The following is a 55646-nucleotide window of genomic DNA, read 5'->3' on the forward strand; positions in this document are numbered from 1 at the left end:
CAAGGCGCTGCTCGAGCGAGGCATGCGGCGCAGCAAGGGCGAGGCCTACGACGCGTACGTCGCCAAGACCAGCGGCTTCTTCCCCCTGCCCCCCAAGCGTCAGCCCTCCGGGGCCGGCACCTCGTCCTGATGCAGGGCCTCATCGGCCTGGCCGATCTGTTCGACCTCGACCGTCTGGACGACGACACCTGGGTCGGGCCCACCGACGGTGTGCGTCTGCCCCAGCTGTTCGGCGGCCAGCTCGTCGCGCAGTCGGTCGTCGCCGCGGGTCGCAGCGTCGACGACAAGGACGTCCATTCGGTCCACACGACGTTCCTGCGCGCGGGCACGTCGGGCACACCCGTCACCCTGCGCGTCGAGCGACTCCGCGACGGCCGGCAAATCTCGATCCGGGAGGTCAACGCATGGCAGGGCGACCGGCTGCTGTGCCGTTCGGTCGTGTCGTGCGCCGTGCCGGTCGAGGGCCTCGCGCACAGCCGGCCCGCGCCGACGACGCCGCCTCCGGACGCATGCCCCGACATCCGCGAGGTCGCCGCCGCTGACGGCGGGCTGGGCGAGTTCTGGGACGACTTCGCGTCGATCGAGGTACGCCTTGCACCCGACGTGCCTGGACCGGTCGCCCACTCCGCGTCGCCTGCGAACGGCGTCTGGATGCGGTCGGTGCACCCGCTCCCCGACGATCCCGTCCTGCACCGCGCCACGCTGGCCTACGCCAGCGACCTGATGCTGATGTCGACTGCCGTCACGCCGCACGGGCATGTGTCGGGGCACGAGCGCTCGCTGGCCAGCACGTGGAACGCCGTCTCGCTCGACCACGCCGTGTGGTTCCGTGGCACGCCCCGCGCCGACGGCTGGATGCTCTTCGAGCACACCACCCCCATGGCGCAGTCGGGCCGCGCGCTCATCGAGGCCGCCGTGTTCGACGAGCACGGCACTGCCCTCGGCCACGTCGTGCAGGAAGCACTCGTCAAGCCGCTCTGACCATCCACCCCACGCCTCACCCACCACTCACGGAGGATCCACCATGACCATCGACCACCCGCACGTGAAGCTGCTCGACCGCATCATCGCCGCCGCCGAGGCCGGGGACGCGTCCGACCTGTTCGACGTCTACGCCGACGACGCCGTCATCTGGCACAACACCGACGACCGCACGCAGGACGTCGCCCGCAACGCCAAGGTGCTCGAGGCGATGGACCGCTTCGTGACCGACCGCCGCTACACCGACCGCCGGGTGACCGCGTTCGACGGCGGGGCCGTGCAGCAGCACGTCCTGCGCGGCACCCGGCGCTCGACCGGCGAAGAGGTCGCACTGCACGCGTGCGTCGTCATCGCCGTCGACGATGACGGCCGCATCTCGCGCCTCGACGAGTACTTCGACTCCGCGGAGGCCGCTCGCTTCGCCTGAGCCGCCCGGACGACCGTGCTGGAGCCCGGCGCGAGCGGCGAGTCAGCGCCTCGACGACCCGCCCCGAGAAGGACGTCACGCAGGTCGGTCAGCTGGTGCGCGGCTCCCCGCCGAGGACCAGCAGCTTCAGGTCGTCGCCCTCGTCCACCAGGCCCAGCTTGTACTCGGAGCCCTGGATGTTGACCTCGAAGGAGTCGTCGCCCGACCGGTAGGCGCGGTAGGCCTTCTCGCCGTCGGCGTGCGTCAGGGGCAAGCCGTACGAGGACTGCGCGGCCGCGACGAAGGCGTCGACCCGCGCGTCGGAGTCGACCAGCACGGCGTCGGTCGAGCAGACGAACGCGACCACGGCACCGGCGATCGCCACGGACGCCGTGAGACCTGCGGCGCGCGCGTGGTCCTTCATGAACAGGTGCAGGCCAGCCAGGACGCCGACGACGAACAACGCGACGGCCAGACCCACGAGAGCGGTGTGGAGGTTGTCGTGACCGCCGGCGGTGAACACGTTCTTCATGGGTGGGACCTCTCGATGTGTGGGATGACCATCGGTGAGGCTACTGGGTGCGCGGAAGCGACGACCCCATGAGGTCATCCTCCGCGGGCCTCGCAGAACGCGCCTACGATCAGTCGATGATCGGTGACAGGTGGGGCGTGACGGACGCCGAGACGCGCCGGCACTTCCCGTGCGACGTCTTCGTGCCCGAGCCTGCGTGGCGGGCGTGGCGCGGAGTCGCCGTCGACGCCTCCCCGGACGCCGTGTGGCCGTGGATCGCGCAGCTCCGGCTGGCCCCCTACTCCTACGACTGGATCGACAACGTCGGACGACGCTCGCCCCGCGAGCTCCGCGGACTCCCCGACCCCGCGGTCGGCGACCCGTTCACCGCCACGGCCGGGCGTCCGATCGGGACCATCGTGTCGGTCGAGCCGGGCGTGCACCTGACCGCGAAGCTCGCCGGCGCGTACATGTCGTACGTCCTGGTGGACTCCGGCGGGACGACCCGGCTGCTGCTGAAACTCGCCGGCCGCAACGGCCGTGCGATCGGACCCGTCATCGTCGTCGGCGACCTCGTGATGGCCCGCAAGCAGCTCCTCACGTTCAAGGCTCTCGCCGAGCGCCGGTCGTAGGCTGGAGCGATGGATCCCGCCGACGCCGCCGAGCTGGCGCGACGCATGCGCGCGGCCGTCGTCGAAGAGGTCCCGCAGAGGCGGTGGGTGCTGCCGGCCGTCGCGCTGCTGGTCGCCGTCATCGCGGTCCTGGCCGTCGTGGCGCTGCAGGGCTAAGTCCAACGGACTGACAGGAGCGCGCCCGTCCGTGATACTGACAGTATGACTGTCAACGATCTGTCCGCCCCGCTCACACTGCCCTGCGGCCAGGTGTTGCCCAACCGGCTCATGAAGTCGGCGCTCAGCGAGGTGCTCGCCACTCGCGACGGTGCCCCCGACCACCGACTCGAGCGCCTCTACGGCACGTGGGCCGCCGGCGGCTACGGACTGCTCGTCACCGGCAACGTGATGGTCGACGGACGACAGATGGGCGAGCCCGGCAACGTCGTCGTCGAGGACGAGCGCCACCTACCGCAGCTGACCCGCTGGGCCAAGACCACCCACGACCACGGCGTTCCGCTCTGGATGCAGATCAACCACCCCGGCCGCCAGGCCAACCCCATGGCGCTGCGCCAGCAGTCCGTCGCGCCCAGCGCCATCGCGGTCAAGATCCCCGGAGCCCGCACGCCGCGCGCGCTGACCGGCGCCGAGATCGAGGACGTCATCGACCGCTTCGCCGCCACCGCGGCGGTCGCCGAGACCGCGGGCTTCGACGGCGTCCAGATCCATGCAGCGCACGGATACCTGCTGGCCCAGTTCCTGTCGCCCCTGTCGAACCAGCGGGACGACCAGTGGGGCGGCGACCCCGAGCGTCGCATGCGCTTCGCGATCGAGGTCGTGCGACGCGTCCGTGCCCGCGTCTCGCCCGGCTTCGCGGTCGGCATCAAGCTCAACTCCGCCGACTTCCAGCGCGGGGGGTTCACCGAGGAGGAGTCGCGCGACGTCGTCGCGGCGCTGTCGACCGAGGGCCTCGACCTGATCGAGGTCAGCGGCGGCAGCTACGAGTCGACCGCGATGTTCGGCGGCGCCGCGGCCAGCACCATCGCCCGCGAGGCCTACTTCCTGGAGTACGCGCGCGCCGTCCGGGACGTCGCCGGAGGCGTGCCGCTCGCCGTCACCGGAGGCTTCCGCACCCGCACCGCGATGGAGTCCGCGCTGGCGTCCGGCGACTGCGACCTCATCGGGCTCGGCCGTCCCACCTGCACGACGCCCGACGCGGCCGACGTCATCCTGCGCAGCCCCGACTCCCGGGTCGAGTCGCATCAGATCGGCTTCAGCCGCACCGGCGTGCTGAGCCGCATCACCGACGTCAAGGCCCTCAACAGCGCCGTCGACCTGGGCTGGCACGAGGACCAGCTGCACCGCATCGCCGCCGGCAAGGCACCTGACGCGGCCCGCACCAAGCTCGCCACGGCACTGTCGCTCGTGCGCCGCAACGGCCGCGACGCCTTCGCCAAGCGGCGCGCCTGAGGCTCAGTCCGACGTCTTCGCCGGATCCGGCGTGCAAGCGGCGAGGAAGTCCTTCGCGTCACCCGCCGCGATCTGCGCGGGCGTCAGCCAGCCCTCGTCCCGGACGTACGCGGTGCCGTCACCCTCGTGCTTGGCACCGTCGTCCTCCACCGGCCCGAGCAACGATGTGGCGACTCCTACAGCACCATCGGGTCCATCGAACGCGACGTCCATCTCGGCGTGATCACGCCAGTCGAAGCCGGCCGGCAACGGTTCGGACGTCTCGAACCCGGGCGCAGCGACCTCGTCCCCGACGGCGAGCTGGTCGACTGTGGTGGGGGTCACCGCGGTCAGCTGGGCGCGCCGAGAGGGAGCGTCTCCGTTGCCGCGGAACGAGACCACGATCCGGGTGACATCCGGGCACGGAGCACCGGTCAGGATCATGAGCCGGTCTCCGACCGCCTGGAGCCCCACCACCTGCGGCAGCGACGGCGCGAACTGGGCCGGTCCGCTGCACCTCACCACGAACAGGGCGACCAGGGCCAGCACCACGAGCAGCAGGATCCTTCCGACGAGCCTCATCGGTAGCCACCGTCGCTCAGACCAGCGTCCTCCTCGGTGTCGTTCCGCCCCCGGACCTGCTCCCACAGGTAGGACGCGACGAACCGGGCAGGCCCCTCGGCAGCCCACTGCTGCGAGTGGCGTTCCTCGTGGTGCATCAGGCGGACCAGGTCGACGCTGCCCGCAAACGTGGTGCCGTCCTCGCGCTGGTGACGCGAGCGCCCCGACAGCACCACGGCGCGCAGCTCCGCGACCGGGTCGATGCCACGACCGATGTTGAGCACGAAGACGTCGCCGTACGTCGTGCCGCCGCGTTGGCTGAAGAGCCCCAGCAGCCGGTTGCCGCCCAGGCCCATCAGCATCCCGTTGGGAGTCGTCACCAGCCGGCCGCCGTTGCGGTGGACGAAGGGGACGACCAGGGAGTAGCTCCACGCGTTGCGCCGCTGCCGATCGACGATCCGCTGCGCTTCGCCCGCGGAGTACGGCGTCGCGGCGAAGTCGGTGACAGGTCCGGACGCGCCGTAGCCGGTGCCGGCATTCACGACGTAGGTCATGATCACGGCCCGGCGCACGTCGTCCGCGCTCGCGTCGCAGGGCAGCAGGAAGAACGAGGCACCGGCGGGGTCGACGATCTCGTCCAATCCGTCCAGCACTGCGAGGTCATCGGGCCCGACGCCGTGGAGCCGCACGATCTCGGCGACCGTGTCGGCGTCGACACCGCGCCGGTCGACGTTCTCGCGCCACCGCTGTGACGCGTCCTCCCCCGGATGGTCGCTCATCGTCCCGAACGTAGCAGCAACGACGGCGTCGTCAGCGCCCGCGCGATGTGTGAGGTTCTGCACGGGTCAGGGCACCGAACCGGTGCAGAACCGCACACATCGCGAGGGCGGGCGCGCGGCCGACGGGCGGGTCAGCCCCGCAGCTGGGCCGACAGCGGGCAGTCGAAGGGGTCGCGAGCCCGCAGACCGACGTTGTTGAGGTAGTCGACCACGATCGCGTAGGAGCGGAAGAGCCCGACCTCCATGTAGTCAATGCCGTGGGCCTCGCAGTGCGCCTTGACGAACGGCTGGGCCTTGCGCAGGTTGCAGCGCGGCATGCTCGGGAACAGGTGGTGCTCGATCTGGTAGTTGAGCCCGCCCATCGCCCAGTCGACGACCGGATTGCCCCGCACGTTGCGCGACACCATGACCTGGCGGCGCAGGAAGTCGAGCTTCATCTCCGGCGGGATGATGGGCATGCCCTTGTGGGCCGGCGCGAACGACGCCCCGAGGCAGAACCCGAACACCGCCATCTGCACCGCGAAGAAGGCCACGGCCTTGCCGAGCGGCAGGAACGCCAGCAGGATCGCGACGTACGCGACCAGGCGGGTCACGACGAGCCACAGCTCGACCCGCCGCCATGGCTGGTTGGACGTCTTGTCGCGGGCGGCGCGGATGCTCTCGGCGTGCAGGTTGAGCCCCTCGAGCGTCAGCAGCGGGAAGAACAGCCACCCCTGGCGCTTCACGAACCAGCCGGCGAACCCGGTCGTCCGCTGGGCGACGATGCCGGGCGTGAACGCGATGGCACCGGGGCCGATGTCGGGGTCGTAGCCCTCGAGGTTGGGGCCCTTGTGGTGCATGTTGTGCTTGGCTCGCCACCACGCGAAGCTCAGCCCCGCGAAGCCGCCCGCGAGGATGCGCGCGGTCCACGAGTTCCACGCGGCCGACGCGAACATCTGGCGGTGGGCGGCGTCGTGACCGAGGAAGCCGAACTGCGTGACGATGACGCCGAGTGCCGCGGCCAGCGCGAGCTGCCACCACGAGTTGCCGACCACGAAGAACGCGGCCCAGATGCCGAAGAACGCTCCGACGTGGACGCCGATCTGCATCCAGTAGTAGCCGTGGCGACGCTCCAGCAGCCCCTCGTCCTTGACCGTGCGCATCAGGTCGGTGAAGTGGCTGACGTATTCGCCTGACGGCGTGGTCGCCGGGTTGATCTCTGTCGTCATCGGTGGCCCCCTTCAGACTGGTCGTTCCGACAGCCGAATCGGCTCTGCCGGTACGTGCCCACGCAGTCTCGCACGGTTGGGTTGCTCCAGCGTGTCGAGAGCCTGTGAAGCTCTTGAGATCCTCGGCACGACTCAGCCGAGCTCGAGCAGCAGGTCACCACCCTCGGCCTGCCGGGTGTCGGCGATGACGAGCCTGGCGACGGTCCCGGCGTTGGCGGTAGTGATCGCCGCCTCCATCTTCATGGCCTCGATCGTGGCGACGGTCTGCCCGGCTTCGACGGTTTCGCCCTCGGCCACGAGGGCATGGACGACGCCTGCGAAGGGGACGGCGACGTGCCGCGGGTTGGCCGAGTCGGCCTTCTCGGCGGCCGTGGCGCGGGAGTCGACCGACCGGTCGCGCACCTCGGTGGGACGCAGCTGCCCGTTGATCGTGCCGAGGACGTTGCGGATGCCGCGCTCGTCGGCGTCGCCGATCGCCTCGATGCCGAAGATCAGCATCCTGCCCTCGGCGATCTCGACCTCGGTCTCGCCGCCGTCCTGGCGCATGCCGTAGAGGAACGCCTCGGTGGGGACGACCGACAAGTCGCCGTACTCGGCCAGCGCCTGGTCGAAGTCGGCCGTGGGCCCGGGGAACAGCAGCCGGTTGAGCGTGTGGCGACGTTCCGACGCCAACCCGGCGCGGTCGTCGTCGCTCAGCTCGGTGACGGACGGCTTGGTGTTGCGTCCCCGCAGGGCCTTGGTGCGGAACGGCTCGGGCCAGCCGCCGGGTGGGTCGCCGAGCTCTCCGGACAGGAAGCCGATGACGGAGTCGGGGATGTCGAACGACGCCGGGTCGTCCGCGAACTCGGCCGGGTCGGCACCCACGGCCACGAGGTGCAGCGCGAGATCGCCGACGACCTTGGACGACGGGGTCACCTTGACGACGTTGCCGAGGATGTCGTTGGCCGCGGCGTACATGTCCTCGATCTGCTCGAACTTCTCGCCCAGACCCAGCGCGACCGCCTGCTGGCGCAGGTTCGACAGCTGCCCGCCGGGGATCTCGTGCCGGTAGACCCGGCCCGTCGGGGCGGGCAGTCCCGACTCGAACGGCGCGTAGAGACGGCGGGTGGCCTCCCAGTAGGGCTCGAGGGCGTTGACGGCGTCGATGTCGAGCCCCGTCGTCCGCTCGGAGTGGTTGGTCGCCGCGACCAGGGCCGACATCGGCGGCTGGCTCGTGGTGCCGGCCAGCGCCGCCGATGCAGCATCCACGGCGTCGACCCCGGCGTCGATCGCGGCGACGAGCGTCGCGAGCTGACCACCGGGGGTGTCGTGGGTGTGCAGGTGCACGGGCAGGTCGAACCGCTCGCGCAACGCACGCACGAGCGTCCGGGCGGCCGGTGCACGCAGCAGACCCGCCATGTCCTTGATCGCCAGGACGTGTGCGCCGGCCTCGACGATGCGATCGGCCAGTCGCAGGTAGTAGTCGAGCGTGTAGAGCTTCTCGCCCGGATCGGAGAGGTCGCCGGTGTAGCAGAGCGCGACCTCGGCGACCGTCGTGCCGGTCGCGCGGACCGCCTCGATCGCCGGACGCATCTGGTCGACGTCGTTGAGGGCGTCGAAGATGCGGAAGATGTCGATGCCGGTCGCGGCGGCCTCGGCGACGAACGCGTCGGTCACCTCCGTCGGGTACGGGGTGTAGCCGACCGTGTTGCGGCCGCGCAGCAGCATCTGCAGGCAGATGTTGGGTGCCGCCTGCCGCATCGCGGCCAGCCGCTGCCACGGGTCCTCCTTGAGGAACCGCAACGCGACGTCGTACGTCGCCCCGCCCCATGCCTCGATGCTCAGCAGCTGCGGCGTCATCCGCGCGACGTACGGGGCGACCTGCACCAGGTCACGGGTACGCACCCGAGTCGCCAGCAGCGACTGGTGCGCGTCGCGGAACGTCGTGTCCGTCACCCCGACCGTGTCTCGCTGCCGCAACGCGGCCGCCCAGGCGTCGGGGCCGAGCTCGGCCAGCAGCTGCCGCGAACCGTCAGGGGCCGGAGCCGTCAGGTCGACCAGCGGCAGCTTCGAAACCGGGTCGACGCTCGTCGGCGAGACGCCGTGCGGCTGGTTGACCGTCGCGTCGGCGAGCCACGACAGGATCTTGCCGGCTTGGTCGGACGCGCCATGGGCGTCGAGCAGCCCCGGGTGCTCCTCGATGAACGACGTCGTGACCCGTCCGGCCCGGAAGTCAGGATCGGCCAGCAGCCCCTTCAGGAACGGGATGTTGGTCGAGACACCGCCGACGTGGAACTCCCCCAGCGCCCGCTCGGCCCGGGTCACCGCCGCCTCGAAGTCGCGACCCCGGCACGTCAGCTTGCTCAGCAGGGAGTCGAAGTGCGCGCTGACGACCGCGCCGGTGAACGTCGTGCCGCCGTCGAGCCGCACCCCCGGCCCGCCCGGCGAGCGGTACGACGTGATCGTGCCGGTGTCGGGGCGGAACCCGTTGGCGGGGTCCTCGGTCGTGATGCGGCACTGCAGCGCGAAGCCGCGCGCCTTGATGTCGTCCTGCACGTCGAGACCGAGATCGGCGAGCGTGTCACCCGCGGCGACCCGGATCTGAGCCTGTACGAGGTCGACGTTGGTGACCTCCTCGGTCACGGTGTGCTCGACCTGGATACGCGGGTTCATCTCGATGAAGACGTACCGCCCGTCGGCGCCGAGCAGGAACTCGACGGTGCCGGCGCACGAGTAGTCGATCGACTCGGTGAACCGCACCGCGTCGGCGCACATCGCCTTGCGGATGTCGCGCGGCAGGTGCGGCGCGGGCGCGATCTCCACGACCTTCTGATGGCGGCGCTGCACCGAGCAGTCGCGCTCCCGCAGGTGCACGACGTTGCCTTGCCGGTCGGCCAGGATCTGGACCTCGATGTGCCGCGCGTCGACGACTGCCTCCTCGATGAAGCACGTCGGGTCGCCGAACGCCCCGTCCGCTTCCCGCATCGCGGCCTGGATCGACTCGCGCAGCAGGGCCGGGTCGTCGACCTTGCGCATCCCCCGGCCACCACCGCCCGCGACGGCCTTCACGAACAGCGGGTACGTCAGCACCGACGACGCCTCGACCAGCACGTCGACGTCGTCGGACGGGTCGACCGACGTCAGCGTCGGCACCCCCGCAGCCCTGGCCGCCGCGATCGCCGACGCCTTGTTGCCCGTCAGCTCCAGCACGTGCTTCGGCGGACCGATGAACGTGATGCCCGCCCGCTCGCACGCTTCGGCCAGATCGGGGTTCTCCGACAAGAACCCGTAGCCGGGGTACACCGCGTCGGCCCCCGCGCGCACCGCCGTCGCCACGATCGCCTCGGGGTCGAGGTAGGCCCGCACGGGGTGACCGCGCTCGCCGATCTCGTACGCCTCGTCGGCGCGCACCCGGTGCTCGGACCCGCGGTCCTCGTACGGGAACACCGCCACCGTGCGGACACCCAGCTCGTGCGCGGCACGGATCGCCCTGATCGCGATCTCACCACGATTGGCCACCAGGATCTTCTGGAACATCGGGACCGACCTCGCCTCAGGGGTTGTTCTGTCGACAGCTGGCGGTCACGCTATCGCCCGGGCGCCCAGGTCGATTTCGTAGGACGTCCTCGCGTTCCGCAGGCCAGGATGTGTCAGGCCTTGTAGACGCGCGTCGACATGATCATGTCGGCGAACGTCCTGTTCTCGCGGTCCCACGTCGGCCACAGGTAGCCGAGCAGGCACGGCAGGCTGTCGAGGATGTGCACGAGCTGCCGCGCGAACGTCAGTCCGCCGCCGATCGGCTGCTGGGTCGTCGCCGACAGCACCGTGATGCCGAGCAGCTTCTTGCCGAGCGTCTGGCCCGTCGAGCCCTGGCGGATGACCCAGTTGTAGACGAACCAGCCGATCGCGAAGACCAGGTAGATCACGAACGGCACGCCCGTCAGCTGGAAGGCAGCACCCTTGGTCTCGCCCGAGGTGTCGACGCTGTTGTCGCCGAAAGCGACCGTAAGCACCGTGAGCACCACGACGGTCGGGATCGAGTCGACGATGAGCGCACCCACGCGGGAGATCCAGCTCGCGTACGGACGGGCGGCGGCGGGCGGCACGGCGGAGTAGTCGGTCATGATGCTCCTGGCGTCGGTGGGCGGACCCACACCGTAGCGTCGCCGCGGCCGCACGGCACGACGTTCACGCGGTCACAGCGGCTTGAGGCTCGTGATCTTCCAGGTGCTGCCCTGCCTCTTGGCCGTCACCGACAGCTGGGCCGCCGAGACGCTCGACTCGGAGTCGCTGGCCCGCTGGCTCGACTGGTCGAGGAACACCAGCAGCGTGGCGGTGTCGCCGCGCAGCTCCTTGACGCCGATGGCCTGCACCTGGGCGGTCAGCTTGAGCTGCTGGCCGGGAGCCCGCTCCTGCAGCGACGCGAACAGCGTGTCGTACTCCTTGCGGGCCTTGCCCGACAGCACCGCGTCGGCGGCGGCCTCCGTCGTGGCAGGGTCCTGGAAGTCGTAGGTCAGCACGCGGCCGAGCGCCTGCGAGACGCTGGTCTGCAGCTGGGCCGTCTGCTTGCTGTCGATGACCGCGCCGTTGGTGACGGAGTCGTCGCCGCGCAGGTCGAACGACATCCACCAGCCGACGAGGCCGACGGCGATCAGCACGGCCGCGACGGCCAGCGGGAGGGTACGGCGAACCGTCGTCATGAGAGGTTCACCGCCACCTGCTGGAGCGACTCGAGCTTCCAGCGTCCGCCCGTCTTGACCAGATCGGCCGAGAAACGGTTGCGCTTGACGGTCGGCTCGCTGCCCGGCTTGGCGGCATCCTGCACCGTCACCTCGACCGCCGCGATGACAGTCGCGGTGGTGTCGTCGACGTCGATCACCGCAGCGTCGACGACCTTGCCCGTGGAGATCTTCTTCTGCTCGGCGAGCAGCGTGCGATCGTCCGCGCTGACACCGGCGAGCTGGTCGCGCAACGTACCCGTCGTGACCTGTGACCACGCCTTCACTCCCTTGTCGACCGACCGGTAGTCGAGCGTGTTCATGGTCTCGATGCCCTGCCGTGCCTCGATCAGCACGGTGTCGCGGGTCTGCGCCGCGATGCGGTCGGCGTCGTGGCTGGCCTGCCACCACGCGAACGCTCCCGACGCCGCCACGAGGGCTGCGACGAGCAGCAGCAGGAGCAGCCATCCGCCCCGCTTCATGCCGGACGCCGTGGCCGTCGCGGGCGTGTCGTCCCCGGCATCGTCCGCGGTGTCGTCCGCCGTCAGATCGGTGTCGACGTCGTCGACCACCTCGACCGGCTCGTCCGTGTGCATCGTGCTCGTGCTCGTGCTCGTGCTCGTCATCGTGCTCCCCCCATCAGATCGCTCAGCGAGTCGGCGACGCCGACCTTGGGCGTCTTCGTCTGTGCCGCTGCAGCGCCCCCAGTGTCACCCACGGCCGCCGTCGCGCCCGACTTCTTCGGCACACTGCTCGGTCCGCGGACACCCGTGCCCGTCGACGGTGACGCCGTGCAGCCGGCATCGGTGTTGAACGGACGACCCGCGCTGGTGTCGAGTCCCGGACGCACGTCGGTGCCGCCGTAGCCGCTGGTGCAGGGCAGCGGGTCGAAGAACGAGGTCGCGAGGCCGAGATTGAGGCCCTGCGAGCCGTTGACGGCCCAGCCGATGCTGAAGGCGGTCGGCAGGTTGACCAGCGCGTCCTGCACACCGGCGGAGTTGGTGCCGAAGATCTGCGCGGTCGAGACGAGGTTGCTCATCAACATGCCGAGCGGCCCGCCGACCTGCGTGAACAGCTTGTCGATCTGCCGCGCCGCCGCCGGGGTGCTCTCGATCAGGGCCCGCAGATCACCGTCCGAGCTCTCGAGCGTCGACGCGATGGTGCGCAGGTCGCTGCTGAAGCCCTTGATGCTGCCGGCGGCCGCCTCCTGCGTCGCGAGCACGGTGCTCGAGTTCTTGATGAGCTGCGAGGTGACCAAGAAGTTGGTGTCGGCCGCGTCGATGAACTCCTGCGAGGTGTCGAGGAGCCGTGACAGGTTCTGTCCGGCGCCCTGCGAGGCGTCGTAGGCCTCGTCGATGACGGTGGTCAGCGACTTGGTGTCGACCGAGCCGGCGAAGTCGCGGGCACTGCGCAGCACGTCCTCGACCGGCGGGGGCGAGGAGTCGCCGCCCGCGACGAGGCGGTCGCCGTCGGCGAGGGTGGGCCCGCCGGTCGACTCGCTGCGCAGGTCGATGTACTGCTCGCCGATCGCCGACCGGTTGGCCACCTTGACCGACACGTCGGCCGGGATCTTGTCGGCCCCGCCGTCGATGCGCAGCACCGCCTCGGCACCCTGGGGCGTCGCGGTGAGTGACGAGATGCGACCCACCGGCACGCCGCGGTAGGTGACCTCGCCGTTCTCGAACGAGCCGGCCGCATCGGGCAGCGCGACCGTGACGGAGTAGCTCGACCGCGTGAAGTCGATGCCGACGTAACGAGCGCCCAGGTAGGCGGTCGCGAGCAGGGCCACGGCCACGAAGGCCAGGAGCTTGGCCTTGATACCGGTCGTCAGCATCACTCACCACCGTCCTTGGGGGTCGAGGTCGGAGTCGGCGTGGACGAGGGCTCGTCGCGCGTCGGCGTGGGTGCTGTCGGCGACGGCGATCCCGTCGGGGACGGGGACGGCTGGCTGGGGCTCGGCGTCGTCGGGCTGGGCGACGACGGGCTGGCGCTCGGCTTCGGCGACGGGATCGGGGCGGACGGCACGGGCACCGTGGGCGTCGGCATCCCCGGGATCGCCGAGTCGGTCGGCGGCAGCAGCGACGGCGACGGGATCGACGCCGGCCGCTTCCGGTTGCTCGATGCAGCCCCGGGGGTTGCGGCGTTGGGGTCCTCGACCTGCGGCCATGAGCAGCCGATCGCGCCGCAGCCGCTGGGCAGCGTCCGGAAGTTCGTCTCGATGAACACGTTGAGGTAGTCGCCCTTGATGGCCCCCAGCACGGAGTCGGGGAACGGGTAGGTCAGCAGGATCTGCAGCGACTTCGGCAGGTCTTCGCCCGACCGGGCCAGCTGCTGCAGGATCGGCTCGAGCGACTTGAGGTCGGCGACGATGTCGTCCTGCGCCGCGTCGAGCGTGTCGACCGTGACGGACGAGAGCCGGTCGAGCGACTTGAGCATCGCGACGAGCTGCTTGCGCTGCTTGACCAGCACCTTCATGCCGGGGCTGAGGCCGTCGAGGGCCGACGCGATCTTGGTCTTGTCGGCGTCGAGGGTCGTCGAGAGCCTCGCGAGGCCGTCGATCGCCGAGGTGATCGACTCCTTGCGGGCATCGAGAGACGACACGAACGTCTCGATCTGGCGCAGCGACTTCTTGACCTGCTCGGGGCGACCCTCCGAGACCTTCTGCAGCTCGCGGGAGATCTCCTGGAACTGGCCGATGCCGCCGCCGTTGAGCACCATCGACAGCGAGCCCAGCACCTGCTCGACCTGCGCGGCCTGCGAGGTGTCGGCCAGGCCCAGCCGGTCGCCCGACTTGATGGGCGGTGCCGAGATGGGGGCCTCGGGGCGCACCAGGCCGACGTACTTCTCGCCCAGCAGCGAGGTCTGCTGCAGACGCGCCGTCGTGCCGGCGGGCAGGTCGACCGAGCGGTTGACGACGAGCTCGACCCGCGCGCTGCGACCGTCCTTGTTGAGGGTGATCTTCTGGACGCGACCCACCGAGACGTTGTCGACCTTGACGGTCGACTGCGGCACGAGGTCGAGGACGTCCTCGAAGTCGGCGGAGATGCGCAGCGGCTTGGAGCCGACATCGGCACCGCCGGGCAGCGGCGTCTCGTAGACGCCGCCCGACAGGACGCCGCAGCCGCCGAGGGCAAGCGACGCGGACGCCGCGAGGGCGGCGGCTGTGACGCGAAGCCGCCTCACTGGTCGCCTCCCGCACCGGGCAGGAGCAACGGCGGCGAGGACGCCGACGACTTCTGCGTCAGGCCGCCATCGGACCAGATCGACGTCTCGTTGAGGTTGCCGCGACCGTCGAGCGTGTTGTTGGGAGCGTTGTAGGCCCGCAAGAAGTTCTGCAGCACGACGGGCACGAGGCGCACCGACTCCTCGAGCGAGGCCTTCTGCTTGACCAGCACCTGCGTGGGGCCGAGCAGGTTGTCGACGCTGGTCTTGATGTTGCCGCGGTTGTCGTCGATGAAGTCGTCGACGATGGCGAGCGCGTCACCCAGGTTGGCGATCGCGTCGGCGAGGTCCTCGCGGTCGTCGGCGAGGTAGTCGGTGACGGCCGCGAACTGCCGGTTGACGTCGGCGACGCTCTGGTCGTTGGCGACGAGCATGTCGTTGAACTCCTTGAAGTTCGCGATCGTCGCGAACAGGTCGTCGCTGGACGAGGCGAGGGTGCCGGTGGCCTGACCGAACTCGTCGATCGCGCGGTTGATGCCCTTGCCGTTGCCGTCGAGGTTGCGGGCGGCGACGTCGAGCAGGTCGGACAGCGCACCCTCCTTGTTGGCTCCGTCGGGTCCGAGCTGTGTCGCGACGTCGGTGAGGCTCGCGTAGAGATCGTCGATCTCGACCGGCACGGCGGTGCGGTCGCGCGGGATCACGGCACCGTCCTTGAGCCGCGCTCCGCCGGCGTCGGGCTTGGTGAGCTGCACGAACCGGTCGCTGACGAGCGTCGGGGCGACGAGCACCGCGGCGGTGTCGGCCTCGACGTGCTGGCCGGGCTCGAGCTTCATCGACACCCGCACGGCGGGGCCCTCGGCCTTGACCGCCGTGACGGTGCCGACCTTGACGCCCAGCACCTGCACCTCCGAGCCCGGGTAGAGACCGACGGTCGACTCGAACATCGCGTCGACCTTGGTCGCGCCGGCCGACGACGAGCGCCAGGCGAGGAACACCGCGATCACGAGCAGCGCGAGGACGACTGCTCCGATGGACTTGCGCACCGTGATCATCGTCCGCCTCCCTTGGCCGGCGCACAGTTGCGCGCCACGTCGTTCTCGAGCAGGGGCCGCTTGTCGGGCCCGAACAGACCGCACACGTACGAGTCGATCCAGTTGCCGTTGCCCATCGCGGAGGTCAGCACCCGGTAGTAGGGTCCGAGCCGCTTGAGCGCTGCGTCGAGGTTGTCCTGGTTGTCCTGCAGGATGCGCGAGACGTCGTCGAGCTTGGCCAGGGCCGGCTTGAGCGCCTTCTCGTTGTCCTTCACGAGACCTCGCAGCTGGACGCCCAGGCGTGCGGTGCCGTCGAGCATCTTGGAGACGGTGTCACGTCGCTGCTCGAGCTCGTCGAGCAGCGAGCTGCCGTCGGTGATGATCTTGGCGAACTCGGCATTGCGGTCCTTCAGGGTCTTGGAGACCGTGTTGGTCGAGGCCAGCAGGCGGGTGAGCTCGTCGTCGCGGCTCGAGATCGTCCGCGACAGATCGGTCAGGCCCGTCACCATCGTGCGCACCGAGTCGGGCGTGTTGCGGAACGCGTCGCTGAGTGCCGTGAAGCTCGCCTCGAGCTGGTCGGTGTCGATCGTCTCGATCGAGTCGGAGAGATCGGAGAACGCCTCGTTGACGTCGTACGGCGTCGTGGTGCGGTCGATCGGGATGGGGCCGCTGAGCTGCTTGGAGCCCAGCGGGTCGACGGCCAGGAACTTCTGGCCGAGCATCGTCTTGACCTTGACCGCGGCGGACGTCTGGTCGCCCATGCGGTCGACCTTGGCGCGGAACTTGACCGTGACGACCGTGCCGTCGAGCGAGATGTCGGTGACCTTGCCGACCTTGACGCCGGCCACCCGCACCTCATTGCCCTCCTTGAGGCCACCGGCCTCCTTGAACTGCGCGGAGTACACCTTGCCGCCGCCGATGACGGGCAGGGCAGCCGCGTTGAACGTGATCATGAAGATCAGCGCCAGGGCCAGCAGCCCGACGATCGCGATCACGATCTTGTTGCGCTCGGCAAAAGCCGTGGGGTATGTCTTGGTCATCAGCGGCACCTCTCCGCGACGGGCATGGCGCCCAGGTCTCCGAAGTAGCCCTCGGGTCGGGGGATCTTGCCCTCGATCGAGCAGGCGTAGAAGTTGAGCCACGAGCCGTACGAGCCGAGACGGCCGATGCGGTCGAGCTTGACGGGCAGCTGCTCGAAGAATGAGTCGAGCTCGGGCTCGGCCTTCGACAGGTTGCCGGCCAGCTGGTCGAGCGCCGTGACGGAGCCCTTGAGGGGCTCGCGTCCCTCGTCGAGCAGGTCGGCGACGCTCGTCGTGAGGTCGCCCAGGCCGTCGAGCGTGCTGCCGATCGTCTTGCGATCGGCGGCCAGCCCCGTGACGAGCTGCTGCAGGGTCACGATCGTGGTGTCGAGCTGGCTCGACCGGTCGTTGACGACCTGCAGCACCGACGACAGGCTCGTGATGAGCTGGCCGATGACCTCGTCCTTGGCGGCGAGCGTCGAGGTGAGGCTCGCGGTGCTCGACAGCAGGCCGTCGACCGTCGCGTCCTCGCCCTGGAACACGGCCACGATCTGGCCGCTCAGGTTGTTGACGTCCTCGGGCGACAACAGCTGCAGCAGCGGCTGGAAGCCGTTGAACAGCATCGTCAGGTCGAGCGCGGGGCTCGTGTGGTCGAGGTCGAACGTGTAGCCCGGACGCAGCGCGGGGGCCGAGCCGGTGGGCGGCTCGAGTGAGATGTAGCGCTGGCCGATCAGGTTGCGGAACCGCAGCTCGGCGGTCGTCCCCTCCATCAGGGGAGCGGTGCGCGAGGCCGTGAACGTGACGCGGGCGCGCCGTCCGTCGACGACCTCGACCGTGCTGACGGTGCCGATCTTGACGCCCGACATGCGCACGTCGTCGCCGCGGTTGAGGCTCGTGGCGTCGGTGAAGATCGCGTGGAACTCGCGCGTCGCACCGCCGCTGTCGTTGCGGATCGTGGCAGCCAGCGCCACGGTGGCCAGCACCGTCACGAGGATGAACGTGATGCTCTTGATCAAGAGCTTGGTCATTTCAGCACCACCTGGGTGCCGCGGAGCGAGGGGCCCAGCAGCAGGCTGCTCCACGACGGATAGTCATCGGGTGCGAGTCCCTGGGTGGGAGCCACGATCTCGGCGACGAGCTGGTTCTCGGCCGGCGAGTTGGCCTGGCCGAGACCTGCGTTGTCGCCGATGCGTTCGGGGATGGCCGTGCGCGGGGGCGCGATCGTCTCGGGATCACCCGAGGCGGCGGCCGCGGCCGGCGTCGTGCCGACCTGACCGGTCACGTACGGGCAGCGGGCCGACTTGCCCGAGGCGAACTTCACGGCGTCCTTTCCGGCGAGGTACTTGCCCCGGCTGGGGACGATGTTGAGCCGCAGGTGCAGGCCCGGCTCGTCGGTGCCCTTGCCCAGCGTCTTGTCCATCGTGGGAATGAAGTCGCGGGCCGACTTGAACAGGCACGGGAACTGCTTGGCGTACGGGCGGGCCGCGTCGAGTGCCGCGCGGCTCTCGTCGGCGAGCACCTCGATGGTCTGCCGGTTGTCGCTGACGAACCCCTCGGCCGCGTTCGAGGAGCCGATGACCGTCGCGTAGACGTCCTTCAACGTCGTCTGCTGGTCGACCAGGGTGCGCGACGTCGTGGTGAGCGTGTCGAGCGCGTCGAGCAGATCGGGGGCCGCGGCGGTGTAGACGTCGGCGACCCGTCCGAGTGCGGCGAGGTCGTCGGTCATCTGCGGCACCAGGGGGTTGAGCTTGTCGAGGTAGGAGCCGAACGTCGTGAGCGTGTCGCCGATCTGGTCGCCTCGACCCCGCAACGTCGTCGACAGCTCGCCGAGCGTCGCCGAGAGCTTCTCGGGCTGGATCGACTTGAGCACCGGGAGCAGCTCGTCGAAGACCTGCTCGAGCTCGACCGACTCGTCGCTGCTGTCCTGGACGATGGTGTCGCCGGCGGTCAGCCCCTCGCCGGCCTTGGTGGCCGGTGTCACGAGCGAGACGTAGCGCTCGCCGAACAGCGTCTTGGGCAGCAGCCGGGCCGTGGTGTCGCGCGGCAGCTCCTTGGCCGTGTCGGGCTCGAGCGCCAGCTCGATGACCGCACCCTCGCCGTCCGACCGCACCTTGGCCACCGTGCCGACCGGGACGCCGTTGAGCTTGACGTCGGAGCCCTTCTGCAGGGCGTTGCCGACCGGGCCGGTGCGCAGGTCGACGTCGACACTCGACACGAAGGCGCGGTCGTACGTCAGCACGGCGACGCCGACGAGCAGCGCGGCCAGCGCGAGGTAGCCGAGGCCGAGGCCCGCGTCGAGAAGGCGTCCCCTCATCCGGCGATCCTGACGGTCGTCGTGGTGCCCCACAGGGCCATCGACAGCAGCAGGTCGAGCACCGCGACGGTGACGATGCTGCGACGCACGGCCGTGCCGACCGCGATGCCGACGCCCGCGGGCCCGCCCGTGGCCTTGAAGCCCAGACGGCAGTGGATCAGGATGATCAGCACCGAGAAGATCAGCACCTTGATGAACGACAGCAGGATGTCGATCGGGGGCAGGAACAGGTTGAAGTAGTGGTCGTACGTGCCGGGCGACTGGCCGTACAGGAAGATCGTCACGAATCGCGCGCCGGCGTAAGACGTCAGCAGGCCGATGACGTACAGCGGGATGATCGCGATGAAGCCGGCGATGACCCGGGTCGTCACGAGGTACGGGACGCTCGGCACGGCCATGACCGTCAGGGCGTCGACCTCCTCGTTGATCTTCATGGCGCCGAGCTGGGCCGTGAAGCCCGAGCCGACGGTCGCCGACAGCGCGAGGGCCGCCACGAGCGGCGCGATCTCACGGGTGTTGAAGTAGGCCGAGATGAAGCCGTTGAGCGTCGCGGTGCCGATCTGGTCGAGCGCCGCGTAGCCCTGCATGCCGACGACGCTGCCGACGAACAGCGTCATGCCGAGCATGACGCCGATCGTGCCGCCGATGACGGCCAGCGCGCCGGAGCCGAAGCTGACCTCCGACAGCAGGCGCATGACGTCCTTGGGATAGCGGCGCAGCGTCGCGGGGATCCAGGCCAGCACCCGTCCGTGGAACCGGATGTCCTGGCCCATGTCGGCGAGGCGGTCGATCGGGCGGTCCCACCAGCGGGGCTCGCGCGGGGCGAGATCGGTCATGGTCAGGCTCCCTTGCCGGGCACGAGCTGCAGGTACAGCGTCGTGATGACGAAGTTGACGAAGAACAGCATCAGGAACGTCACGACGACCGACTGGTTGACGGAGTCGCCGACGCCCTTGGGGCCGGGTGCGGTGTTGAGACCGCGGTGGCACGCGATGACACCGGCGATGAAGCCGAAGATCACGGCCTTGAGCTCGCCGACGTAGAGGTCCTGGATCTGCGCGAGGGCCGTGAAGCTCGCGAGGTAGGCACCCGGGGTGCCGCCCTGCACGATGACGTTGAAGAAGTAGCCGCCGAGCACGCCGACGACCGAGACGAGGCCGTTGAGCAGCACCGCCGCGCCGATGCACGCGATCACGCGAGGGACGACGAGCCGCTGCACGGGCGAGACGCCCATGACCCGCATCGCGTCGATCTCGTCGCGGATGCGGCGGGAGCCGAGGTCGGCGCAGATCGCCGCACCGCCGGCCCCCGCGATGACCAGCGTCGTGACGATGGGTGCCGCCTGCTGGATCACCGCCAGGACGCTGGCCGCGCCCGTGAACGACTGAGCACCGACCTGCACCGTGAGCGTGCCGAGCTGCAGCGCGATGACCGCGCCGAACGGGATCGCGACGAGGATCGCGGGGATCCACGAGACGCTGACGACGAACCAGAACTGCTCGAGCACCTCACGGGCCGCGAACGGCCGCCGCACCGAGGCGCGGGCCGTGTCGAGGCCGAGGGCGAACACGTCGCCGACGACGCTGAGGCCGCGTGACACGACCCCCAACAGGGGAACGCCCGGGACTCGTTCCTTGTCGTCGTCGTCGGCGACGTAGAGTCGCGCGCCGCCCCCGGCGACGCGCTCGCGGTGCCGCTGCTGTCCTGCGCGAACCGCCCCCGAGCGCGGTTCGAGCTGACGAGGCAGCACCTCGATGGCACGCGCTCCCGCGTGCCGAGACATGACCGCCGCGGCCGAACCACCAGGGCCGGCGGAGTAGTCGACCGGAGCGTCGAACAGGTCGCTGCTGCGGTGGTCGGTCTCCTCGCTCATGCCGATGGGGCCGTCGGGGTCGCCGCTCATGAACTGCGACACGACGGGGTGGTCGGTGAGCAGGAACTCCTCGCGCGGCCCGAACATCACGAGCTCGCGGCGGTAGAGCATGCCGAGGTTGTCGGGCATCGTGCGTGCGAGCTCGATGTTGTGGGTGACGACGAGCATCGTGGCATCGGTGGCGGTGTTGACCTCGACCAGCAGCTGGGCGAGGTTGGACGTGCGGACGGGGTCGAGGCCCGAGTCGGGCTCGTCGATCAGGATGATGTCGGGATCGGTGACGAGCGAGCGGGCCAGACCGGCGCGCTTCTTCATGCCGCCGGAGATCTCGCCGGGCACCTTGTGCTCCTGGCCGACCAGGCCGACCATCTCGAGCTTCTCCATGACGATCTCGCGGATCTCGTTCTCGCTCTTGCGGGTGTGCTCGCGCAGCGGGAAGGCGACGTTGTCGTAGACGTCCATCGAGCCGAACAGCGCACCGTCCTGGAACAGCACGCCGAACTTCTTGCGCATGTCGAGACGCTGCGACTCCTTGGCGCTGACCATGTCCTGGCCGTCGATGAGGATCGTGCCGGCCTCCGGCTCGACGATGCCCATGATCGACTTGAGGAACACCGACTTGCCGGTGCCTGACGGCCCGAGCAGTGCGGTGATCTCGCCGGGAGGGAACGTCAGCGAGACGTCGCGCCAGATGTTCTGCCGTCCGTAGCTCTTGGTCAGACCGCTGACCTCGACACTGCCGCCCATGGCGCTCCCTCACGTTCACTCGTCGGCCTGCTTGACGACACCGTGTCTCGCCACACGTGCCTCAGCAGAACCTAGGTGTGTCTCCCGTCACGGCGCCAGCCCTTGAGCCCGATCAGTGCCCATCAGGACATATCCGGTCGATTTCTTGTCATGCGCCTGACAACTTCTCGGCGCATCGCTCGGGGTCGCTTCCGTCGCTACTCATGAGTCGCGATACTGGGATCGTCCACAGGGCCGTCCCTGTCGCCCATGCCATGTCCGCGGCTGTCCCTACCGTCAGAAGAGATGTCGCACGCCGTGCGACGAAGGGATCCCATGACTTCACACTCGACCTCGCGCCCCACGTGGCAGCGCGACAACTGCCCGCGCTGGTGCGTCGTCGAGCACGCCGAGACCGATCCGGTCGACGACCGCTACCACGACAGCATCACGCTGCACGTCCCCGCGACGCTCGGCCCCGGCCCGAGCCACGCGGCCAGCACCGATCTCGTGCTGGTGATGTCACGACGCTGCGGCGAGCTCGACGACTGGGTGCTGGTCGGCGAGCCCGAGCGCGACGGCCAGCACCTCCACCTCACTCGCGACAGCGCCGCCCGGGTCGCGAGCGCGCTCACGTCTCTGCTCACCGAGCTCGCCTGAGCCGGCCTGCTGCTCGACCTGCTGCTCGACCTGCTACTCATCGGTCTGTAGACCGATGAGTAGCAGATGCACCACAGTGGCCGGGTGACATCCGAGCTGCAGAAGACCGTGGGCCGACGGCTGCGTGAGCGCCGACGCGAGCTGGGCCTGAGCCAAGAGGCCATGGCCGAGCAGCTCGGCTACCACCGCACGTTCCTCGGGTCCGTCGAGCGCGGAGAGCGCAACCTGACGCTGGCCTCGGTCGAGCAGCTCGCCACGAGCCTCGGCGTGCCCGCGCTCGACCTGCTGCGCGACTGAGCCGTCGACCGTCCTGCCCAGAAGTTGTCATCCGCGTCACAAGTTCGATCCGGCGCAGCGCCCATCGGCCACGCCCGTGTGGACGCGAGGCCCTTCGACATCTTGACTGTGCTGTGCCAGGAGGGAGACCGGGCGAGGGAGGGGCCGTATGACGTCGTCACGTCGCGCGCCCGGGCCCGCCCCGGTCGGCGATCACGATCGTCCCTGCGTCGGCGACCTCCACCTGCCGGGGCACGCAGCCGGGCTGACCCCGGAGATCATGAACGCCTACCGGCCACGCAAGGACGCTCTCGTCCGCCGCATCAGCGACCGCATCTGCCACGAGGTCGCGGGCTTCGCCGATCCGGGTCTGGCCGGATTGATCGACAGCGCGATCGACGCCTCGGTCGATCTGTTCGTCGACGCCCTGGCCGGCGCCCCGAGCCGGGGCCACACCGTGGTCACGCTCTACCGTCACATCGGACGTGCCGAGGCCAAGGCCGGACATGATCTCGATGCGATGCGTGCCGCCCACCACATCGCGAGCCAGGAGGTCTGGGCCGAGCTCGAGCGGGTCGTGCCCGAGCTCGGGCTGCCCAGTGCGACCCACCAGCAGCTGGCCCACGCGATCATGGACTACCAGCGCCGGTTGCAGGACGAGGCCGTCGCCGCCCACGCAGAAGTCGTCGGGCTGGTCGCGGAACCCCGCGCGCGGCTCGTCGCGGCCCTGCTGGAGGGTGCCAGCTCTGAACGTCTCGCGCGTCTCGCGACCCCCTGCTGGCCCCTCCCCCCGTCGGTGGCGGTCGCCGCGACCGAGGCGACGGCCAGGACGGTCGCTGCGGCGGAGGAGCTGACCGAGGCCTTGGCGACGACGTGGCGCAAGCGGGTCGTCATCGTGGCCGACGCCAGCGCCATCCTGCCGATGGCGCAGCACCTCGCGAGGCGATCGTCCAGCCCCGTGGCTGTCAGCTGGGGCGTTGCGCCCTCGGACGCAATGCACGCACTGCGCTGGGCCCGTCGCACGCTGCGCCTCGTGCGCCAGGGCACGATCGCCGCTCCACCCAGCGGCGTCGTGCTCAGCGACGACCACCGCTTCGAGCTGTGGCAGCAGGCCGATCCGGCCCTCGACGAGCACCTGGTGGAGGCCACCCTCGGCCCCTTGCTCGATGAGAAGCCGAGCCAGCGGGACGTGCTCAGCGAGACCATGCTGCTGTGGCTGCAGACCCACGGCAGCGCTCCCGCGATGGCCGAACGGCTCGGCGTGCACGACCAGACGGTGCGCCACCGGCTGCGGCGCATCCGGGCGATGTTCGGCGACACCCTCGACCACCCGGACCGCGCCGGCGAGCTGATGCAGGCACTGGTCGTGATGCGACGGTCCCTCCATCGCTGACACGCGACGCGGACGGGCGTGGGCCCAGCCGGTCGACAGCCGCACCTTCGACAGATTGGACGGACCAGCCAGGCCCACAGTGCCGAGGATACCGATCAGTAGCGACTTCGCGCAGCAAGTCCAGCACGGCCCGTCCGGGCTCGGCCGTTCCGCACTCAGCTGAGGTTGATAGCTCCGTCGGGCGACGCCACGATGAGCTTGGCGTGGAGGTCGAACGGCTGGCCGTTCTTGAACCTCGACAGCAAGGTCTTCTTGACATCCGAGACCGTCAGGTCCCCGGTGAAGCCCGACTCGTCGATCGTCAGCTGCTGAGTCGCCTCGTCGAAGGTTGCCGAGGCGACGCCCGTCACCGTGACGTCGCAGATGGCGTTCACGATCTTGAATGAGACGTTCTCGATGTGCCCGCTGATGACATCGTCCGCAGCCGCGGTGGGGGCGCTGTCCGCATGGAACGTCCAGGTACCCGATGTCGGCATGGCCAGGTTGCCTCCCGGTCCCGTGCATCCGAGAAACGAGACCTTCGCGATCGAGAAGACGTCGGTGACGGCAGACCCTGCCGAGATGGTCGACGGCGGCGTGGCTGGCACGGAGGCGCTGGCGCACGACAACGTCAATGTCGGCACCTTCCAGATCACAGGTGAGCCTGCATACGACCCCGTGAACGGATGGGCCCCCGAAGCCGTGTCGCCGCCCACCGCGACCGTGTACGCATTGCCCGTCGCGATGGCGGGGCCGGTGACGACCATGACGCTCAAGACGCCCAGTCCGATCGTCGCGGCCATCGTCTGCTTGATCTTCATGCTCGTGCTCCTCATGTCGATGTCCTTCTGAATCGTGCGCCCGCCGTCAACCGATATTGATCGACCCGGGCGACAGCTGAAGCGAGACCGACATTCCTGCAGTCGATCCGGACGGAACCTTGCCCAGGCAAGGCTTGGCGGGTGACGCAGCCGCCAGCAGGGTGCTGCCTGAACCGGCACTCTGGTTCAGGACCAGCTTCTGCGACGACTCATCCAGTACGGCCTTGGCCTGACCTGTGACGGTCGCCTGACACGCCGCATTGGCCAAGGTGATGGTGATGTTCTCCAGATGGCCGGGCACCGCATCGGTCGCCGCCGAGGTGGCAGGTCCTGTGCCGTGCAGCTTCCATGACCCAGACGCGAAAACTGTCAGAGCTCCGCCCATAGCGGGGCTCGTGCACCCCGAGAACGTCGCCTTGTTCAGGATCGCGAGATCAAGGACGCTGGCACCCGCGTACACCGACGACACCGGCGAGGCCGCGATGCCGGCACCTGTGCAGACCACTGTCGCCGAACCAACCGTGAACGAGACGGCCCCGGTGCTCGACGCGGTCAGGTCGTAGGGGGCCGGGGTGTAGCTGCCCGCGACGGACACGGGATAGGTCGACCCCGTCGCCGTGGCGACCGGTGAGGCTGCCGTCAGGGCCAGGACGCCGAGACTTGCAACGATGATGGTGGAGCGGATGGGTCGCATGGCCTGTCTCCGTTCTAGTTCTCATCACCATGCCGGTGGGCCGCCTCTCGTCCGGGGACGAGAGGCGGCCCACCAGCCGGCAACTCGCCTACTCGACGACGATGCCGTTGCTGACCTGGATCTTCACGGTGTTGCCCGCGCCGGGAACCAGCGCGTTGATCAGCGGCGTGTTGATGCCGCAGTTCGCGAACGACGGCAGCGTGTAGGTGCCCTCGAGGTTGCCGCCCTCGAGCAGATCGAACCCTTCACCCGCAGGCGTGTTGGCCGGGATGACGGCAGGGGTCACGGTCTTGCAGTTCGACCCGGCGAAGGTCGGGAACCCGGCCACCTTCACGTCGGACAGCTGGATCGTGTACTTGGCCGTCGACACGACCAGCGCCTGGGTCTCCGTCAGGTTGATGTTGCCGGTGACCTCGCCGACGGGGATGAAGTTGACGGTGGCCTTGACCGGCAGGAAGCCGAGGGCCTTGAACTCGGTGGTCGTCGACGGGATCGGCAGCGATCCCGTGAGGTCGCCGTTGACCAGGTTGACGTGCGTCGTCAGGGTGGTGGGCTTGATGGCGAGGGTCGACCCGGTCTTCTTGACCACGGTGGTGCCCTGCGCGTCGTGCTTGAGGGTCAGGATCGGGTCGGGCTCGTCGGCACTGGCCGCACCCGGCGCGAGGACGAGGGCTGCGCCGGCGGCGAGAGTGGCACCGGCGAGAAGAAGGGAGGCGCCGCGGCGCGAAGTGGTGACGGACATGGTGGTGCTCCTTGAAAACGTGAGGGACGAGAAGTTGGGTCGTGGAGGGTTGCAGCCAAGGTCCCGGCTGGGTGGCGAGGAGGCACCACCCAGCCGGGAAGGAGGCCAAGGTCAGCCGACCAGGATCGTTCCGTCAGGGGAGACGAGTGTGAACGTGCCGCCGAACGAGGCGATCATGCCGGTCTTGACCTTGCTGAGGCACGGCTTGGCCGGGTTGACTGAGGCCACGACCAACTGGCCGCCGGTGCCGCCCGGCTCGCTGACCGCCAGCTTCTGCGTGGCCTCGTCGAACGATCCGCGCGCCGTGCCGGTGACCGTGAAGTCACACGCGGCGTTGAACACGCGGGCCGAGATGCCCTCGATGTGACCCGCGACGACGTCCGACGAGCCGGAGGTCGCGGCACCTGTGCCGTGCAGCGTCCACGGGCCCGTGGTGGTGACCGTTGCTGCCCCGCCGGGGATGGTGCAGCCGACGAAGTTGACCTGGCCGATCGAGGCGATGTCGGTGACGCTCGCTCCGCTCGTGACGGTCGTAACCGGTGCCGGTGCCCCCGGGACATTCGCGCTGGAGCAGGACATGCTGGTACCCGGCACTCCGAAGGAGATGCTTCCGGCGGTGGCCGTGATGTTGTGGGTTCCGGATGCCGAGCTTCCGCCGACGGAGACCTGGTAGGCGCTACCCGTGGCCAGGGCAGGTCCGGCAACGGCGACTGCTCCCAGGGCGAGGGCCGCGGTACCGATGGCTGCGTTCTTGATCTTCATGATGTGTCCAATCTGTCGAAGGTGCTCGTGACTCACGTCACGCACACATTGAGTCCGCCGCCCCCCGGTGCGCGCAATCCCCCCGCAACATGAATCTCGAAAATCGGTCAGAAGTTGTCATGCGCATGACAATCGGCGGCGGATCCGCAGCACAGGAACGGCGTCACGCGTCCTCCGAGACATCCGACAGCAGTGCCCGCACCCTCATTTGTCATCCGCATGACAACTTTGTGTCGTCCTGACACCTCTCCCGGCCGTATGCGTTGACGCCTCTGTGGCCGGATGCCACCGTGGCCGCATGGTCACAGCCACCGCATCCCTTCGTCGCGTCATCGCAGCCCTTGCGGTGGGAGGCGTGCTGGTCGCGGCACCCGCGTCCTCTCAGGCCGATGAGCCGTCAGCGCGCGAGGACCCAGGCCTTCCATACATCCGCTGCACCGAGGAGCTGCAGGCTGTCGGGGGCTGCACCAACGACGAGGACCTCAACCTCTATAATTGGCTGAACTTTGCCCAGGTGGGCCGCACCGGTTCGCTCCCGGCCAAGCAATGGGCCCAGATTCCGCTGACGATGCTGGCCTCGAACGTTCTCTTCTACGGCTACAGCCACTACGAGGAGCATCCCGGGCCCGGAGAGCTGCTCAACGAGCAGTTCATCGAGGCCCAGGCATTCTTGGTGTCGCCGAAGGGCTCGAAGGACGACTACGGCGACTCCGCTCTCATTCCCGTGCGTACGGTCGCCTTCGGCTCCATCCCGGTCGAGATCACCCTGCAGGTCAGCCAGCAACGGGACGGCGACGACCTGCCCACCGCCATCAAGGTCAAGACTGCACAGGATCAGTACGAGACCGAGACGGACGGCTACAGCTCGCGCGTCGTCGTGAGCCCGGCCGTGATCGACCAACCGCTCACCGTCCGCGTGCGCAAGGTCGCCGTCGACGGAGTCGACGTGCAGCTCAGCGGCGCGACGTGCCGCACCGCGCAGACGGCCCGGCTCCGGGTCGCCAGCGAGCGACAGGAGATGGTGCTCGACTTACGGGATCCGGTCAAAAACTTCTCGGACAATCTCTTCGATCCCGACCACGGTTTCTACGGACTCAGCGGCGGAACGCTCAACGGCACGATCGACATCCCTGCGTTCACCGGCTGCACGACGGCACCGGGTGACGACTTGTCGCCGCTGCTCAGCTCGGCGATCTCGTCCCCCGACAACCCCGTCACGCTCCGCATCGGTGGCCTCGGCTGCTTCAGCTTCGACGGCGTGCGACCGCGCCCGACCCAGCCCGGAGCCAACACGGCAGAAGAGGCCGGCTGCTCCGAGATCGACAACCCGAACAACCCCAAGCTCCGCACGATCCCCTTCCCGCTCGACTTCCCCGACTACGCGCCCGGCGACCAGCCGCCCGAGTAGTCCCCCCAGCTCGCTGGTGGGCGGGGTCACCCTCCCTCCGACTCCGTCCGCCAGTGATTCTTCGCCGCTCTCGCCCCCTTCCCCCTGACGACAGGACCGGTACGATGCGCTCACACACCGCCGGCCTTGAGGGGGGCTCATGGGGGATCAGGGAGCGTGGCAACGGCACCAGTCACTCGTCACCGACGTGACAGCACCGACACCACCGGGTGAGCCGCCGTCGATCGAGCAGCACGCCCGGGCACTCCGCCCGCTCGTGCCGACGTTCGCCGCAGACGTCGCCGAGCGCATCCAGACCGACATCCCCGCCTACGCCGGCCAGTCAGACGGGCGACGCCGCGACATCATCTCCCACGCCGTCGAGCAGGCGTGCCACCGCTTCCTCGACACCCTCGACGGCCTGCCGCACCGCGACCGCGGTGTCGACGAGCTCTTCCAGGCCATGGGTCGGGCCGAGGCTTCCGACTCCGGCGACCTCGCCGCGATGCACGCAGCGCTGCGCCTCGCCGCGACCGCCACGTGGGACAGGATGCGACGCGCCAATGTCGAGCCCCCTCTGTCCGACCAGGCCCGCGGCCAGCTCGCCGACGGCATCTTCGGCTACATCGAGCACCTCATCGAACAGGCCGAGAAGGGCTTCGCCGCCGGACGTCGCGCGATCCGCAACGACCGCGGTCAGGCACGGGCGCGGCTGGCAGACCAGCTGCTGACCGGTCGGCGGCGCAATCAGCTCGACACCGTCGACCCCGAGGTGTGGACGCCGCCGGAGTGGGTCGTCGTCGTGGTGTCCGAGCCCGACGACGAGCGGATCATCGATGTCGCGAGCCTCGCGCTGACCCACCTCGTCGTGCGACACGACCAGCGGGTCGTCGTCATCGCCGACGCCGATCTCGCCTCCGAGGTGACTGACGTGTTCGCGGCGGCCGGCAAGCCCGTCGCGGTCAGCTGGCCCGTCGGACCGTCGGTCATCCCGTCGGCCTACCGGTGGGCACGGCGCGCCCTCGACCTGGTGCGCCGCGGGGTCATCCCCGCACAGCCGCTGGTGCAGTGTCGCGAGCACCGCACCCAGATCTGGCTGCACGCCGAGCCGGCGCTGCGGCAGCGGATGTGCCAAGACATGCTCAAGCCGCTGCTGGCCGAGACGCCCAACTCGCGCGAGATCCTCTCGCAGACGCTGCTGGTCTGGCTCGAGACCCGCGACAGTGCTCCCGCGATCGCGGCCCACCTGGGTGTGCACGCGCAGACCGTCCGCTACCGCTGGAAGCGCATCAACGAGCTGTTCGGCGACGATCTGCACGACCCCGAGTTCATCGTGCAGATCACGATGCTGCTGAAGGCCAGCGTCCCGCTGTGGCAGGCCGGCGACCAGAGCGACTTCGAACGGTTCCGTGACGAGGAGAGCGCTTGATGGAGCGTTCCGTCTGGGAGCCTTTGCTGCTCGTCGCGACCACCCTGCTGGCGGTCGGACTGCCGTGGCGGGCGCACCTGTCGGCCGTGCGAGCCCCGCAGCAGTGGCTCGCCGTTCCCGACGCGTTGGTGAGCCTGACGATCGTGGCCGCGACGACGTGGGCCGTCATCGCACTGCTCGACGGTCGGTCACCCACGCAGGTGCTGCCCGCCGTCGCGACGGCGGTGCTGGCGGCTGGCGCTGACGTCGTGCGGTCGCGCTGCGGGCTCTCGCCACGTACGCCGGTGCTGCCGATGTGGTTCGTGCCGGCCGCCCTCGCGGTGGCCGCGGCAGGTGCCGCGTGGTGGGCGGTTGCCGACGGCCCCATGGACGCGGCCCGGGTCGGCGTGCTCGCGCTGGTCATGGCTGTGCCCGCCGCGGCATTGCTGTCAGTCCCTCTCGCCTTCGCGACGGGCGCCTCGCGCGCCAAGAAGGCAGGCGTGCGCATCGCCGACCTCGAGACGCTCGAGGCGGCGACCGTCGTCGACACGCTCGTGCTCGCCAAGGACGGCACGGTGACGACGGGCGATCTGACGGTCGTCTCGGTCGACCCCGTCGAGCCCGATCATGACCGCAACCTGCGCTGGTTCGCCGGGGCCCTCGCCAAGGCGTCCGACCACCGGGTCGACCGCGCCGTCGCGACGCTCTCGGCACGGGGGCAGCTGACCGGGGTCGAGCTCGTCGACGGCGTCGGGGTGCTGGGCTCGGTCGATCGTCATCCCGTGCGCGTCGGTGTGCCGCAGTGGATCGGCATCGAGACGACGCCGACCATCTGGACGACGGTCGGCGTCGAGGTCGACGGTCGCACACTCGGCAGCATCACGGTCGCCGACGACGTGCGCCCCGACCTGACCCGCGACATCGGACGGCTCCGGTCGCTCGGTCTCGACCTGGTGCTCGTCTCGGACGACACCGACGAGCGCACCCGCCACGTCGCGGGCCTCGCGGGCATCGACGCCGTGCACGTCACCGCCGACCCGGCGTCGGTCGTCCGCGATCTGGTGGCGGACGGGCGTCACGTGGCGACCGTCGGGCTCTCGCGGAGCGACGGAGCATCGCTCGGCATCACCGTCGCGGCCGACCCCGACGACTCGCCGGCGTCCACGATCGTCGCCGACGACTGCTCGCCGGCCCGCGTCGCCGACGCCCTTGCGCTGGCCCGCAGCACCGCCGCACGCATCCGGCGCGTCCGCACCGTCACAGCCGTGCTGGGCCTCGTGGGAGCCGCCGTCGCCGCGACGGGAATCGCCGGGCCCGTCATCGCTGCGGCGGTGGCGGTCGGCATCTGCGTGGTCGCCGCCGCGATCGCCACCAGCGCCTGAGGTCGTCGCCGAGCGGCGTCAGGCCGTCCAGAGGGCCGAGATCGGCAGTCCCCACAGCTTGTCGCCGTGACGATGCGAATCCTTGGCCATCGACAACACGATGCCACCGACGAAGCGGTCACCCAGCCGGTCCCGAAGGAACCGAAGACCATCGAACTGGCGCGCACCGTTGCTCTGCGAGCTCTTGACCTCGATCGCCAGCACCGAACCGTCGGCCATCTCCAGGACGTAGTCGACTTCTTTGCCGGTCCGATCGCGATAGTGGTGGACCGTGAAGTCCTCGCTGCTGGACTCGCGCGCGGCCAGCAGCTCGGCACCGACGAACCCCTCGACGAGCGACCCCAGTGCGGCCGGCGCCGGCACGCCCAGCAACGACTGCCGGGTCGCGCCCATGAGCCGAGCTGCGAGCCCCGCATCGGTGACGATGGCCTTCGGCCGCCCCACTTCGCGCGAGGTCAGATTCGGCGTCCAGGGCGGCACCAGGTCGATCAGGTACATCCGCCGCAGCACGTCGATGTAGGGCGTGATCGACGAGGCCGGCAGCGACGCCTGCTCGGCCAGGCGCGCCTTGACCAGCTCGCCGGCCTGATTGGCGGCGATCAGACGAATCAGGGACATCAGCCTCTCCGGCTCCACCCGCAAGAGCTCTGCCGCGTCTCTCCGCAACAGGCCCGAGAGGTAGCTGGTGAGCCACTCGCCCCGCAGTCGATCGCTCAGACCCTGGACCGGCGGATAGCCGCCCGCGACGATGCGCGCCAGGTAGTCGTCGCGTGAGGGGCCTGCGCGACGCGGCATCGATCCAGAGCTCAGCGCATGGCGGAGGTCGGCCACGAAGTCGACCCTCTCACCTGCCAGCTCGGCCTGGGAGAACCCGAGCAGCCGCACCCCGATCGCCCTGCCGGCCAGGCTGTCGTGCGTCGCCGACTGCCGCAGGAAGTCCGCCGAGCCGGTGAGGATGAATCTCGCGGGCCGGCGATCGCGATCGATGGCCGCCTTCACCGCCACCGTGATCTCTGGGTATCGCTGCACCTCGTCGATGACGAGCAGCCCGTCGCCGGCCTGCTCGACGAAGCCGACCGGGTCGACCGCCGCCGCGTCGCGCGTGGCCGCGTCGTCGAAGGTCTGGATGACCGTCGGGGCACCGCCCACGGGCAGCGAGTCGGCCAGAGACGCGGCAAGCGTGCTCTTGCCTACTTGACGCGCACCTTCGACGACCAAGGCCGGGAAGTGCTCGAGGACGTCGCGACACCAGCCAGCCACGTGACGCTCGATCAGCCGCATCTGGCCATCGTAGACGGATTCGCCGATTCGCACGAGATCATTCGTTGTTTCGCACGAGCAAACTCGTAGGTTCGCATCCGATTAGTCGTTGATTCGCAGTCCTTCGCCCGGTCAACGGCGCATGCGGCGCCAGATGACGACCTGGTTGTCGGCGATGAGGGCCGGCAGGTTCTGCACCTGTCCGGCCTGCGCCTGGGTCTGGGCGAGCTCGGCCTGCAGCTCGGCGACCTTGGCCTGCAGCGCCAACACCTGGTTCTCGAGGTCGATGACGCGCTTGACGCCCTCGAGCCCGAGCCCCTCGGCCGTCAGGCGAGCGACGGTGCGCAGCAGCTCGATGTCGTGCAGGGAGTAGCGCCGTCCGCCGCCACCCGTGCGCCCCGGAGCGACCAAGCCGAGACGGTCGTAGGTGCGCAGGGTCTGGGGGTGCAGGCCCGACAGCTCGGCCGCGACGCTGATGACGAAGACCTTGGCCTCGGGCCCGGGGGGCTGGAACCCCCCGGACGGATCAGGGCCGGTGGGACCGGTCGTCATGACGTGACCTCCTCGAACAGCTCGTCGCGGGGTGTCGTGGTGCCGCGCGCGTCACGCAACGCCTCGACGGCCGCACGTTGCTCGTCGGTGAGCTCGGCCGGCACCTGCACCTCGACCGTGACGAGCAGATCGCCGCGAGCGCCGGTCGACGTCGTGCCGCCCTTGCCGCTGGCGCGGAACGTGCGTCCGTTGGGCGTGCCGGCGGGCAGCTTGAGGCGCACCGGCGGGCCGTCGAGCGTGGGTACCTGGATCTGCGCACCGAGTGCGGCCTCGTCGAAAGCCACCGGCACCGTGATCGTCAGGTGGTTGCCCTTGCGGCCGAACATCGGGTGCGGCTCGACGTGCACGAGCAGGAACATGTCGCCGTTGGGGCCGCCGTTGTCGCCCTTGCCACCCTTGCCCTTGAGCCGGATGCGCTGGCCGTCCTTGACACCGGCCGGCACCTTGACGTTGAGGGTGCGGCTCGATGCCGCGCGGCCGGAGCCACGGCACACCTCGCAGGCGTGCTCGACGACGAGTCCGCGTCCGCGGCACTGGTCGCACGGCTCGGTCATCGCGAACAGACCGCCCGCGGCACCCGTCTGCATGCCGCTGCCCTGGCACTTCGAGCACACCTTGGGAGTGGTGCCCGGCTTGGCACCCGTGCCGTGGCACGTCGCACAGGCCTCGTCGCTCGTGGTGCGCAGCGGCAGGGTCGCGCCGTCGACGGCCTGCTGGAAGGTGATCGTCGCCTCGGTCTCGAGGTCGTCACCCTTGCGGGGCTGGGGACGCCGCGACCTGCCCCGGCCGCCTCCGAAGAGGCCGCCGAGGAGGTCGCTGACGTCGAAGTCGGGCTGGCCGCCGCCACCGGGCGGACGGAACCCGCCCGGGGCCCCGCCGCCCCGGAACTGCCCGAACATGCTGCGCTGCTCGTCGTACTCCTTGCGCTTGTCGGTCGACGAGAGCACGGCGTACGCCTCGGAGACACCCTTGAAGCGCTCCTCCGCAGCCTTGTTGCCGGGGTTGGAGTCAGGGTGGTTGTCGCGTGCCAGCTTGCGGTACGCCTTCTTGATCTCGTCCTGAGATGCGTCCTTCTTGACGCCGAGGACCTTGTAGAAGTCCTTCGTCGCCCAGTCACTCGCAGCCATCCCTCCTCCTTTCCTTACTGCTCGTCGTCGGTTTCGACAGGCTCAGCCGGGGTTTCGGCCTCCGAGGTCTCGACAGGCTCAACCGGCGAGGCCGGCGAAGCCGGGTCGACCACGCCGACCGTCGCCGGCCGGAGCACCCGATCGCCGTGGCGGTAGCCCGTGCGCATGACGGTGTCGATCGAGGTGACCTCGACGTCAGCCGACTCACCCGCGTGGAACACCGCCTCGTGCAGCGACGGGTCGAAGGCGTCGCCCTTGGCCCCGAAGGACTCGAGCTTGTGCTTGACGACCGCCTGCTGCAGCGCGTCGGCGACGGCCTTGAAGCCGCCCGTCAGCTCGCCGTGCTCGTCGGCGCGGGCGATGTCGTCGAGCACCGTCAGGAGCGACTGCAGGACGGCAGCCTCCCCCTGGGCGCGGACGAGCTCGCGGTCGCGGTCGACGCGGCGCTTGTAGTTGACGTACTCCGCCTGGAGCCGCTGCAGGTCGAGCGTGCGCTCGGCGAGCTGCTGCTCCGCGGAGGGCTCGGCCGGGGCCTCGGCCGGCTCAGGAGTCTCGTCCTGAACCGGCTCGACGACCTCGTCCTCGGAGGCCGAACCCTCGCGGGGCTCGGTCACTTCTTCTCCTCGTCCTCGTCGACGATCTCGGCGTCGACGACGTCGTCGTCATCGTCGGTCGCGTCGCCAGCCGGTGCGTCAGCGCCCGCGGACTGCGCCTCCGCAGCTGCGGCGGCGTACATCGCCTCGCCCATCTTGGAGCTCGACTCGCCGAGCTTGGTCACCGCTGCCTGTACGGCGTCGGCGTCCTCGCCCTTGAGCGCCTCGTTGAGGGCGTCGAGATCGGCCTGCACCTCGGTCTTGACCTCGTCACCGACCTTGTCGCCGTTCTCGGCGAGGAACTTCTCGGTGGAGTGCGCGAGCGACTCGGCCTGGTTGCGGGTCTCGATCTGCTCGCGACGCTGACGGTCCTCCTCGGCGTACTGCTCGGCGTCCTTGACCATCTTGTCGATGTCGTCCTTGCTGAGCGCCGAGCCGCCGGTGATCGTCATCGACTGCTCCTTGCCGGTGCCGCGGTCCTTGGCCGACACGTTGACGATGCCGTTGGCGTCGATGTCGAAGGTGACCTCGATCTGCGGGACGCCGCGCGGGGCCGGCGGGAGGCCGGTCAGCTCGAACGTCGCCAGCAGCTGGTTGCCCGAGGCCATCTCGCGCTCGCCCTGGTAGACCTGGATCGCGACGGACGGCTGGTTGTCGTCGGCGGTCGTGAAGACCTCGGACCGCTTGGTCGGGATCGTCGTGTTGCGCTCGATGAGCTTGGTCATGACGCCGCCCTTGGTCTCGATGCCGAGGCTCAGGGGGGTGACGTCGAGCAGGAGAACGTCCTTGACCTCGCCCTTCAGCACACCGGCCTGCAGGCTGGCACCGAGCGCGACGACCTCGTCGGGGTTGACGCCCTTGTTGGGCTCCTTGCCGCCCGTGAGGGTCTTGACGACCTCGGTGACGGCGGGCATGCGGGTCGATCCGCCGACGAGGACCACGTGGTCGATGTCGGAGAGCTTGATGCCCGCGTCCTTGATGACGTTGTTGAACGGCGCCTTGGTGCGCTCGAGCAGCGACGACGTGATCTTCTCGAACTCGGCGCGGGTCAGCGTCTCGTCGAGGAAGACGGGGTTGCCGTCCTGGACCGTGATGTAGGGCAGGTTGATCGCGGTGCTGGACGAGCTGGAGAGCTCGATCTTGGCGCGCTCGGCGGCCTCGCGGATGCGGGGCATGGCCATCTTGTCCTTGGTCAGGTCGACGCCCGTGCTGCTCTTGAAGCGGTTGACGACCCAGTCGACGATCGCCTGGTCCCAGTCGTCGCCGCCGAGGTGGTTGTCACCGCTGGTGGCCTTGACCTCGATGACGCCGTCACCGATCTCGAGCAGCGACACGTCGAACGTTCCGCCGCCGAGGTCGAACACGAGGATCGTCTGGTCGTCGGCCTTGTCGAGGCCGTAGGCCAGGGCGGCCGCGGTGGGCTCGTTGATGATGCGGCTGACGTTGAGGCCTGCGATCTCGCCGGCCTCCTTGGTGGCCTGGCGCTGGTGGTCGTTGAAGTAGGCAGGCACCGTGATGACCGCGTCGGTGACCGTCTCGCCCAGGTAGGCCTCGGCGTCGCGCTTGAGCTTGGCCAGGATGAAGGCCGAGATCTGCTGCGGATTGAACGTCTTGCCGTCGATGTCGTCGGTCTTCCAGTCGGTGCCGACATGGCGCTTGACCGAACGGATCGTGCGATCGACGTTGGTCACGCCCTGACGCTTGGCGACCTCGCCGGCGAGGACCTCGCCGTCCTTGGCGAAAGCGACGACGGACGGGGTGGTGCGAGCGCCTTCGGCGTTCGCGATGACGGTGGGCTCGCCGCCCTCGAGCACTGCGACGACCGAGTTGGTGGTGCCGAGGTCAATTCCGACCGCTCTTGCCATGGTGTTTCCTCCTGCTGTGGGGTGATCTGTGGGGACTGCACGCGCTGCGAGACTCAAGAACGTGTGTCAGATGAATTGAGTCCGATGTTATCAACCTTGCCCGACGCTCCCAAATTCCGCGTCTTGGCCCCTTTTCGCGTAGTTTCTTGGCATGCGCACACTGACCCGCCGCGTCGCGGCCCTGGCCATCGTCCCCACGCTCACGCTCGCCGGCTGCGGCGGCAGCGACGGCGGCAGTGACGACGACGCCCCCGACAGCGACTCGTCCACCTCGTCCACCTCCGACGCCCCGGACGACGCCGACGACGCTCCCGACAGCGACGACGCGGCGGGCGGCGACACTGTCAAGGGCACCGACTACTCGTACTCCCTGCCCGACGGCTGGGAGGTGCCCACCCAGAAGATCCCCGGCACCGAGCAGACCGACTCGTTCGCCGCCGACCTCACCGACGCCGACGGCTTCGCCGACAACGTCAACGTCATCCGCCTCGACCCCGCCCCGGTCGACGATCTCGACAAGCTGGAGCCGGCGCTGACCGCCGAGCTCGAGAAGGGCGGCTCCAAGGACGTCACGGTGGGCGACCGCGCCGAGGTCGACGGCGACGAGGCCGTGCACGTCTCGTCGATCCAGGAGCAGCAGGGCAAGCAGTACCTGACCGAGCAGTACAACGCGATCCACGACGGCGTCTCGTACGTCATCACGTTCTCGTTCAGCGACACCGTGTCGGAGGACGACCGCGACGACCTCGCCGAGTCGGTCCTCGACAGCTGGACGTGGACCAAGTGACCTCCGCTCTCGGCGGCCGCGAGCAGGATCAGACGGCACTCGCGACGACGATCCTCGGACTGCTGTGGGAGACCACCGATCGGCAGGTCAGCCGCGAGATCGCCCACCTGGCCGACATCACCGCCGACACCGACGACGACGGCTCGCATGTCGCGCCGCCCGGGCTCGTCATGCCGGCATCGGGCTGCATCACGACCCGTGTCGTGGCGACCGCCCGCGGACACCAGGGCGTCACCGAGTCGATGCGGGTCGCGGTGTGGCCGACTGTCGAGGGCGACGACCCCGCGTTCGTCGTCACCCGTTCCGACTCCGACCGCACGCTGCCGATCGCGCTGGCCGACGTCCAGCCGGCGGTCACCGACCACCTGCGCGGGCAGGTCAACGACTTCATCGCGACGATCATCGCCCACATGGTGGCCGAGCTCGACGTCAAGATGCAGCGCACCTACATCCGCGAGTCGCAGGGCGATCTCGCGGAGTACACCGAGGACTGAGCCCGAACGTCATAGGAACCGTGGCCCTGGGGCCACGGTTCCTATGACACAGGCAGACGAGGTCAGCCGGCGTGGGCGTGGGGCTTGGCCGCGTGCTTGCCGCCCTCGGCGTCCGCGCCCTCGCCGAGGTGCCGCTCGAGCGACTCACCCTCGATGTCGAGGTTGGGCAAGGCCCGGTCGAGCCACTTCGGCATCCACCACATGCGATCGCCCATCAGCGCCATGAACGCCGGCACGATGGTCATGCGCACCAGGAAGGCGTCGGCCAGCACGCCGACAGCGAGGCCGAAGCCGATCGACTTGATGATGATGTCGTCGCCGAGGGCGAAGCCACCGAACACGCCGATCATGATGGCCGCGGCCGCCGTGACGACGCGCGCGCCGTACTGGAAGCCCAGCACGACCGACTCCCCGGCCGGGCTGCCGTGGACGTACTCCTCACGCATGCGCGACACGAGGAACACCTCGTAGTCCATCGCGAGGCCGAACAGGATGCCCGTCAGCAGCAGGGGCAGCATGAACAGCACCGGGCCGGACGTGTCGACGCCGATCAGGCTGGCGAGCCAGCCCCACTGGAACACCGCGACGGTGGCACCGAGCGAGACACCCACCGACAGCAGGAACCCGAGGACCGCCTTGAGCGGCACCAGCACCGAGCGGAAGACGACGGTCAGCAGCACGAACGCCAGCCCGACGACGACGAGCAGGTACTTCGGGAAGGCCTTGGCGAGGCTCTCGGAGATGTCGACGCCCAGGGCCGTCTGCCCCGTCACGAGGACCCGCGCACCGGTGGACGACTCGACGCCACTGACCGACGAGCGGATGTCGTCGACGAGCTGCTGGGTGTCCGCGTCGGACGGCCCGCTCTTGGGGATGACGTTGACGATCGCGTAGCCCGACGACGTCAGGCCGTCGAGGTACGTCTGCGTGGCCGCGGCGTCGGCCGGGTCGGGGGCCGGCGAGACCACCGCGGCGACGTCCTTCTTGATGCCCTCGACGCGGGTGACGGTCTCCTCGACCGCTGCGGCCGGGTCGTCGGCACCCTTCGTGTCGACGACGACCAGCAGCGGGCCGTTGGTGCCGGCACCGAAGTTGTCGGAGATCAGGTCGTAGGCGACGCGGGGGCCGCTGCCCTCGGCGGCAGTGCCGTTGTCGGGCAGCGCGAGCTGCATCGACGCGACGGGGATCGCGATGACGCCGGCCACCACCAGGCCACCGACGAACGTCACGAGCTTGTTCTTGGTGACGAAGTCGGCCCAGCGACGTCCGTTGGTACGGCGACCCGACTGGTCCTCGGGGTCGCGCGCCGCGATGAACGGCAGCTTGCCCCAGCCGATCTTGCTGCCGGCGAACCCGAACAGGGCCGGCAGCAGCGTCAGGGCGATGAGGACGGCGACGGCGACGGTGCCCGCGGCGGCGAGCCCCATCTCGGTGAGGAACGAGATGTTGACGACCGACAGACCGGCCAGCGCGATGATGACGGTCAGGCCCGCGAACACGACGGCCGATCCGGCGGTTCCGACGGCCCGTCCGGCCGCCTCCTCCCGGTCGCGACCGACATGGATCTCGTGGCGGTAGCGCGACACGATGAACAGCGCGTAGTCGATGCCGACCGCGAGCCCCAGCATCGTGGCCAGGATGGGCGTGGTCGAGCCGAGGTCGACGAAGCCCGTGAGGGTCGTGATCGACGCGACGCCGATGCCGACGCCGATGATCGCGGTCAGCAGCGGCATGCCCGCCACCAGCAGCGAGCCGAACGTGATGAGCAGGACGATGACCGCGATGCCGATGCCGATCGCCTCGGCGGCACCGCCGTGCGGCACCTCCTGCAGCGCGTCACCGCCGATGGCGACGGTGAGCCCTGCGTCCTCGGCAGCGTCGGGTGCCTTCTCCAGAGCGCTGCGGTCGGCGTCGGTCAGCTCGACCGACTGCTTCGCGTAGGCCACGGAGGTGAAGCCCGTGCGGCCGTCCTTCGACAGCGTCAGCGAGGCGGCGTCAACCGGCGCGACGACGTTCTTGGAGTCGATCGAGCCGAGGCTCTCGTCGATCGCCGTCTGGTACGTCGGTGCCGAGAGCTGCTGACCCTTCGGGGCCTGGAAGACGATCTGCGCCTGCGCTCCGTCGGGGGCCGCGTCGGGCGTGCGCTCCTTGATCAGGTCGAAGGCCTGCGACGACTCGATGCCGGGCACGCTGAACTCGTCGGACGTCTTGCCCGACAGCGTGCCGGCCCCGACGCCGACCAGCAGCAGCAGGCCGATCCAGAACGACAGGACGGTCCAGCGGTGGCGGAACGACCAGCGTCCGAGGCGGTAGAGGTACCAGGCCATGAGTTGTTCTCCCTCGAGAAGTGGTGGGGGTATGAGTCAGTTGGGGCGGATGCCGAGCGCGGGCAGCAGCGCGCCCTCGACGTAGCGGCGCAGGAAGTCGCCAGAGGGCTCGTCGCCCTCCAGCAGGTGGTGCAGGACGATCGGTGCGATGAAGACGTAGTCGACGAACTCGAGGCCGGGGCAGTCGGCGGCAACCTCGCCGCGCTGCACCGCACGGTCGACGACGGCGCGGATGTCGGCGCGTGCAGGGTCGAGGATCTTCGACCGCACGGCCTCTGCCAGCTCGGCGTCGTGCCGCACGGCGTGCATGATCGCTGCGATGAGGTCGGCGTCGTACTGGCGGCTCTCGGTGTCGCCCTGGTCGACCATGGCGAGCAGATCGCCCCTCAGCGAGCCGGTGTCGGGCGGCTCGGGCGTCGAGTCGATCCCGCAGGCCAGTGCTTCGACGACGAGGCCGGACTTGCCGCCCCACTGCCGGTAGAGCGTCGCCTTGCTCGACCGCGTCGCCTCGGCGATCTGGTCCATCGTGAGCTTCTCGTAGCCGTGCTCGACCACGAGCCCCAGGGTGCCGGTGTAGAGCTCGCCCAGTCGTTCGTCGGTCATCCGCGCCACGTGCATGTCCCATCGGTACGAAACAGTTTCGTTTCGATGATAGGCAGGCCACGGCAGGTTCACCAACCGAGGAGCGATGAGGTGCGTCACACGACCCTTGTCACGACGACAGCCTGTGCCCTAGGTTCGTCCTGCCATTAGGCAAGCCTAACCTCACCTAGGAGACTCATGTCTGTCCTCAGCCCGTCCCGCCGCACCTCGACCCGTCTCGCCCTGGCCGCCGGTGCCGCGGCCGTCGTCGCGCTGGCCCCCCAGGCCGCCTTCGCCGCGACCGTCTCGGTCAGCCCCAGCACCGCCATCGTCAGCGGCTCGAGCGTCACGGTGTCCGGCAGCGGCTACGTCGCCAACGGCTCGTACAAGGTCGGCGTCTGCTCGAAGAAGACCTACGGCATCTTCGGCATCCCCGCGTGCGCCAGTGGCGTCGACGCCACGACCGACGCCAGCGGCAACCTGAGCATCGCGGTGGTCGCCAGCAAGACCAACACCAACGCGCACGCCAGCATCCCCGTCGTGGGTGCCGGCCAGCCGTCGTCGTTCACGTGCAAGGGCGCGTCGAACCTCGACCAGTGCGAGATCGTCATCACCGATCACAACGGCAGCAGCTCGACGATCGTCGCGCGCCAGAACATCTCCTTCTCCTGATCGACCCGCCCGGCCCCGCCACCTCGGCGGGGCCGGCTCTCGTCCCGCCTCACCTCCCGCAAGGAACGCCATGACCCCCACCCCCGCGCGACTGCGCACGACCTCCTCGCTGGTCGTCGCCCTCACGCTGGTGCTGACGACACTGGGCCTCGTCAACACCACCGCACCCGCCACCGCCGCCGACGCGGCACCCAGCACCGACGACATCACGCAGGGATCGGTGACCTGGGGCGTCAAGGAGTCGTGGCGCAAGTACATCGGCGCCGACGGGTCGCACACGGGTGACGGGGCCAGCACCACCAACGTCGTCGTCGAGGGCAACCGCAGCTGGGCCGAGGCGTTCAGCTTCCCGATCGAGTCGGGTTCGTACGACCCCGAGACCCGCACGACGACGCTCGACCTCGCCGGCTACGTGCACTTCCAGAGCTGGCTGGGACAGATCACGCCCGGCAAGTACGCCCTCGACACCCAGTACTCCGACCTCTCGGTGACGATCAGCCCCACCGAGCAGGTCATCCGCGGCACCCACACGGGCTACGACCGCAGCGACCCGGGGGGCGAGCTGCACGTCGACGAGGACGTCGTGCTGGCCAAGCTCGACATCACGGGCGGCACGCACACCTTCGGCCCGCCGCGCACGACGTGGGCCGCACTGCCCACCGTGGCCGGTGCCGGTGCCGCCATCTACGGCGAGGGCACCACGATCGACCCCGTGACGATCGACTACACGGGTCCGGGCGGCGCGCCTGACCTCACCGAGGTGTTCGACCAGCCGGGGCAGCCCGTCATCGAGCGCGGACCGATCTGGGAGTCGACCTCGAAGGACTACTGGACGGCGGGTGCCGCGCGCGCCCTCGAGTCGTCCGGCGACGGCAAGACCCTGTTCAGCTACGAGGTCACGCCCGCGACCGACGACCGGCTCGTCGTCACGGCGATCGACGCAGCCACGATGGAGCCCATCGGCACCCCGTTCACCTACACCTATCCCGACGGCTCGCCGCAGTACGTCCGATCGGCCATCGACCCCAAGACCGACACCCTCTTCTTCGTCTCCGGCGGCGAGCAGACGACGGTGCGGAGCCTGATCTTCGATCGCCCCTCCGGCACGTTCGAGAGCGGAGTCGTCGGCCAGCTGCGCGAGCCCGTCGCCGGCCACGGTGCCGTTCCGGTGGGGCCGCTGGTCTGGAACGCCGTCAAGGGCGAGCTCCTGGTGTCGACCGGCATCGACTCGAGGCCCGACGTCGTCACGACCGACGACCTCTACCGCTTCACCCGCGACGGCTCCGGGTGGAAGGTCGCGACGTCGACGTTCAGCCTGCCGACGACCGGCGAGCACGCAGCCGTCAACGAGCCCAGCACCAGCCCTCTGAGCGGCACCGGCACCGACCAGACCGTCAACCACTCGGTGGCCGTGGCGGGCGACGGTTCCTACGTCATCGCCCCGGGCAACAGCTTCGCCTACTACGACGAGCCGAACGACGTCCTGCACTACTGGCCCGCGTTCCACCTCACGTTCGACGGCGCGGACGCGCGCGTCGCGACGATCGACGGCACTGATGGACCCGAGTCGTTCGGCACCTACTTCGGCTACTCCGAGGCGACCGCGGGCCCCGACGGATCGGTCTATCTGCACAACACGGCCGAGGCCCTCGAGGACTGGGTACGGGTCGACGTCGCCGACGGCACCGCCACGGCCGGCGACCCCGCCCAGGGCACGCCCATCACCCCCGTGCCGAGCTTCCCGTCGTATCGCGTGTCATACCTCGGCAACGCCCTCGTGCACGACCCCACGCACGACCTGACCTGGACCACCGACACCGGCGATCCGGACGGCAGGGTGCTCAAGCTCGTCGACGACGCCGGGACCGTGCTGGCGTCGTACCGGGTGCCGGCCTTCGCCGACAACTACTTCGGCATCAACCGACCGATCCACGCCGGTGCGGACGGCTCGGTGTACGTGCCGGTCAAGGCGACGGACACCGGGCGCTACGGCTGGCAGCGCGTGACGGTCGAGGGCATCGCGCCGACCGTCACGGAGCAGCCCGACGACGTCGCGGTCGAGCTGCCGGCAGGGCAGTCGTCGAAGGCGGTCACGTTCACCGTGGCGCGCGACGGCGGCGGCAAGGTCCAGTGGCAGCGCAAGGCCACGGGCGAGGCGCGGTACTCCGACATCGACGGTGCCACGTCGACGACCCTCACCGTCGAGGCGTCCCCCACGACCGACGGCAGCCTCTACCGCGCGAAGGTCGGCAACGAGGCCAGCACGGTCGCGTCGGACGAAGCGGCGCTGACCGTCACGCACGGTCCGCTCTTCCCGGTGCAGCCCGTCGACGTCACGACCCAGCCCGACCGCAGCGCCAGCTTCACCGCGGAGGCGATCGCGAACCCCGGCACGACGTCCACCGTGTGGCAGCGCAAGGCCGGCGGCTACTGGACCGACATCCCGGCGTCCGACGACAACTTCGTGGTCAGCGCCACGGGCCTGACGGTCACCCAGACCGATGTCGCCCAGAGCGGCAGCCAGTTCCGGCTCAAGGCGATCAGCCCCCTGGGCACGCGGTACTCGTCCGTGGCGAAGCTGACGGTCACGGCGGCCGAGGCAGAAGCCGGCGCCATCTCCGGTGCCGACCTGGTGTGGACCGGTTCGGAGGAGCTGCAGGTCGCTCCGCCCGCCGGCGGATCGTCCTACTTCTCCGCCGGCACCTCCGACGGCACCGAGGCGACGTACAAGAACACCGAGGGCAACGTGTCGGTGCGGCAGGTCGACGGCAGCGCTTCGCCGTTGGCCACCTGGGCGACACGAGCCGCGCACGTCGCGGGGCCGTCGACGCAGACCGTCGTCGTCGAGGACGGATCGGGCCGGCTCGAGGCGGACGGCTCGGCGAGCATCGCGTGGGACGGCTCCTGGACCGTCAACTCCTACGGCGGCATGGTGCCGTTCACGGTCACCGATCCGGTGCTGACCGTCGACGAGGACGGCGCGGGCGTGCTTCGCGGCGACCTCTCGGGCTACGGCGCGTCGATGGAGAACCCCACCGAGAAGACGCCCCTGGTGCCCGTGGCCGATGCCGTCATCGCGACGTTCGACGACGTCACGCTCGACTCCAATGGGTTCACGGTCGCTCCCGACTACGCGGGCGTCGAGGTCGACGCGGCGTCGTCGACCCCGCAGGTGCGCACCGGCTCCGACTGGGGCTCCTGGCCCCAGCAGTTCGTCGACTTCCAGATGGCGACGGGTCTCTCGTCGTACTGGTACTCCTCGGGCGGAGCAGCCGATCCGTACAAGGCCCCGTCGGACATCGTGATCGGCGACTTCGACGTGTCGGCGCAGGCACCTGCCGTCGCACCCGTCATCGTCGCGCAGCCGTCGTCGTTCACCGCGAGCGTGCGGCGTGCCGCGCAGTTCTCGGTCGGCGCGAGCGGGACGGACCTTGCCTACATCTGGCAGCGCAAGGTGGGCTCTAGCTGGGTCGACCTGTCCGACGAGCGCTCGGCGACGCTCGCCCTACCCGCGACGTCGGCCGCCGACGACAGTGCGCAGTTCAGGGTCAGGGTCTCGAACCCGGCCGGCGCTGTGACGTCCACCCCGGCACTGCTCAGGGTCAAGGCCGCTGCGACGACGGCTCGCATCGCGCGGTCGAAGTCGGCGCAGAAGCTCGGAGCACCGACTCGCAAGCGCGTCCTGCTGGCCGTTCGGGTGACGTCCGACAACGGCACGACGCCGACCGGACGCGTGCGCTTCTTCGACGGCAAGCGACGCATCGCCACTGTCACGCTGACGGCCGGACGTGCACGGGTGCGGCTGCCGCGCGGGCTCTCGGTCGGCACCCATCGCATCAGGGCCGTCTACTCGCCGTACACGGCGGGAACGTCGAGCCCGGCCACGACCACGACGGTCACGGTCAGGGTCAAGAAGTAGCTGCGGCCCTTCGCGCCCGGGTCGACGACGTCCACACAGGACGTCCGTCGGCCCGGGCACGGCTGTCCGGGGTCGCCGCTACTCTCGCCAGATGCGACGGTTCGACGACGAGGAGCGGCGACGACGGCTCGGCGTCCGACACCGCTTGGCTCCCGGCACCCGTGATGGCGACGTCGTCGCGGCGGCTGCCTCCGTCGTCGCGCTGCACGGCACCGACCCCGGCTCCACGTTCGTCTCGGCGTGGGTCCGCAGCACGGGTCTGGCTGTCGCCGATGTCGAGCGGGCCCTCTACGACGACCGCTCGCTGGTGCGCGTCATGGCGATGCGCCGCACGGTGTTCGCCGCACCCGCCGACGACGTCCCGATGCTGCTGGCCGGGGCCGCTGACGACGTGGCGCGCGAGGAGCGCCGCAAGCTCGTCGCCCTGCTCGCCGAGGGCGGCATCGACGATCCGGTCAGGTGGCTGCCCGAGGTCGAGCAGATCGCGGTCGACGTCGTGCACGGGCTCGGCGAGGCCACTCCGGCCGATCTCGTCGCTGCCGACCCGCGGCTGGCCACGGCTGTCGTCATCGCGGCGGGCACCAGGCACGAGACGACGGTGCGCATCGCCAGCCGTCTGCTGACGCTGCTCGCTGCCGAGGGCCGGGTCGTCCGCGGCCGCCCCAAGGGCTCATGGACGTCGACGCAGTTCCGGTGGTCGACCCTCGCCGAATGGTCACCGCAGGCGGCCGTCGCGGTCGATCCCCTCGAGGCCGAGGCGGCGCTCGCCCGGCGTTGGCTGGCTCGGTTCGGCCCGGCCCCCGAGGCCGACCTGACGTGGTGGACCAAGTGGACCAAGACCCGCACCCGGCGCGCCCTGGCTGCCGCCGGTGCCGTCGAGGTCGAGGCCTGCGACGGCACCGGATGGGCGCTGCCGGGCGACCTCGAGCCCACCCCGACCGTCGAGCCGTGGGTCGCCCTCCTGCCGGCACTCGACCCGACGACGATGGGCTGGAAGCAGCGCGACTGGTACCTCGGCGACCACGCGGCCCGGCTCTTCGACACCACCGGCAACGCCGGGCCGACGCTCTGGTGCGACGGACGCGTCGTCGGCGGCTGGGCGCACCTGCCGTCCGGCGAGATCGCGATGCGCCTGTTCGACGACATCGGCACCGAGGCCACCGCGGTGCTCGAGCAGCAGGCCGCGGCGCTCTCACAGCAGATCGGCGACGTGCGGCTCACGGCCCGCGGACGCCGCCCGTGCCCGCTCGAGGTCGAGCTGCTGGGTCGCTGACGATCCGTCCCACAGCGCGGAGGAGCTGCTTCGCCCCTACTCGGCGATCCGGTGCCCCGTCACGCGACCGGCGGATCGGCGATCTGCCGCACCTCGGCCGCGAACGAGGCCTGCGGCCAATGCGTGCTGTGCAGGTCGACGAACTCGTGCGCCCACCTCGACACGTCGTCTGGTGACGACGACTCGACGATGAAGAAACCGCCGATGACCTCCTTCGCCTCGGCGCAGGGCTCGTCGAGGACGCTCGAGCGTCCGTTCGAGGTACGCAGCCGAAGGGCGTCGGCCGGCGGCATCAGGCCGCCGTCATCCAGCAAGCGTCCGAGGGTCGTGTCGTCACGGAACGTCCCGATCGCCTCGATCAGCGACTCCGGCGGCGGGCCCGCATCCGGCGCGTCAGCGTCCTCGTGGATCAGCACCAGGAAGCGCACGCCTCAGCCCCCCAGACCGATGGACGGCGTCCGCGAAGCGGGCAGCTGGCAAGCACATGACTCGGCGTGACTGAGTGGTCGCATGGCGTCTCCTGATCGTTGGCGGCTCCCTACATGGTCACCCTCCACCTCTTCGTGGTCCCAGGTCCACCGAATTGGACACATGTCTCGACAGATCGTGCCGCTCTGACGACGAGTCAGGAGTTGAACATGTTCAGTTTCTGTTCTATGCTCACACCAATAATTGAACACGTTCAAGAATGGAGCGATCATGAACTACACCGCCGCGACCTACCTCGCCTACCTGCTCACCGCCGTGCCGATCACGGTTTGGGTGGCGACCACGCTGTCCCGCAACGGCCGGGTCTTCCTCAGCGACGTCTTCCACGGCGAGGACGGTCTCGCCGACGCCGTCAACCGGCTGCTCGTCGTCGGCTTCTACCTGATCAACCTGGGCTTCGTGATGCTCTACCTGCGCGGCGGCAGCGACGTCGACGACCTCACCGGCCTGATCGAGGCGCTCAGCGTCAAGATCGGCGTCGTGATGCTGGTGCTGGGCGCGATCCACTTCGTCAACGTCATGGTCTTCTCGTCGATGCGTCGCAAGGGGCTCGCCGACGCCGACCGCGCCCGTCAGGCGGCCGACTGGGCCCGCCGGCAGGAGTGGAACCAGCAGGTGGCGCAGCCCCAGCGATGAACGGCCCGGCTAGATTGATCAGCGTGAACGACACCCCGCAGCGATCGGCCAAGGCCGAGCAGACCCGGCAGTCGATCATCGACGCGGCGATGCAGCTGTTCCGCACGAAGGGCTACGACAAGGCCACGATGCGGGCCATCGCCGACGAGGCGGGGGTGTCGATCGGCAACGCCTACTACTACTTCTCGTCCAAGGAACACCTGATCCAGGCGTACTACGACGGCATCAACGCCGAGCACGCCGAGAAGGCCGCGCAGACCCTCGCCACCGCGACGACGTTCTCCGACCGGCTCACCGGAGTGCTGCTGGCGTGGGTCGACGTGGCTGAGCCGTACCACGAGTTCGCGGGCAAGTTCTTCAAGAACGCCGCCGAGCCCACCAGCCCGCTGTCACCCTTCAGCGCCGACTCCGAGGCCACGCGGCTCGCCGCGATCGACCTGCACCGCCAGGTCATCGACGGCTCCGACATCAAGCTCGCCAAGGCCCTGCGGGCCGAGCTGCCCGAGCTGCTGTGGCTCGTCCAGATGGGTGTCGTGCTGTTCTGGGTGCACGACACCAGCCCCGGTCAGCAGCGCACCCGCACGCTCGTCGTCCAGGCCGTGCCCGTCATCGACCGGGCCCTGCGCCTGACCCGCATCCCGGGTGTGCGCGGGCTCGTCGACGACGTCGTCGGCCTGATCCGCACGATCAAGCCCTGAAGCTCACGACGGCGACGTCGGATCGACATGAGGGTCGAGTGGGCGTGGATCCTGAAGGCGACGTCGCAACACCTTCTGGGCATAGAGCTCACCGTCGGCGCGAGCCCGGATCGTCCGCGCCGAATCATCTGGCACCGCCTCGGCCAGGCCGTACGACCAGCCGGTCCCGGTGGCACCGCGCAGCCGCTCGAAGAAGTCCTCGCCCTGCGCTGAAGTGCCCGGCATCATGACCAGGAACTCGTCGCCGCCGATCCGTGCGACGGTGTCGTAGGAGCGGCTCAGGTCGCTCAGGGCCGACGCGAATGACACGAGCAGCCGGTCCCCCGCAGCGTGTCCGTGCTCGTCGTTGACCTGCTTGAAGCCGTCGAGGTCGATGATTCCGACCGTCAGCGGCATCCCGGCACGAGCGGCGCGGCCCAGCTCGATGTCGATGCGCTCGTCGAGGCCCGACCGGTTGAGCACCCCTGTCAGGGGATCTGTCGTGATCTCCCGGTCCAACCGTGCGCGGAGGTAGCCGGCGGCCTCGAGGCAGAACGTCGACGCGAGCACCAGGTTGACCCACGTGATGAAGACGCGATCGTGCGTGTTGACGACCACGGCGGTCCCCGACGCCACGAAGGCCGCGGCCGTCACGAACCGGGCGACCGCGCGCCGGTAGAACCAGCCCAGGTAGCAGGCGACCATCGGGTAGAGCACCAGGTTGTTGATCGAGGCGACCGCCGAGGTCGACAGCGCCATCTGCAGCGAGGTCACCGCGAAGAAGAGGCCGGCGCCGACGATCCCGATCTCGCGGACCAGCCGGTCCCCCAGAGCGATCGGCACCGCGGCCGCCAGCACCGTGACCGCGATCCAGCCCCACGTCCACGCCGACGCGAATCCGTCACCGGTGGACGTCACGGCGTCGACCAGACCGCTCAACGCGATGACCAGCCCGCCGGCGGAGGTGACCCACGCAAACGGTGGGATCGCGGCCGCCGGTCCCATCTTCACGCTGGAAGGATAGGTGATGCGGAGGCCGTCAACGGACGGTCGCGACGACGATGCCGACGGCCACTGACACGATCAGCACGCCGACAGCACCCACGAGCAGCGCTGGCGCTCCGAAGCCCGGCATGGGCGAGCCCGTCCTGATCGCCTTCTCGACCGACCGCCACCGCAACCAGGCCTGCCCCACGCAGAGCGCGGCGAGCAGCAGCAGCCACAGCGACGCCACGTTGCTCACCCACACGTCCAGCTCGAAGAAGGGCGTGTGCACTGCGACCGCACCCGCGACGAGCGCCAGCGACGTCCGGGTCCACGCCAGGAACGTCCGTTCATTCGCCAGCGTGAATCGCGTATCGGGGTCTGGACCTGCCCCGAAGACGTCGCGGGGGAAGCGCCTGTCGTCGCTCATGCGAGGACGGCGTGCCGGTCGCATCCGCGCTCGGCGGCGAGACATCCCTCGCAGCGCACCATCTGACGGACGCACGCGACGTCACCGCAGTCAGCCACGTGGTTGGTCGCGGTGCCGCACACGTCGCACGAACCGACCAGGGCCGCGTGGTCGGAGAAGTCCATCGTGATGCGGTCGTCGAAGACGTACAGCGATCCATTCCAGAGACCGTCGTCGCCATAGGCCTCGCCGTACGTCGCGATGCCGCCGTCGAGCTGGTAGACCTCCTGGAAGCCCCGCCTCTTCATCAGCGGCGTCAGCACCTCGCAGCGGATGCCGCCCGTGCAGTACGTGACGACGGGCTGGTCCTTGAGGTGGTCGTAGGCCCCGCTGTCGAGGGCCGCGATGAACTCGCGGGTCGTCTCGACGGGAGGACGCACGGCACCCTCGAAGTGGCCGATCGCCGACTCGATCTGGTTGCGCCCGTCGAAGAACACGACGTCCTTGGCCTCGACGAGCTCGTGCAGCTGGGCCGGGGTCAGGTGCGTCCCGCCGTCGACGACACCGCGCTCGTCGATCTCGAGCTCGTCCGGTGCCCCGAACGTCACGAGCTCGTCGCGCACCCGGACGCTGAGCCGCGGGAAGTCGGCGGTCGTGCCGTCGTCGCGGGCGCGGCCCTCGCTCCACTTGAAGTCGATGTGCTTGAACGGCGCGTAGGCGCGGGTGCCCTTGACGTACTTCTTGAGCGCCACGACGTCACCGCCGAGGGTCGCGTTGATGCCGTCCTTCGACACGATGATGCGACCGCGGACGCCGAGCGAGTCGCACAGCGTGTGCTGCCAGAGCCGGATCGCCTCGGGATCGGCCAGCGGCGCGAAGCCGTAGAAGAGGAGGACCTTGGGGGTTGCCACGGTCACCAGCGTAGGCGCTGCGGGGACGGCTACGCGTCGGTGCCGACGGCCCGCGTCGCCCGGGCGTCGCCGTCCCACCGTCGGGCACCGCGGATCGTGCCGACGAGCTCGCGGGGACGATCAGCGAGCACCGACAGCGCAGCGGCCAGCTGGTCGGGGTCGAGGCGGCGGGCCAGCGTCACGTGTGGTGTCCAGGCTCCCGGGCGGGTGGTGTCTGGCCGGCCCGGAGCGCCGTCGAGCGCGGCCTGCACCGCGAGGTGCGTCGCGATCAGGCCGGCCGTCGGGACCACCGCACGCGACAGCACGGACGTCCGACCGCCGAAGACCAGCAGTCCCCCGAGTCGCAGCGGGCTGTCCGGGCCGTAGTCGATCCCCGCGAGAGCGGCCTCGCCCTCGGCGTCGACGAGATCGGCGACGCCGACCGTCACGTGCGGAGCGTTCGACGCTCCGGTGTGCCGGGCCTGGCTGGGCAGCCCGGCGTCGCGCAGCGCTGCCCATTCCTCGCGCACCCGGGCGTCGAGGCCCTCGTCGAGGACCAGCTCGACCGACTGCACCATGCGTCTATCGTCGTGCACATGACCGAGCTGCACGAGCTGGACGCGACCGCGCAGGCCGAGCTACTGCGAGGTCGCGAGGTCTCCGCAGTCGAGCTCGTGGGCCACCATCTCGAGCGGATCGACCGTCACGCCGCGGCCCTGGGCGCGTTCATCACCGTGACCGCCGATGCCGCGATGGAGCAGGCCCGGCAGGCCGATGCGTCGATCGCAGCCGGGACAGCCGGGCCGTTGACGGGTGTGCCGACGGCCGTCAAGGACCTCACGATGACCGCGGGCGTCCGCACCACGATGGGATCAGCGGTGCTGCGCGACAACGTCCCGGCGACCGATGCCTACCTGGTCGGGCTGATGCGCGGTGCCGGACTCATCAGCCTCGGCAAGACCAACACCCCCGAGTTCGGGCTCTCGTCGTACACCGACAACGATGTCGTCGGCCCTGCGCGCACCCCGTGGGACCTCGACCGCAACGCCGGAGGGTCGAGCGGCGGTGCCGCGGCGGCCGTCGCGGCAGGGCTCGTGCCGCTGGCGCAGGGCAGCGACGGGGGCGGGTCGATCCGCATCCCGGCCAGCTCGTGCGGGATCTTCGGCTTCAAGCCGAGTCGTGGACGGGTCAGCGTCGGCCCGCTGGGGTCGGACTGGAGCGGGCTCGCGGTCGACGGACCCCTCAGCCGCACGGTGCGCGACGCCGCCGCGCTGCTCGACGTCATCGCGCACCCCATGCCCGGCGACCTGCGACCGCTGCCCGACCCCGACATCCCGTTCGTCGACCGGGTGCGACAGGTGCCGCGCCGGCTGCGCATCGCGCGGTGGTCGGCGACTCACCTCGACGGTGTCGCTCCCGGCCCCGACGCCGTGGCCGCCTGGGACGCAGCCAGTCGGCTGCTCGAGTCGCTGGGCCACGACGTCGTCGACATCGCCAACCCGTTCCCGGCCGAGCTCGAGCCGCAGTTCAACGTCGTGTGGTCGAGCGGTGTCGCGGGGGCACCCGTCCCGCCGGAGGCCGAGCCGCTCCTGCGGGCCAACACGCGCTACTGGCGCGAGCGAGGCGGACGGGCCTCGGCGGTCGACCTGGCCCGGGCGCTGCAGTTCCTCGAGGCGACGACCCGCGAGGTCGTCACGGGCCTGCAGACGTTCGACGCGATGCTGACGCCCACGCTCGCGCTTCCGCCCCAGCCCGTCGGGTGGTTCAACGAGTCGGGCGATCCGGCCGAGGACCACCGCCGCGAGCTGCTCTACACGCCGTACACCGCGCTCTACAACATGAGCGGCCAGCCCGCCGCGACGCTGCCGCTGCACTGGACGTCCGAGGGCCTACCGATCGGCGTCATGCTGGCGGCGCTGCCCGGCCAGGACGGCCTGCTGTTCAGCCTCTGCGCGCAGGTCGAGGCCGCCGCACCGTGGCACGATCGGCGTCCGACCGGCTTCGCCTGACCTCTGCACGGGGAGGCGGTGCACTGGCGTCCAGCCGAGCGGCGCAGGTGGACGCTGACGCACCGCCCCGGGTCAGAGACCGGCGGGCAGGTGCTCGCGCACGCGGTCGATGTCGTCCTCGGACGGCAGCGCGTCGGTGATCTTCGTGATGCTCGTGCCGATGTCGGCGGAGTCGACCGGCACCTCGCCGGAGGCCACGAGCATCGCCACGACGGCCTCGACCTCGTCATCGGTGAGGCGGCGACGCAGCAGCGCCAGGAGCGGGACGTAGTCCTGGGGAGGCACGCCTTGGGGGTATCCCTCGCGCAGCCAGCCGACGATCGAGTCGACGAACGACGGCTTGCTCACTTCGGCTCCGCGCCGAGGACGTACCAGCCCGTGTGGTGACCGATGAAGTCGCGGGCCACGAACAGCACGCCCAGGGCGACGGCGACCGCGACGAGCGCGAAGCACACGTAGGACACCACGGTCAGCAGCGGTCGCCGGTCGCCAGCGAGGTGCTGCCCTCCGATCGTCCCGGCCCCCACGGCCTGCGTGCGCACGCCCACCGCGAACAGGGCCGGCAGCCCCGCGCCCGCGATGATCCCGAAGACGAGCACCTTGACGAGTGCTCCCACGTTCAGCCAGCCATCCATCGTGACTCCTCAGCTCTCCGCGCCGGCGGCTGAGGCGACCGGTCGCCGGGACGACGCGCTGTCGTCCCACTCGTCGTTGACGTTGTCGTGACTCACGACGGAGCCGCGCGAGCGCAGCCAGATGACCAGCGACACCGCGATCAGCCCGGCGAACACCACCAGCACCCCGGCGAGTCCGCCGATGCCGGCCGTGATGCCGTAGGCGAGGGCACCGACGAGGGCAGCCGACGGCAGGGTCACGACCCAGGCCGTGACCATCCGCAGCGCGACGTTCCAGCGCACCTGCGCGCCGGGCTTGCCGACGCCCGAGCCGAGGATCGAGCCCGTGGCCACGTGCGTCGTCGAGAGCGAGAAGCCGAAGTGGCTGGCCAGCAGGATGATCGCCGCCGACGAGCTCTCGGCCGCCATGCCCTGCGGCGACTTGATCTCGACCAGGCCCTTGCCGAGGGTGCGGATGATGCGCCAGCCGCCGAGGTAGGTGCCGAGAGCGATCGCCACGGCGCACGACACGATGACCCACGTCGGGGGCAGGGAGTCGTCGGCGCTGACGCTGCCGTACGAGATCAGGGCCAGGAAGATGATACCCATCGTCTTCTGCGCGTCGTTGGTGCCGTGCGCGAGCGAGACCAGCGAGGCCGAACCGATCTGGCCGATCCGGAAGCCGCGCTCGGTGCGCTTCTCCTCGAGCCCGCGGGTCGAGCGGTAGACCGAGTAGGTGCCGAGCGTCGCGACGAGGCCGGCGATCAACGGGGAGAGCACGGCGGGCAGGACGACGTTGGAGACGACGCCCTTCCACTCGACTCCGCTGGTGCCGGCGGCGGCGAGCATCGCACCGATGACACCGCCGATCAGGGCGTGCGACGAGCTCGACGGGATGCCGAGCAGCCACGTCAGCAGGTTCCACGTGATGCCGCCGACCAGGCCCGCGAAGACGATCTCGAGCGTGACCAGGTTGGCGTCGACGAGTCCCTTGGCGATCGTGGCCGCCACCGCGGTCGACAGGAAGGCACCGACCAGGTTGAGCACGGCGCTCAGCGTCACGGCGACCTTGGGGGTCAGGGCACCCGTCGCGATGGACGTCGCCATGGCGTTGCCGGTGTCGTGGAACCCGTTGGTGAAGTCGAAGGCCAACGCGGTCACGACCACGAGGCACAGGATGATGAGGGGTTCGTTCACGACTCAACGGTGCGCCCTGCAACCGTCTGCGTCGAGGGTTGGGCGAGGGTGTTCAGCCGATGTTCACCCGGGCTGTGACGAGCGTCTCGGGCAGGGTTCCAGCAGGTCAGCTGCGCGCGGTCATGACGACGGGGTCGCCGTCGGTGATCGCGATGGTGTGCTCGACGTGCGCGCCCCGGGAGCCGTCGGCGCTGCGGATCGTCCAGCCGTCCTCGTCCATGCGGATCTCGTCGGTCGTGTGCAGGAACCACGGCTCGATCGCGATGACGAGGCCCGGCTTGAGGGGAAGCCCCCGGCCGGCCCGGCCGTCGTTGGGCACGTGCGGGTCGCCGTGCATCGTGCGTCCGACGCCGTGGCCGCCGAACTGGGTGTTGATCTTGAGCCCGTGCGACCGGCCGACCGCGCCGATCGCGGCCGAGATGTCACCGATGCGGTTGCCCGGACGAGCAACCGCGATCGCGGCGTCGAGCGCCTCCTGCGCGTGGTCGATGAGGCGCAGGTCCTCCTCGCGCGGGGTGCCGACGACGACGCTGACCGCCGAGTCGCACACCCATCCGTCGATCGACACCGCGAAGTCGAAGCTGGCCAGGTCGCCGTCACGCAGCTTGTACTGGTGCGGCAGGCCGTGCAGCACGGCGTCGTTGACCGAGGTGCACAGCACCTTGCCGAACGGCATGGCCCCGAAGGACGGGTGGTAGTCGATGTAGCACGACTCCGCACCCTCCTTGCGGATCATCTCGTGCGCGAGGGCATCGAGGTCGAGCAGGTCGACGCCCACGTCCGCCGCCTCGGACAGGGCTGTCAGCACCGACGCCACGAAGCGTCCGGCCGGACGCATCTCGTCGATCTGCGTGGGGGTGAGGAGCTCGATCATCGTGCGGTGTCCTTCATCGGGAGGGGGTGCTCGACCGGGTCTGGCCGATCTGGGCGATCGTGACGGCGGCGACGACCGCCAGCGTGCCGACCAGGGCCATCGGGTCGCTGCCGTAGAGGTCGCTGCCACGAGCGGTGCTGACGGTCGACGCCATCGAGGCACCGCCGAGCAGGCTCACGACCATGGCGCTGAGGGTGTGGGGGTTGCTGTCGTGCGACCAGCGCTGGAAGGCGAAACCCGCCACGACCACCGCGGCGACGACGACGCCTATCTTGACGTAGCCCAGCGCGGACCCGAGGTCGGCCTCGAGCAGGCCACCGACGACGTACGCCGCCAGCACGACGGCCGCGGCGACGCTCATGGTCCTGATGCCCTGCACGTTGGTCACGTCCGTACTCCTCGAGGTCGCCTCCAGCCTACGCGGGACGTTCGCCGGGCCGGACCACGATCTGGCTGCTTCACTGATCTGATGACCGAGACGGGCTTCGAGTACTCCAACCTCAGCGGCCGCGAGACCGGACCCTTCGTCCGCACCGCGAGCCTGCTGCTGCCGGGCGTGCGTCGGGTGCAGGCCCAGGTCGCGC

General features: G+C 69.8%; 59 protein-coding genes (2 of these 59 cut by a window edge). 22 read left to right on the forward strand and 37 right to left on the reverse strand.

The window, feature by feature from the left end; genetic code table 11:
* The 3 genes in view from JOF40_RS03850 to JOF40_RS03860 are tightly spaced (at most 43 nt apart) and all read left to right on the forward strand, a layout consistent with a single transcriptional unit that may run on beyond the window.
* Nucleotides 1-130 carry the 3' portion of a DUF1295 domain-containing protein gene (locus JOF40_RS03850; RefSeq protein WP_129180267.1) on the forward strand. The gene continues 704 nt to the left of window position 1, outside the view, so the window shows 130 of its 834 coding nt (coding positions 705-834); its start codon lies off the left edge, out of view; it ends in the stop codon at nt 128-130.
* On the forward strand, nt 130-981 hold the full coding sequence (locus JOF40_RS03855; protein WP_188111665.1) for an acyl-CoA thioesterase: 852 nt from the start codon (nt 130-132) through the stop codon (nt 979-981). The genes JOF40_RS03850 and JOF40_RS03855 overlap by 1 nt, the downstream gene beginning before the upstream one ends.
* Nucleotides 982-1024: 43 nt before the next feature.
* The gene (locus JOF40_RS03860) at nt 1025-1408 is read left to right on the forward strand and encodes a nuclear transport factor 2 family protein (RefSeq protein WP_129180269.1); all 384 of its coding nucleotides are present in this window, start codon (nt 1025-1027) and stop codon (nt 1406-1408) included.
* Nucleotides 1409-1496: 88 nt separating this feature from the next.
* Here JOF40_RS03860 and JOF40_RS03865 read toward each other — a convergent pair whose 3' ends face one another.
* Nucleotides 1497-1919: a hypothetical protein gene (locus tag JOF40_RS03865; protein ID WP_129180271.1), complete on the reverse strand. Its 423-nt coding sequence runs from the start codon at nt 1917-1919 to the stop codon at nt 1497-1499.
* A 116-nt stretch (nt 1920-2035) separates the two neighbouring features.
* Between JOF40_RS03865 and JOF40_RS03870 the strand changes: the two genes are divergently transcribed.
* The 3 genes from JOF40_RS03870 to JOF40_RS03880 are packed head-to-tail and all read left to right on the forward strand — an operon-like array spanning nt 2036 to nt 3979.
* Entirely contained in the window at nt 2036-2530 is a 495-nt protein-coding gene (locus JOF40_RS03870) for a polyketide cyclase (protein WP_129180273.1), read from the forward strand.
* A 9-nt stretch (nt 2531-2539) separates the two neighbouring features.
* Nucleotides 2540-2686 carry a hypothetical protein gene (locus JOF40_RS03875; protein ID WP_188111666.1) on the forward strand — a complete coding sequence of 49 codons (147 nt, stop codon included), beginning with the start codon at nt 2540-2542 and terminating at the stop codon, nt 2684-2686.
* A gap of 45 nt (nt 2687-2731) precedes the next feature.
* Entirely contained in the window at nt 2732-3979 is a 1248-nt protein-coding gene (locus JOF40_RS03880) for an NADH:flavin oxidoreductase/NADH oxidase family protein (protein WP_129180275.1), read from the forward strand.
* Between the two features lie 3 nt (nt 3980-3982).
* On the opposite strand, the gene JOF40_RS03885 is transcribed toward JOF40_RS03880, so the two are convergent.
* The 15 genes from JOF40_RS03885 to JOF40_RS20430 all read right to left on the reverse strand — a co-directional run bounded on the left by JOF40_RS03885 (nt 3983) and on the right by JOF40_RS20430 (nt 21349).
* On the reverse strand, nt 3983-4540 hold the full coding sequence (locus JOF40_RS03885) for a hypothetical protein (protein ID WP_129180277.1): 558 nt from the start codon (nt 4538-4540) through the stop codon (nt 3983-3985).
* The gene (locus JOF40_RS03890) at nt 4537-5298 is read right to left on the reverse strand and encodes a hypothetical protein (RefSeq protein ID WP_129180279.1); all 762 of its coding nucleotides are present in this window, start codon (nt 5296-5298) and stop codon (nt 4537-4539) included. Before JOF40_RS03890 ends, JOF40_RS03885 begins: the two co-directional genes overlap by 4 nt.
* Before the next feature lie 131 nt (nt 5299-5429).
* Complete coding sequence (locus JOF40_RS03895) at nt 5430-6506, reverse strand: fatty acid desaturase family protein (RefSeq protein ID WP_129180282.1); 1077 nt, start codon at nt 6504-6506, stop codon at nt 5430-5432.
* A 132-nt stretch (nt 6507-6638) separates the two neighbouring features.
* A complete protein-coding gene (locus JOF40_RS03900; RefSeq protein WP_129180283.1) occupies nt 6639-10022 on the reverse strand; it encodes a pyruvate carboxylase in 3384 nt (1127 codons plus the stop codon).
* 113 nt (nt 10023-10135) lie between these two features.
* Complete coding sequence (locus tag JOF40_RS03905; RefSeq protein ID WP_129180285.1) at nt 10136-10609, reverse strand: RDD family protein; 474 nt, start codon at nt 10607-10609, stop codon at nt 10136-10138.
* A gap of 72 nt (nt 10610-10681) precedes the next feature.
* On the reverse strand, nt 10682-11185 hold the full coding sequence (locus tag JOF40_RS03910; RefSeq protein WP_129180287.1) for a hypothetical protein: 504 nt from the start codon (nt 11183-11185) through the stop codon (nt 10682-10684).
* Nucleotides 11182-11829, reverse strand: a complete 648-nt coding sequence (locus tag JOF40_RS03915; protein ID WP_129180289.1) for an Rv1363c family protein — start codon at nt 11827-11829, stop codon at nt 11182-11184. Before JOF40_RS03915 ends, JOF40_RS03910 begins: the two co-directional genes overlap by 4 nt.
* A complete protein-coding gene (locus JOF40_RS03920) occupies nt 11826-13037 on the reverse strand; it encodes an MlaD family protein (RefSeq protein WP_129180291.1) in 1212 nt (403 codons plus the stop codon). Before JOF40_RS03920 ends, JOF40_RS03915 begins: the two co-directional genes overlap by 4 nt.
* Complete coding sequence (locus tag JOF40_RS03925; RefSeq protein ID WP_129180293.1) at nt 13037-14386, reverse strand: MCE family protein; 1350 nt, start codon at nt 14384-14386, stop codon at nt 13037-13039. The genes JOF40_RS03920 and JOF40_RS03925 overlap by 1 nt, the downstream gene beginning before the upstream one ends.
* Nucleotides 14383-15408 (reverse strand): MCE family protein, encoded by a 1026-nt coding sequence (locus JOF40_RS03930; protein ID WP_188111667.1) that lies wholly within the window; start codon nt 15406-15408, stop codon nt 14383-14385. The genes JOF40_RS03925 and JOF40_RS03930 overlap by 4 nt, the downstream gene beginning before the upstream one ends.
* A 5-nt stretch (nt 15409-15413) precedes the next feature.
* Nucleotides 15414-16436: an MCE family protein gene (locus JOF40_RS03935; protein WP_129180297.1), complete on the reverse strand. Its 1023-nt coding sequence runs from the start codon at nt 16434-16436 to the stop codon at nt 15414-15416.
* A complete protein-coding gene (locus JOF40_RS03940) occupies nt 16436-17443 on the reverse strand; it encodes an MCE family protein (RefSeq protein WP_129180299.1) in 1008 nt (335 codons plus the stop codon). Before JOF40_RS03940 ends, JOF40_RS03935 begins: the two co-directional genes overlap by 1 nt.
* Nucleotides 17440-18729: an MCE family protein gene (locus JOF40_RS03945; RefSeq protein WP_129180301.1), complete on the reverse strand. Its 1290-nt coding sequence runs from the start codon at nt 18727-18729 to the stop codon at nt 17440-17442. The genes JOF40_RS03940 and JOF40_RS03945 overlap by 4 nt, the downstream gene beginning before the upstream one ends.
* Complete coding sequence (locus JOF40_RS03950) at nt 18726-19565, reverse strand: MlaE family ABC transporter permease (RefSeq protein WP_129180303.1); 840 nt, start codon at nt 19563-19565, stop codon at nt 18726-18728. Before JOF40_RS03950 ends, JOF40_RS03945 begins: the two co-directional genes overlap by 4 nt.
* Nucleotides 19566-19567: 2 nt before the next feature.
* Nucleotides 19568-21349 (reverse strand): ABC transporter permease, encoded by a 1782-nt coding sequence (locus tag JOF40_RS20430; protein ID WP_425458177.1) that lies wholly within the window; start codon nt 21347-21349, stop codon nt 19568-19570.
* Between the two features lie 315 nt (nt 21350-21664).
* On the opposite strand from JOF40_RS20430, the gene JOF40_RS03960 reads away from it, so the two are divergent.
* The 3 genes from JOF40_RS03960 to JOF40_RS03970 all read left to right on the forward strand — a co-directional run bounded on the left by JOF40_RS03960 (nt 21665) and on the right by JOF40_RS03970 (nt 23657).
* On the forward strand, nt 21665-21988 hold the full coding sequence (locus tag JOF40_RS03960) for a DUF6907 domain-containing protein (protein WP_129180305.1): 324 nt from the start codon (nt 21665-21667) through the stop codon (nt 21986-21988).
* A gap of 84 nt (nt 21989-22072) precedes the next feature.
* Nucleotides 22073-22285, forward strand: coding sequence for a helix-turn-helix domain-containing protein (locus JOF40_RS03965; protein WP_246152722.1), 213 nt, complete (start codon nt 22073-22075; stop codon nt 22283-22285).
* Between the two features lie 148 nt (nt 22286-22433).
* The gene (locus JOF40_RS03970; protein WP_129180309.1) at nt 22434-23657 is read left to right on the forward strand and encodes a PucR family transcriptional regulator; all 1224 of its coding nucleotides are present in this window, start codon (nt 22434-22436) and stop codon (nt 23655-23657) included.
* Between the two features lie 155 nt (nt 23658-23812).
* Here the strand turns inward: JOF40_RS03970 and JOF40_RS03975 are convergent, their stop codons facing one another.
* A complete protein-coding gene (locus JOF40_RS03975; RefSeq protein WP_129180311.1) occupies nt 23813-24031 on the reverse strand; it encodes a hypothetical protein in 219 nt (72 codons plus the stop codon).
* Here JOF40_RS03975 and JOF40_RS03980 point away from each other — a divergent pair.
* Nucleotides 24021-24488 (forward strand): hypothetical protein, encoded by a 468-nt coding sequence (locus JOF40_RS03980; protein WP_129180313.1) that lies wholly within the window; start codon nt 24021-24023, stop codon nt 24486-24488. The genes JOF40_RS03975 and JOF40_RS03980 overlap by 11 nt on opposite strands.
* 15 nt (nt 24489-24503) lie before the next feature.
* On the opposite strand, the gene JOF40_RS03985 is transcribed toward JOF40_RS03980, so the two are convergent.
* The 3 genes from JOF40_RS03985 to JOF40_RS03995 form a co-directional block, all read right to left on the reverse strand.
* Nucleotides 24504-25052 carry a hypothetical protein gene (locus tag JOF40_RS03985; protein ID WP_129180315.1) on the reverse strand — a complete coding sequence of 183 codons (549 nt, stop codon included), beginning with the start codon at nt 25050-25052 and terminating at the stop codon, nt 24504-24506.
* A 187-nt stretch (nt 25053-25239) separates the two neighbouring features.
* Nucleotides 25240-25893 (reverse strand): hypothetical protein, encoded by a 654-nt coding sequence (locus JOF40_RS03990; protein ID WP_129180317.1) that lies wholly within the window; start codon nt 25891-25893, stop codon nt 25240-25242.
* Between the two features lie 111 nt (nt 25894-26004).
* Nucleotides 26005-26655 (reverse strand): hypothetical protein, encoded by a 651-nt coding sequence (locus tag JOF40_RS03995; RefSeq protein ID WP_129180319.1) that lies wholly within the window; start codon nt 26653-26655, stop codon nt 26005-26007.
* A 298-nt stretch (nt 26656-26953) separates the two neighbouring features.
* Here JOF40_RS03995 and JOF40_RS04000 point away from each other — a divergent pair, with 298 nt between their 5' ends.
* From JOF40_RS04000 to JOF40_RS04010, 3 genes are all read left to right on the forward strand, one after another.
* Nucleotides 26954-28063 carry a hypothetical protein gene (locus JOF40_RS04000; protein ID WP_129180322.1) on the forward strand — a complete coding sequence of 370 codons (1110 nt, stop codon included), beginning with the start codon at nt 26954-26956 and terminating at the stop codon, nt 28061-28063.
* Between the two features lie 187 nt (nt 28064-28250).
* Nucleotides 28251-29471 carry a PucR family transcriptional regulator gene (locus JOF40_RS20165; protein ID WP_209674366.1) on the forward strand — a complete coding sequence of 407 codons (1221 nt, stop codon included), beginning with the start codon at nt 28251-28253 and terminating at the stop codon, nt 29469-29471.
* Nucleotides 29471-30832, forward strand: coding sequence for an HAD family hydrolase (locus JOF40_RS04010; protein ID WP_129180326.1), 1362 nt, complete (start codon nt 29471-29473; stop codon nt 30830-30832). The genes JOF40_RS20165 and JOF40_RS04010 overlap by 1 nt, the downstream gene beginning before the upstream one ends.
* 18 nt (nt 30833-30850) lie before the next feature.
* Here JOF40_RS04010 and JOF40_RS04015 read toward each other — a convergent pair whose 3' ends face one another.
* From JOF40_RS04015 to dnaK, 5 genes are all read right to left on the reverse strand, one after another.
* Entirely contained in the window at nt 30851-32146 is a 1296-nt protein-coding gene (locus tag JOF40_RS04015; RefSeq protein WP_209674368.1) for an ATP-binding protein, read from the reverse strand.
* Between the two features lie 78 nt (nt 32147-32224).
* Complete coding sequence (locus JOF40_RS04020; protein WP_129180330.1) at nt 32225-32644, reverse strand: heat shock protein transcriptional repressor HspR; 420 nt, start codon at nt 32642-32644, stop codon at nt 32225-32227.
* A complete protein-coding gene (gene dnaJ / locus JOF40_RS04025; RefSeq protein WP_129180332.1) occupies nt 32641-33771 on the reverse strand; it encodes a molecular chaperone DnaJ in 1131 nt (376 codons plus the stop codon). The genes JOF40_RS04020 and dnaJ overlap by 4 nt, the downstream gene beginning before the upstream one ends.
* Nucleotides 33772-33785: 14 nt before the next feature.
* Nucleotides 33786-34385, reverse strand: coding sequence for a nucleotide exchange factor GrpE (gene grpE, locus JOF40_RS04030; RefSeq protein WP_129180335.1), 600 nt, complete (start codon nt 34383-34385; stop codon nt 33786-33788).
* Nucleotides 34382-36229: a molecular chaperone DnaK gene (gene dnaK, locus JOF40_RS04035; RefSeq protein WP_129180337.1), complete on the reverse strand. Its 1848-nt coding sequence runs from the start codon at nt 36227-36229 to the stop codon at nt 34382-34384. Before dnaK ends, grpE begins: the two co-directional genes overlap by 4 nt.
* A gap of 151 nt (nt 36230-36380) precedes the next feature.
* On the opposite strand from dnaK, the gene JOF40_RS04040 reads away from it, so the two are divergent.
* Nucleotides 36381-37016 (forward strand): hypothetical protein, encoded by a 636-nt coding sequence (locus tag JOF40_RS04040; RefSeq protein WP_129180339.1) that lies wholly within the window; start codon nt 36381-36383, stop codon nt 37014-37016.
* The gene (locus JOF40_RS04045) at nt 37013-37510 is read left to right on the forward strand and encodes a hypothetical protein (protein WP_129180341.1); all 498 of its coding nucleotides are present in this window, start codon (nt 37013-37015) and stop codon (nt 37508-37510) included. The genes JOF40_RS04040 and JOF40_RS04045 overlap by 4 nt, the downstream gene beginning before the upstream one ends.
* A 62-nt stretch (nt 37511-37572) precedes the next feature.
* On the opposite strand, the gene JOF40_RS04050 is transcribed toward JOF40_RS04045, so the two are convergent.
* Nucleotides 37573-39837, reverse strand: a complete 2265-nt coding sequence (locus tag JOF40_RS04050; protein WP_129180343.1) for an MMPL family transporter — start codon at nt 39835-39837, stop codon at nt 37573-37575.
* Between the two features lie 36 nt (nt 39838-39873).
* Nucleotides 39874-40440 carry a TetR/AcrR family transcriptional regulator gene (locus tag JOF40_RS04055; RefSeq protein ID WP_188111668.1) on the reverse strand — a complete coding sequence of 189 codons (567 nt, stop codon included), beginning with the start codon at nt 40438-40440 and terminating at the stop codon, nt 39874-39876.
* A 177-nt stretch (nt 40441-40617) separates the two neighbouring features.
* Between JOF40_RS04055 and JOF40_RS04060 the strand changes: the two genes are divergently transcribed.
* The 3 genes from JOF40_RS04060 to JOF40_RS04070 all read left to right on the forward strand — a co-directional run bounded on the left by JOF40_RS04060 (nt 40618) and on the right by JOF40_RS04070 (nt 46283).
* On the forward strand, nt 40618-41091 hold the full coding sequence (locus JOF40_RS04060; protein WP_129180347.1) for a neocarzinostatin apoprotein domain-containing protein: 474 nt from the start codon (nt 40618-40620) through the stop codon (nt 41089-41091).
* A 70-nt stretch (nt 41092-41161) separates the two neighbouring features.
* Entirely contained in the window at nt 41162-45010 is a 3849-nt protein-coding gene (locus JOF40_RS04065) for an HtaA domain-containing protein (RefSeq protein WP_129180349.1), read from the forward strand.
* Between the two features lie 91 nt (nt 45011-45101).
* Nucleotides 45102-46283, forward strand: coding sequence for a winged helix DNA-binding domain-containing protein (locus tag JOF40_RS04070; protein WP_129180351.1), 1182 nt, complete (start codon nt 45102-45104; stop codon nt 46281-46283).
* 59 nt (nt 46284-46342) lie between these two features.
* On the opposite strand, the gene JOF40_RS04075 is transcribed toward JOF40_RS04070, so the two are convergent.
* A complete protein-coding gene (locus JOF40_RS04075; RefSeq protein WP_129180353.1) occupies nt 46343-46711 on the reverse strand; it encodes a YciI family protein in 369 nt (122 codons plus the stop codon).
* Between the two features lie 271 nt (nt 46712-46982).
* Between JOF40_RS04075 and JOF40_RS04080 the strand changes: the two genes are divergently transcribed.
* A complete protein-coding gene (locus JOF40_RS04080) occupies nt 46983-47408 on the forward strand; it encodes a hypothetical protein (protein ID WP_209674370.1) in 426 nt (141 codons plus the stop codon).
* 23 nt (nt 47409-47431) lie between these two features.
* Nucleotides 47432-48106: a TetR/AcrR family transcriptional regulator gene (locus JOF40_RS04085; RefSeq protein WP_246152724.1), complete on the forward strand. Its 675-nt coding sequence runs from the start codon at nt 47432-47434 to the stop codon at nt 48104-48106.
* Between the two features lie 3 nt (nt 48107-48109).
* On the opposite strand, the gene JOF40_RS04090 is transcribed toward JOF40_RS04085, so the two are convergent.
* The 4 genes from JOF40_RS04090 to JOF40_RS04105 are packed head-to-tail and all read right to left on the reverse strand — an operon-like array spanning nt 48110 to nt 50946.
* Complete coding sequence (locus JOF40_RS04090; protein ID WP_245343319.1) at nt 48110-49090, reverse strand: GGDEF domain-containing protein; 981 nt, start codon at nt 49088-49090, stop codon at nt 48110-48112.
* A gap of 34 nt (nt 49091-49124) precedes the next feature.
* Nucleotides 49125-49499 (reverse strand): YidH family protein, encoded by a 375-nt coding sequence (locus JOF40_RS04095; RefSeq protein WP_129180359.1) that lies wholly within the window; start codon nt 49497-49499, stop codon nt 49125-49127.
* Complete coding sequence (gene trhO, locus JOF40_RS04100) at nt 49496-50389, reverse strand: oxygen-dependent tRNA uridine(34) hydroxylase TrhO (RefSeq protein ID WP_129180361.1); 894 nt, start codon at nt 50387-50389, stop codon at nt 49496-49498. The genes JOF40_RS04095 and trhO overlap by 4 nt, the downstream gene beginning before the upstream one ends.
* Nucleotides 50390-50418: 29 nt before the next feature.
* A complete protein-coding gene (locus JOF40_RS04105) occupies nt 50419-50946 on the reverse strand; it encodes a 2'-5' RNA ligase family protein (RefSeq protein WP_129180363.1) in 528 nt (175 codons plus the stop codon).
* Between the two features lie 18 nt (nt 50947-50964).
* On the opposite strand from JOF40_RS04105, the gene JOF40_RS04110 reads away from it, so the two are divergent.
* The gene (locus JOF40_RS04110) at nt 50965-52377 is read left to right on the forward strand and encodes an amidase (protein ID WP_188111669.1); all 1413 of its coding nucleotides are present in this window, start codon (nt 50965-50967) and stop codon (nt 52375-52377) included.
* A 72-nt stretch (nt 52378-52449) separates the two neighbouring features.
* On the opposite strand, the gene JOF40_RS04115 is transcribed toward JOF40_RS04110, so the two are convergent.
* From JOF40_RS04115 to JOF40_RS04135, 5 genes are all read right to left on the reverse strand, one after another.
* Nucleotides 52450-52725, reverse strand: a complete 276-nt coding sequence (locus tag JOF40_RS04115; RefSeq protein WP_129180365.1) for a DUF3349 domain-containing protein — start codon at nt 52723-52725, stop codon at nt 52450-52452.
* Nucleotides 52722-53012: a hypothetical protein gene (locus JOF40_RS04120; protein ID WP_129180367.1), complete on the reverse strand. Its 291-nt coding sequence runs from the start codon at nt 53010-53012 to the stop codon at nt 52722-52724. The genes JOF40_RS04115 and JOF40_RS04120 overlap by 4 nt, the downstream gene beginning before the upstream one ends.
* 9 nt (nt 53013-53021) lie before the next feature.
* Complete coding sequence (locus JOF40_RS04125; RefSeq protein WP_129180369.1) at nt 53022-54188, reverse strand: inorganic phosphate transporter; 1167 nt, start codon at nt 54186-54188, stop codon at nt 53022-53024.
* Nucleotides 54189-54294: 106 nt separating this feature from the next.
* On the reverse strand, nt 54295-55062 hold the full coding sequence (gene map / locus JOF40_RS04130) for a type I methionyl aminopeptidase (protein ID WP_129180371.1): 768 nt from the start codon (nt 55060-55062) through the stop codon (nt 54295-54297).
* A 13-nt stretch (nt 55063-55075) separates the two neighbouring features.
* Nucleotides 55076-55450 carry a hypothetical protein gene (locus JOF40_RS04135; RefSeq protein ID WP_129180373.1) on the reverse strand — a complete coding sequence of 125 codons (375 nt, stop codon included), beginning with the start codon at nt 55448-55450 and terminating at the stop codon, nt 55076-55078.
* A gap of 81 nt (nt 55451-55531) precedes the next feature.
* Between JOF40_RS04135 and JOF40_RS04140 the strand changes: the two genes are divergently transcribed.
* Nucleotides 55532-55646: the 5' end (the start) of an SGNH/GDSL hydrolase family protein gene (locus JOF40_RS04140; RefSeq protein ID WP_129180375.1), read on the forward strand. The gene runs 569 nt beyond the window's last position; the window shows 115 of its 684 coding nt (coding positions 1-115); it begins with the start codon at nt 55532-55534; its stop codon lies beyond the right edge, outside the window.

The sequence above is a fragment of the Aeromicrobium fastidiosum genome, from assembly GCF_017876595.1.
In the GTDB taxonomy this organism is placed as follows: Bacteria; Actinomycetota; Actinomycetes; order Propionibacteriales; family Nocardioidaceae; genus Aeromicrobium; species Aeromicrobium fastidiosum.

Coding starts and splice junctions, on each gene's coding strand:
- JOF40_RS04000 (WP_129180322.1), top strand. CDS start 26,954: ATGGTCACAGCCACCGCATCCCTTCGTCGCGTCATCGCAGCCCTTGCG.
- JOF40_RS04105 (WP_129180363.1), bottom strand. CDS start 50,946: ATGGTGCAGTCGGTCGAGCTGGTCCTCGACGAGGGCCTCGACGCCCGG.
- JOF40_RS04050 (WP_129180343.1), bottom strand. CDS start 39,837: ATGGCCTGGTACCTCTACCGCCTCGGACGCTGGTCGTTCCGCCACCGC.
- JOF40_RS03875 (WP_188111666.1), top strand. CDS start 2,540: ATGGATCCCGCCGACGCCGCCGAGCTGGCGCGACGCATGCGCGCGGCC.
- JOF40_RS03970 (WP_129180309.1), top strand. CDS start 22,434: ATGACGTCGTCACGTCGCGCGCCCGGGCCCGCCCCGGTCGGCGATCAC.
- JOF40_RS03915 (WP_129180289.1), bottom strand. CDS start 11,829: ATGACGAGCACGAGCACGAGCACGAGCACGATGCACACGGACGAGCCG.
- JOF40_RS03910 (WP_129180287.1), bottom strand. CDS start 11,185: ATGACGACGGTTCGCCGTACCCTCCCGCTGGCCGTCGCGGCCGTGCTG.
- JOF40_RS04010 (WP_129180326.1), top strand. CDS start 29,471: ATGGAGCGTTCCGTCTGGGAGCCTTTGCTGCTCGTCGCGACCACCCTG.
- JOF40_RS04080 (WP_209674370.1), top strand. CDS start 46,983: ATGAACTACACCGCCGCGACCTACCTCGCCTACCTGCTCACCGCCGTG.
- JOF40_RS03940 (WP_129180299.1), bottom strand. CDS start 17,443: ATGACCAAGCTCTTGATCAAGAGCATCACGTTCATCCTCGTGACGGTG.
- JOF40_RS03900 (WP_129180283.1), bottom strand. CDS start 10,022: ATGTTCCAGAAGATCCTGGTGGCCAATCGTGGTGAGATCGCGATCAGG.
- JOF40_RS03890 (WP_129180279.1), bottom strand. CDS start 5,298: ATGAGCGACCATCCGGGGGAGGACGCGTCACAGCGGTGGCGCGAGAAC.
- JOF40_RS03905 (WP_129180285.1), bottom strand. CDS start 10,609: ATGACCGACTACTCCGCCGTGCCGCCCGCCGCCGCCCGTCCGTACGCG.
- JOF40_RS03880 (WP_129180275.1), top strand. CDS start 2,732: ATGACTGTCAACGATCTGTCCGCCCCGCTCACACTGCCCTGCGGCCAG.
- JOF40_RS04065 (WP_129180349.1), top strand. CDS start 41,162: ATGACCCCCACCCCCGCGCGACTGCGCACGACCTCCTCGCTGGTCGTC.
- JOF40_RS03865 (WP_129180271.1), bottom strand. CDS start 1,919: ATGAAGAACGTGTTCACCGCCGGCGGTCACGACAACCTCCACACCGCT.
- JOF40_RS04055 (WP_188111668.1), bottom strand. CDS start 40,440: ATGACCGACGAACGACTGGGCGAGCTCTACACCGGCACCCTGGGGCTC.
- JOF40_RS04070 (WP_129180351.1), top strand. CDS start 45,102: ATGCGACGGTTCGACGACGAGGAGCGGCGACGACGGCTCGGCGTCCGA.
- dnaK (WP_129180337.1), bottom strand. CDS start 36,229: ATGGCAAGAGCGGTCGGAATTGACCTCGGCACCACCAACTCGGTCGTC.
- JOF40_RS04060 (WP_129180347.1), top strand. CDS start 40,618: ATGTCTGTCCTCAGCCCGTCCCGCCGCACCTCGACCCGTCTCGCCCTG.
- JOF40_RS03895 (WP_129180282.1), bottom strand. CDS start 6,506: ATGACGACAGAGATCAACCCGGCGACCACGCCGTCAGGCGAATACGTC.
- map (WP_129180371.1), bottom strand. CDS start 55,062: ATGATCGAGCTCCTCACCCCCACGCAGATCGACGAGATGCGTCCGGCC.
- JOF40_RS03960 (WP_129180305.1), top strand. CDS start 21,665: ATGACTTCACACTCGACCTCGCGCCCCACGTGGCAGCGCGACAACTGC.
- JOF40_RS04040 (WP_129180339.1), top strand. CDS start 36,381: ATGCGCACACTGACCCGCCGCGTCGCGGCCCTGGCCATCGTCCCCACG.
- JOF40_RS03855 (WP_188111665.1), top strand. CDS start 130: ATGCAGGGCCTCATCGGCCTGGCCGATCTGTTCGACCTCGACCGTCTG.
- JOF40_RS20430 (WP_425458177.1), bottom strand. CDS start 21,349: ATGGGCGGCAGTGTCGAGGTCAGCGGTCTGACCAAGAGCTACGGACGG.
- JOF40_RS03920 (WP_129180291.1), bottom strand. CDS start 13,037: ATGCTGACGACCGGTATCAAGGCCAAGCTCCTGGCCTTCGTGGCCGTG.
- JOF40_RS03950 (WP_129180303.1), bottom strand. CDS start 19,565: ATGACCGATCTCGCCCCGCGCGAGCCCCGCTGGTGGGACCGCCCGATC.
- JOF40_RS03980 (WP_129180313.1), top strand. CDS start 24,021: ATGGCGTTCACGATCTTGAATGAGACGTTCTCGATGTGCCCGCTGATG.
- JOF40_RS03870 (WP_129180273.1), top strand. CDS start 2,036: ATGATCGGTGACAGGTGGGGCGTGACGGACGCCGAGACGCGCCGGCAC.
- JOF40_RS03995 (WP_129180319.1), bottom strand. CDS start 26,655: ATGAAGATCAAGAACGCAGCCATCGGTACCGCGGCCCTCGCCCTGGGA.
- JOF40_RS04020 (WP_129180330.1), bottom strand. CDS start 32,644: ATGACGACCGGTCCCACCGGCCCTGATCCGTCCGGGGGGTTCCAGCCC.
- JOF40_RS04110 (WP_188111669.1), top strand. CDS start 50,965: ATGACCGAGCTGCACGAGCTGGACGCGACCGCGCAGGCCGAGCTACTG.
- JOF40_RS04090 (WP_245343319.1), bottom strand. CDS start 49,090: ATGGGACCGGCGGCCGCGATCCCACCGTTTGCGTGGGTCACCTCCGCC.
- JOF40_RS03860 (WP_129180269.1), top strand. CDS start 1,025: ATGACCATCGACCACCCGCACGTGAAGCTGCTCGACCGCATCATCGCC.
- dnaJ (WP_129180332.1), bottom strand. CDS start 33,771: ATGGCTGCGAGTGACTGGGCGACGAAGGACTTCTACAAGGTCCTCGGC.
- JOF40_RS03885 (WP_129180277.1), bottom strand. CDS start 4,540: ATGAGGCTCGTCGGAAGGATCCTGCTGCTCGTGGTGCTGGCCCTGGTC.
- JOF40_RS03990 (WP_129180317.1), bottom strand. CDS start 25,893: ATGTCCGTCACCACTTCGCGCCGCGGCGCCTCCCTTCTTCTCGCCGGT.
- JOF40_RS04095 (WP_129180359.1), bottom strand. CDS start 49,499: ATGAGCGACGACAGGCGCTTCCCCCGCGACGTCTTCGGGGCAGGTCCA.
- JOF40_RS04120 (WP_129180367.1), bottom strand. CDS start 53,012: ATGGATGGCTGGCTGAACGTGGGAGCACTCGTCAAGGTGCTCGTCTTC.
- JOF40_RS03945 (WP_129180301.1), bottom strand. CDS start 18,729: ATGAGGGGACGCCTTCTCGACGCGGGCCTCGGCCTCGGCTACCTCGCG.
- JOF40_RS03935 (WP_129180297.1), bottom strand. CDS start 16,436: ATGACCAAGACATACCCCACGGCTTTTGCCGAGCGCAACAAGATCGTG.